This is a genomic window from Streptomyces sp. NPDC004609, assembly GCF_042873655.1.
Taxonomy (GTDB): Bacteria; Actinomycetota; Actinomycetes; order Streptomycetales; family Streptomycetaceae; genus Streptomyces.
The window spans coordinates 114515-172185 of record NZ_JBIALS010000014.1 but is presented as its reverse complement, the minus strand read 5'-3'; the positions used below and the strand labels follow the sequence as shown (position 1 = coordinate 172185).

The window sequence follows — 57671 nt, the reverse complement described above, 5'->3', positions numbered from 1 at the left end:
AGTCGCGGGCGGCCTTCGACGAGTGTGACGCCGACCCCCGCATCGGCGAGCTGGAGCGCGGCGGTGACTCCGGCGAGGCCGCCGCCGACCACCACCGCGTGCCGGGACCGCATGTCGTCGTCCGTCATGCGACCTCCCCTCGGGCCGTCGGGTTCTGGGACGCCGTGTCGGTGGATACGGTTGCGTCCCAGTCAATTGTGTACGGATACGGCATCGGGTGACACCCGCGCGACTGAGTCATCAGGCACGCCCCCGGGGGCCCTGCCGGTTGACGTGCCGGGCGTCGAGGCCGGAGAGGCCGCGCACGGCGACGTACGCCTTCTCCCTGCCGGGCAGCGAGACCCGGCCGCGCAGCACGGCCTCGGGGTCGCGTTCGATGCGGTCGAGGAGCCGGCGGTAGATCCCGGCCATCGCGGCGACGCAGGCGCCGCTGCGGCGGTCGAGCATGGGCAGCAGCCGGTAGCCCTCGGCGAAGAGCGTGCGGGCGCGGCGCACTTCGAAGTGGACGAGCCCGGCGAAGTCGGAGCCGGACGGCGGGGTCGCGGCGTGGAAGCCCGCGGAGCAGCCGAACTTGGCGAGGTCGTCGGCGGGCAGATAGGTGCGCCCGTTGGCGGCGTCCTCGCGAACGTCCCTGAGGATGTTGGTGAGTTGCAGGGCGAGCCCGAGGGTGTCGGCGTACTCGGCGGCGCGTTCGGTGCCGCGCGCGCCGTCCTGGGTTCCGAAAACGCCGAGCGAGAGCCGCCCGATCGCTCCCGCGACACAGCGGCAGTACACCTTGAGGTCGTCCCAGGTCTCATATGTCTCGCCGCGCACGTCCATCAGGACGCCGTCGATGAGTTCGTCGAGTCCGTCGAGCGGGATCGGGAAGCGCCGGGACGCGTCCGCCAGGGCCACGGCCACGGGGTCGGTGTCGTCCTCGGCGACGGCGTCCCCGCGTACGCGCTCCAGCAGTTCGCGGGTGGCCTCCAGCCGCTCCCGCTTGGCGTCCGCCGTCAGCGGCCCGTCGCCGATGTCGTCGACGCGCCGCGAGAACGCGTACAGCGCGGACATGGCGTGCCGTTTGCCGGTCGGCAGCAGTCTGATGCCGTAGGCGAAGTTACGTGCCTGCTGGCCGGTGACGGCCTCGCAGTAGCTGTAAGCGGCCTGCACCGGCGCCGATACGCTGGTGGGTCCCTCCATCGTCCGGCTCACCCCTCTCTACGCGCTCTTCGCAAGACGGCCGCCATTTCACGCAGCAGCGTCGCCTTGGCGGGTTTGGGCGGTCCGGGCAGTACGTCGTATCCGGCGGCGGCGATCGCGGCGAGGGCGGCGTACCCGCCGCCGGTGAAGCCGGCGAGCAGCAGCCGCAGCCTGCCGTGGACGCTGCCCACGAGGGGCAGCCCCTCGTCCAGCAGCCGGCGGGCCCGGTCCGCCTCGAAGGCGATCAGGGCGCGCACCGAGGCCCCCCCGGAGGGTTCCTTGAGATCGGCCTCGGTGACATGGAACCGCCGCATGTCCTCGGCGGGCAGATAGATCCGGTCACGGGCGAGATCCTCGGTCACGTCCTGCAGGTGCTCGATGATCTGCAGGGCGGTGCATACGGCGTCGGAGCGGCGCAGCCGCTCGGGGGTGGCGGTCCCGGTGACCTGGAGCACCAGCCGCCCCACGGGGTTGGCGGACAGTTCGCAGTAGGCCGCCAGTTCCCGGTAGGTCTCGTAGCGCCGCACCAGCTGGTCCTGCCGGTTCGCCTCGATCAGGGCGGTGAACGGCGCGGGGGTGAGCGAACGCCGGCGCACGGCCGGGCGGAGGGCGCTCAGCAGCGGATGGCGCGGCTCCCCCGCGGGGTCGAAGACGCGCCGCAGATCGGTTTCGAGGGCGTCGAGCACGGTGAGGCGGTCGTCCGCGTCGGCGGGGTCGACACCGAGCCGGCGGGCGTCCGCGCCACCGGGCGCGAGATCGCCGTCGCCGATGTCGTCGACGAGACGGGCGTAGCCGTACAGGGCCATGAGGTCGTCGCGCCAGGCCCGGGGCAGGAAGAAGGGGGCCACGGGGAAGTTCTCGTGCGCGGCCTTGTCGAGGGTGGCGCGCGCGGGGTCCGCCGGGGAGGCCGCGCGCTGTTGTCGGGTGCCGGTCATACGGGGCTGCCTGCTGCGGGGACGGCGAAAGCCTCGCGGAGCTGGAGATTTTCGATCATTGCCGTCACATCTCCCGTTCTACACTGCCGATCCAATCCATCCTATTTCGGACACGCCGCCGGTGTTCCCGACTGCTCGGTGACCGCCCTCCGGACAGGGCGCCCAGGGCGTATCGCCCCACTTGCCGTGATTCAGCATCCGTACAGCTTACGTTGTACAACGCCCACTGATACGCAGGGGTGTTCCGGTCGTTGCAAGAACATCGCATCAAGGGTCAACCTTCCCTCGGGGCCGCGGACTTGACGGGCGGCCGACGCTCCGGGCAAGCGTGCCGGACCCGGCCCGCGGGCGTCGCCTTCGACGGGCAAGACGCAGGAAGACCCCCGTCCGGATGCCATGGCGGGGGCCTTGATCGGGGCCGGACGCTCTCCGGCCCCCTGGGGTCGCTGCGTGCCGGTCCCGTTCTACTTCCGGGTCTCCGCCTCGTACGCCTTGAGGACGTCGGCCGTGGGCCCGTCCATCATCAGGACGCCCTTCTCCAGCCACAGGACCCGGTCGCAGGTATCCCGGATGGAGCCGAGGCTGTGGCTGACCAGGAACACCGTGCCGGCGTGCTTGCGCAGCTCGCGGATCCGCTGCTCGGAACGGATCTGGAACCTGCGATCGCCCGTCGCCAGCGCCTCGTCGATCATCAGGACGTCGTGGTCCTTGGCCGCCGCGATGGCGAATCTGAGGCGCGCGCCCATGCCCGAGGAGTAGGTCCGCATGGGCAGGGTGATGAAGTCGCCCTTCTCGTTGATGCCGGAGAAGTCGACGATCCCCTGGTAGCGGTCGCGGATCTCCTCGCGTGACATGCCCATCGCCAGGCCGCCCAGGACCACATTGCGCTCACCGGTCAGATCGCCCATCAGCGCGGCGTTGACACCGAGCAGCGAGGGCTGGCCGTCCGTGTAGACCTTGCCCTTCTCCGTGGGCAGCAGTCCGGCTATGGCCCGCAGCAGGGTCGACTTGCCGGAGCCGTTGGTGCCGATCAGGCCGATCGCCTCGCCGCGGTGGGCGGTGAAGCTGACACCCCGCACCGCGTGCACCGTACGGACACCGCGCCGCTCGCCCTTGGGCCGCTTGACGATCCGGCTGAGGGCCGCGGTGGCGCTGCCCTTGCCGCCGGCCGCGCCGCGGACCCGGTAGACGATGTGGACGTCGTCCGCGATGACGGTGGGAACCCGTCCGGGGTCGGTGTCCTCAGCCACGGCCGTAGCGCTCCTCGGCCTTCCAGAAGTACACGAACCCGAAGACGCCGAACAGGATCGCCCAGCCCAGCGCGAAGGCCCAGATGTGCGGCGGCAGGTTCTCGGAGCCGTACCCGTCGATCAGGGCGAAGCGGACGAGGTCCATGTAGACCGCGGCCGGGTTCCACTGGAGGATGTCGGCGATCCAGGCGGGCTTGTCCTTGAGCATCACCGGGATGGAGAACATCACACCGGACGCGTACATCCAGGTCCGCATGATGAACGGCATCAGCTGGGCCAGGTCGGGCGTCTTGCTGCCGAGGCGGGCCATGATCAGCGCGAGACCGGTGTTGAACCCGAACTGGAGGACGAGCGCGGGCACGATCAGCAGCCAGGACAGCTGCGGATAGCTGCCGAAGCCGATGGCAATCAGCACCAGGACGATCATGGAGAACAGCAGCTGCTGGAGCTGCTGGAGCGCGAGCGAGATGGGCAGGGACGCCCGCGGGAAGTGCAGCGCGCGCACAAGGCCGAGATTGCCCGAGATGGACCGGACCCCGGCCATCACCGAGCTCTGGGTGAAGGTGAAGACGAAGACGCCGGTCACGAGGAAGGGGATGAAGACCTCCTTGCTCATGCCCCTTCCGGAGTTCAGGATCAGCCCGAAGATGAAGTAGTACACGGCCGCGTTGAGCAGGGGGGTGACCACCTGCCACAGCTGGCCGAGCTTCGCCTGGCTGTACTGGGCCGTCAGCTTGGCCTGCGAGAACGCGAGGATGAAGTGGCGCCGGCCCCACAGCTGCCGAACGTACTGGACCAGCCCCGGGCGGGCACCGCTGACCGCCAGACCGTACTTGGCGGCGAGCTGCGCCGGGGACAGTGAGTCGTCGGCGGACGGCCGTGCGGTCGTCGCGACCGCACCGTCTTGGGTTGTGTCACTCACAAGTGGAAACTTTCGTCTTCGAGATGCGCGGCAAAGGGGGCGCGGCCGCGGGCGCCGCCGGATTCCCGGCCGCGCCCGAAGCTCTCAAGGCCCAAGCTTGTCAGATCACGGGAGGGCGGCCCAGTCGGGTGAGCCGCCACACGGTACGCCACTTCATGGGCCGGCGCGGGCCGCAGGGTTTGCGCCAGCCCTCCGAGAAGCCCCCCAGCCATGACTTCAGGGCCGGGGCCGACGGCCGGCGGCCGAGGGTCACGAGCACCCAGACGCCGAGATACAGCGGGACCAGGGGCACGGGCAGATTGCGGCGTGCCAGCCAGACCCGGTTGCGGGCCACCATCCGGTGGTAGACCGCGTGCCGGGACGGGGGCGTCGTCGGGTGGAACAGCACCATGTCGGAGCGGTAGTCGATCATCCATCCCGCGTCCAGCGCGCGCCAGGCGAGATCGGTCTCCTCATGGGCGTAGAAGAACTCGCCCGGCAGCGCTCCGACCTCGGCGAGCAGCCGGGTGCGTACGGCGTTGGCGCCCCCGAGGAAGGTCGTGACCCGCGAGGAGCGCATCGGGTCGGACGCCCGCAGCCTCGGGACGTGGCGGCGCTGGGTGAGCCCGGTCTCCGGGTCGGCGATCCGGAAGCTGATGATCCCGAGCCGTGGATCGGCGGCGAGGGCCTCGCGCACCCGTTCGGCCGTGCCGGGGTCGGGCAGCAGCCCGTCGTCGTCGAGGAACAGCAGCGCGTCGACCTCGGAGCCCGCGGGGCCGAAGGCCTCGATGCCCACATTGCGGCCGCCCGGGATGCCGAGGTTCTCCGGCAGTTCCACGGTGCGTACGGCCGGGAAGTCCTCGACGCCGGTGACGGGCGCGCCGTTGCCGACCACGACGACCTCGATCGGGTCGCCCTTCTGCCGGGCGACCGAGTCCAGCAGCGCGCGCAGATCGCCGGGGCGGTCGCCCATCGTCAGGACGACCGCGCCGAGCGTGAGGCCCGCCGTCACCTGAGCCTGCTGGAGGCGAGGATGGACACGAGGTGCAGCAGCGTCTGCACGACGGCGATACCGGCGAGGATCGCGATCCCGAGGCGGGTGAAGAACAGGTCGCCCCGGACCGCGTCGAGGACGGCCGCCAGCAGGATGAACAGACTGGCCTCGATTCCGCCGACGAGCCGGTGGAACTTGAGGGCGGCGGCGGCGCGGCGGGCGAGCGCCAGACCGGAGGAGCGGGGCACGGACGCCTCGTCCTTGACGGCGGGCAGCCCGCTGCGCTGGCGTGCCACGTCGACCAGATCGGTCTCGGCCTTGATCAGGATCGCGCCGAGCGCGGCGACCGTGCCGAGGAACGCCCACAGCCACTCGGCCCGTCCGTCGCCGAGGACATCGGCGCCGCGGACGCCGAAGCCGACCAGGAGGGCCGCCTCGCAGAGGTAGTGGCCGATCCGGTCGAGATAGACCCCGGTGATCGACGTCTGCTTGCGCCAGCGGGCGACCTCGCCGTCCACGCAGTCGAGCAGCAGATAGACCTGGAACAGCACCACGGTGACGATCGCGCCGGTCAGCCCGGGGATCAGCAGGGTGGCTCCGCCGATCACGCCCACCACGACCATGAGATAGGTCAGCTGGTTGGGCGTGATTCTGGTGTTCACCAGATACGGATCGATGTGCAGCGAGATCTCTCGCATGTACAGGCGTCCGGCCCAGTGCTCGCCGCTTCTCCGGTCCTTCACTCCCTCCGGGTGAACGACCGGGCGGAGTTCAGCTACGGATGGTCTTGGCATAGTCGGCGTACGCGTCCCTGATCTGATCGGTGGTGAGGTCAAGGTGCTCAAGGATGGTGAAGCGGCCCGGCCTGGTCTGCGGCGCGTACTCCACCGCCCGGACGAACTCGTCTGCGCCGAACCCGATTTCCTCGGGCAGCACCGGGAGTCCGTGCCTGCGCAGCACCTCGGCGAAGAGACCGGACTGCTCGGTGGCGCCGCGCAGATGCATGGCGAAGGCCGCGCCGAGACCGACCTGTTCGCCGTGGCTCGCGGCGCGCTGCGGATACAGCAGGTCGAAGGCGTGGCTGATCTCGTGGCAGGCCCCGGACGACGGCCGGGTGTCCCCGCTGATCGACATGGCGATACCGGTGAGGACGAGGGCCTCGGCGAGGACGGTGAGGAACGCGTCGTCGCCGATGCCCGCCGGGTGGCGCAGGACGGACTCGCCCGCCGTACGGGCCATGGCGGCGGCCAGTCCGTCGACCGGTTCGCCGTTGACGGCGTGGGAGAGTTCCCAGTCGGCGATCGCGGAGAGGTTGGAGATCGTGTCGCCGATGCCGGAGCGGATGAACCGGGGCGGGGCGTCCCGGATCACGTCGAGGTCGATGACCATGGCGATCGGGGTGGGCAGACCGTAGGAACCGCGGCCGTTGTCGTTGTCGAGGGTGGCCACCGGTGAACAGATGCCGTCGTGTGCGAGGTTGGTGGCGACGGAGACCATCGGCAGGCCCACCCGGGCCGCCGCGTACTTCGCCACATCGAGGATCTTGCCGCCGCCGAGGCCCACGACGGCGTCGTAGCGCTTGCCCTTGATGGAGTCGGCCAGCTCGACGGCGGCGTCGATGGTGCCGCCGTTCACCTCGTACCAGTCGGCGCCGGGCAGGGCCGGGGCGAGCCGGTCGCGCAGCGCGCGTCCGGAGCCGCCGCTGATGGCGACGGCGAGCTTGCCGGATGTGGAGATGCGCTGGTCGGCGAGGATGGTCGCCAGATCGTCCAGCGCACCCGGCCTGATGTCGACGACGACGGGCGACGGAATGAGCCGGGTCAGTACTGGCACGCGATCTCACGGCCCTTCGCGAGGTCGTCGTGGTTGTCGATCTCCACCCACTTCACGTCCCCGATGGGGGCCACGTCGATGGTGAAGCCGCGGTTCACCAGCTCCTGGTAGCCGTCCTCGTAGTACAGGTCGGGGTCGCGCTCGTACGTGGCCTTGAGCGCGTCGGCCAGCTCCGCGGCGGCCTCGGCCTCGATCAGGGTGACGCCGATGTACTCGCCGGTCGCGGTCGCCGGGTCCATCAGCTTGGTGATCCGGCGCACTCCCCTGCCGTCCTCGGTGATCACCTTCATCTCCTCGTCGGCGAGGCGCTTCACCGTGTCGAGGGCGAGGATGATCTTCCGTCCGCCGCCGCGGGCGTCGAGCAGGGTGCGCTCGACGGAGACGGGGTGGACGGTGTCGCCGTTGGCGAGAATGACTCCCTCTCGCAGGATGTCACGGGCGCACCACAGGGAGTAGGCGTTGTTCCACTCCTCGGCCTTGTCATTCTCGACGAGGGTGAGTCTGACGCCGTACGCGGCCTCCAGGGCCGCCTGGCGTTCGCGGACGGCTTCCTTGCGGTAGCCGACGACGATCGCGGCCTCGGTGATGCCGATCTCGGCGAAGTTGGCGAGGGTGAGGTCGAGAACCGTCTTCGCGGCACCGTCCTGCTCGGGGCCGACGGGCACGAGGGCCTTCGGAAGCGTGTCGGTGTAGGGGCGAAGACGCCGTCCGGCACCGGCTGCCAGTACGAGGCCGATCATGCGGGTTCTCCTTCGTCATGTACGGCGGGTGCTGCGGAGGACACCCAGAAGCGGATGCTCTCCACCAGCACCACGAGTGCGACGGCGACCGCGAGCGCCGTCAGCGCGATGGTGAAGTCCCGGGCGGCGACCAGGGCGGCCAGCAGCGCGACGGCCAGGATCCGGCCCTCGTGTCCGCCGATGGCACGCACCAGGGCACGCGGCGGCGCGCCCGTGCCACCGCGAATGCGGTACACCGTGTCGTAGTGATGGTAGGCGACGGCCGCAACCAGGCCGAAGGCCGCGGGCAGGGCCCCGTCCGTGTCCGCGCGGACGGCGAACGCCAGGACGGCGCCGTACTCGGCGGCCCGGAACACCGGGGGGACCAGCCAGTCGAGCGGGCCCCCCAGCGGGCGGGCGACGGCCAGACCGGAGGTGATCGCGTAGAGGACGGCCGCGGCGAGGGGGAGATACGAGCCGTGGTCGCTCAGCGCGGCGGCGGCGACCAGGACCGTGCCCCCGAGGAGGGCGATCGCCGGGGGCGCCATCGCGGGCAGGGCGCGCACGAGCCGGCGGCCCGCGCGGGCGACGGCCTCGGCGAGGGGGCCGGAGTCGGCGAGGTCCGCCAGGGCGCGGGTGGCGCGCTCGGTCCTGCGGGCCTTGCGGGTCACGGAGCGCAGCAGCCGGCCGGCGGTGGTGTAGCAGGCGGCGAAGGAGCAGCCGGCCAGCAGGGCGTAGAAGACGATCCGGGGGGTGGTGACGGCGGTGAGCACGGCGATCATGGCCCAGCGCTCGCCGATCGGGAGCACGATCATGCGGCGGACCCAGACCGTCCAGCCGACGCTGTCGAGCCGGTCGGAGAGGGCGGCGGTGGGGCTGGTGTTGGACACCGCGTCGTGGTTGGCCTCGTTGAAGGAGAAGTCCACGACGTGCCGGCAGGTCTGGAGGACCATCGCCGCGAGGGCGAGGGCCCACACGTCGTCCGCGCCGCGGGCGGCGCCGAGGGCGAGGCCCGCGTAGTAGGCGTACTCCTTGGCGCGGTCGAACGTGGCGTCGAGCCAGGCGCCCATCGTGGAGTACTGGAGGGAGTAGCGGGCGAGTTGTCCGTCGGCGCAGTCGAGGACAAAAGAGAACAGGAGGAGCATTCCGGCGGCGATGAATCCGCCGCGGGTGCCGGTGGCGGCGGCGCCCGCCGCGATCAGCGCGGTGACCAGGGACGCGGTGGTGACCTGGTTGGGGGTGAGCCCCCGGCGGGCGCACCAGCGGGCGAGATGGCGCGAGTAGGGGCTGATGCAGAACGTGGTGAAGAAGCCGTCGCGGGCCTTGACCGCGGAGCGCAGCCGTACGGCCTCGTCGTCGACGGCGGCGACCGCCTGGCGCGCCTCGTTGCGCCCCTGGGGGTCCTCGGGCACGGTGGCGACCAGGGACCCCAGCTCGGGGCGGTGCACGGCGGTGCCGCCGGCGGCGAGCGCGTCGGCGAGCCGGTCCGGGAGCCCCGCGTGGACGGTGGCGGAGCGCGGCGAGGTCTCCACGGCGCCGTCGCCCCCGGTTCGGGCCACGGGGGCGGAGGGCGCGTTTTCGGCCAGGACGGAGCCCGTGAGGGCCCGGGTGAGCGCTCCCCGTGCCTCGGGCTGCGCCGTCAGCGCGCCGGGGATCGCGGCGGCCGGGAAGCGGGGGTCCGTGAGGCCCAGGCGCAGCGAGTGGACATGCCCGACAAAACGGGTGTCGACCACGGCGACGCGTTCGGCGGCCGGGACGGAGGCGAGCAGCGCGGCGGTCTCATCCGTGCCCGGTGAGACCCGTACGTCGAAGCCCAGCGACCGCAGATCGCCCTCGAGCGACGATCCGGGCACGGGCGGACCGGTGAGGATGGCGGTCGACAGACGAACTCACTCCTTGGAACCGAGGGTGCGGATGCGCGGCGGCTCGGCCCGGTGCACGGGCGGCGGCTCGTCGGCAGAGGCTATCGGATGTGTTCAGGCGGTCGCTCACCGGCAGTTCGCGGCCGCCCGACACGGCGGGACCCCCGGAAGGCCCCCGCCCGGAGATCATCATCGTCGATCGGGCGCCCGGCCCACAAACCGCGCCCTGTACGGGGCGCGGGGCCGCCACCGGGTGTCTCCGTACCGTACCCGGAGGGCGCGGGGTATCAGGACGGAACAAACAGACAATGGGGAACGGCGCTCCGCGCAGAGAGCGGCCGGGAAGACGGCGGGACGGCCCGCGCGAGAAGCCGCGGGGAGAGTGTCCGCGAGCCCGCCGGGATCGACGGCTCAGGCCCTAGGCTGGCGGCCATGACTTGGCTGATCACAGGTGGAGCGGGATACATCGGCGCGCACGTGGCGCGGGCCATGACGGAGGCGGGTGAGCGGGTCGTCGTCCTCGACGACCTGTCGTCGGGGGTCGTCGAGAGGCTACCCAAGGACGTTCCGCTTGTACGGGGGGCGGTCCTGGACCGCGATGTGCTGGATCACACCTTCGCCGAGCACGGCGTCACGGGTGTTGTTCATCTCGCGGCGAAGAAGCAGGTCGGACAGTCGGTCGAGCAGCCACTGCACTACTACAGGGAGAATGTGCACGGGCTGACCGTGCTGCTGGAGTCGGTGGTCAAAGCCGGGGTGCGCAGGTTCCTCTTCTCGTCGTCGGCGGCGGTGTACGGGGTTCCGGACCTTGCCGTGATCCCGGAGTCGGCCCCCTGTGTGCCGATCAACCCGTACGGCGAGACCAAGCTGGCCGGGGAGTGGCTGGTCCGGGCGACGGGCCGGGCGCACTCCCTGTCGACGGCCTGTCTGCGCTACTTCAATGTGGCGGGTGCGGCCGGTCCCGAGCTGGCGGACACGGGAGTGTTCAACATCATCCCGATGTTCTTCGACCGGATCACGCGCGGTGAGTCCCCGCGGATCTTCGGCGACGACTATCCGACCCCCGACGGCACGTGCGTCCGTGACTACATCCATGTCGCGGATCTCGCCGACGCGCATCTCACGGTGGCCCGCCGGCTGGCCGAGCGGGACGACGCGGGCGATCTCACGCTGAACATCGGCCGGGGCGTCGGGGTCTCGGTGCGTGAGCTGGCCGATCTGGTGGGCGAGGTCACCGGGTACGACCTGGAGCCGGTGGTCGAGCCGCGCCGGCCCGGCGACGCGGCGAAGGCCGTCGCCTCGGTCGATCTGATCGGCGAGGAGCTGGGGTGGACGGCGTCGCGGGGGGTGCGCGACATGGTCGAGTCCGCCTGGGAGGGCTGGTGCCTGCGACACCCGGAGGCGCGCCGTCGTTAGCCACGCGAACAGCCCACGAGGCCGTGCCGGACGATGTCCGGCACGGCCTTCGGCGTAGCTGCCCCACACCCGACCGGGATCTCTCCAGCCTTCTGACCTGCGGGTCGTTTCCGCAGGTCAGGCGATATGACAACGGTGTTCAGTGCCGTGTTGCCACATACCCCCCACCCGTAGTTGACTGAGGTCTCGGGAGATCGATTCCGACGACCGGGAGGCACTTGCCATGGGGGCTGGGCACGACCACGGGCACGCGCACGGACATTCCCACGGGGGACCGCCGCCGACGGGAACCGCCGCCGCGGCGTACCGGGGGCGCCTGCGCATCGCGCTGTCGATCACCCTGGGCGTGATGGTCCTGGAGATCGTCGGTGGCATCGTCACCGGTTCGCTCGCCCTGGTCGCCGACGCCGCCCATATGGCGACGGACGGCATCGGCCTCGCGATGGCGCTGCTCGCCATCCACTTCGCCAACCGGCCGCCGAGCACCAATCGCACCTTCGGATTCGCGCGGGCCGAGATACTCGCCGCGCTCGCCAACTGTCTCCTGCTGCTCGGTGTCGGCGGCTATGTGCTCTACGAGGCGGTGGAGCGGTTCATCACCCCCACCGAGACCAAGGGCGGGCTGACGATCGTCTTCGCCCTGGTCGGCCTGGTCGCCAACCTGATCTCCCTGTCGCTGCTGATGCGCGGCCAGAAGGAGAGCCTGAATGTGCGCGGCGCCTATCTGGAGGTGCTGAACGACGCGCTCGGCTCGGTCGCCGTGCTCATCTCCGCCACGGTCATCATCACCACCGGCTGGCAGGCCGCCGACCCGATCGCGTCCCTGGTGATCGGGCTGATGATCGTGCCCCGCACCCTGAAGCTGCTGCGGGAGACGCTGAACGTCCTGCTGGAGGCAGCGCCCAAGGGCGTGGACATGGACGAGGTACGGGCGCACCTCGTCGCCCTGCCCGGGGTGGAGGAGGTCCACGATCTGCACGCCTGGACGATCACGTCCGGCATGCCGGTGCTCTCCGCGCACATCGTGGTGGCCCAGGACGTACTGGACACCATCGGCCACGAGAAGATGCTGCACGACCTCCAGGGGTGCCTCGGCGACCACTTCGACGTCGAGCACTGCACCTTCCAGCTTGAGCCGGCGGGCCACGCGGAGCACGAGGCGAGACTCTGCCACTGAGGCCGGGAGCCCGGGGGCGAGCCCCGGGGTCTCGGGAGCCTGAGGGCGGGCCGCCGGGAGCGGCCGGTCCCTCGGTGCTCCGCCGGGGTGACCGCGGAGGCCGCACGGCCCCTGTGGTCCCTTCGCTCGCGGGGCCACCGCGGTGGCGGAGCCGGATCACCGGTTCGGCCGCCCTCGCCCGAGGGTTCCCGGAGCGGAACGCGGGGCACGATCCGGTAGCCGGGGGCCTTCGGGCGACTGCGGCGGACGACCCTCCCGCCCGCGCGCCGGGGCCTCGGCCCCGGACATGCCCGGGCTGCCGAAGTGCGGACAAGCCGCTTTTGTACGGCAGACTTGAGCAGGCCCCTCAAGGGCCGAGCACCGATGCGAAGGATGGTTATGCCGACCTCACCAGCAACCGCCCCCGACACCGCTTCGAACGGCGCACCACCAGCGATCCTGCTCGAACTGGTCGACGAAGACGGCAACACCATCGGCACCGCGGAGAAGCTCTCCGCCCACCAGGCGCCGGGCCGGCTGCACCGGGCGTTCTCCGTGTTCCTCTTCGACGAGCGGGGACGGCTGCTGATCCAGCGCCGCGCGCTCGGGAAGTACCACTCCCCCGGTGTCTGGTCGAACACCTGCTGCGGGCATCCGTACCCCGGCGAGTCCCCCTTCGCGGCGGCCGCCCGGCGTACGCACGAGGAGCTGGGGATCTCGCCCTCGCTGCTCGCCGAGGCGGGCACGGTCCGCTACAACCACCCGGACCCGGACTCGGGCCTGGTCGAGCAGGAGTACAACCACCTGTTCGTCGGAATGCTGCGGGGCGCACCGCGGCCGGACCCGGAGGAGGTCGGCGAGACGGCCTTCGTCACCCCGGGCGAGCTGGCCGAGCGCCATGCGTCCGCGCCCTTCTCGGCGTGGTTCATGACGGTGCTGGACGCGGCACGTCCGGCGGTCAGGGAGCTGACGGGTCCGGCCGGCGGCTGGTGACCCGCTCCGGCGGCGGCATCGGGCCCGGCAGGGAGACGGTGTCGCCGCCCTGGCCGGGGGTGCGTCCCGGCGGCCCCAGCGGCATCTCGGCCCAGACGACCTTGCCGCCGCTCGCGGTGTGCTCGACGTCGCACGTCCCGCCCGCCTCCAGCGTGATCTCCCGGACGAGCAGCAGCCCCCGGCCGCCGGTCTGACGCCAGTCGGTCTCCAGCGCCTTCGGCCGGTAGGGGTGGTTGTCCTCGACGGAGACCCTGATCCGCCCGGCCGCGATCGCGACCTCGACGGCGACCTCCGGCGAGAGCAGGGCCGCGTGCTTCACCGCGTTGGTGACCAGCTCGGAGACGATCAGCAGCAGCCCCTGGAGGATCTCGTCCCTCCCCGGCACCCCCTGGCGGCGCAGCAGGTCCCGTACGGCGTGCCGGGCCCGGGGGACGGAGGCGTCGACCGAGGGTGCGGTGAACCGCCACACACCCTCGTCGTACGCAGACGGCCGGGCCGGGACGCTCCCGCGGCTCTCCATGGTCCGTACCCACCCTCGGATCGACTGCCACTGGCCTTCGGGTGACAAGTGTCGGCAGTGAGCGGGCGGGGACCCCGATCCTGAACAGAAGTCAGCGTCAATCGACCCCTTTTGACCGCGTTCGCGCGACCCGAGCGGCCGAGCGACTGTCCCTGACCCCTTCCGGGATCTCTTCCTGGCACCGTCCGGAACCCGGGCCGTCCGTCCGCGCACCCGGCCGGGATCACTGCGGTCCGTACGGCCCCTCGGGTCCCGTGTGCACCTCGGGTTCGGCGACCAGTTTGACGATCCGGCGGCCGCCGACGCCGATGGCGAGCAGCCCGAGGCCGTCGAAGAGCAGCACCAGCGAGAAGAACAGGCCGAGGACGTAGCGGCTGCTCTCCGGCCAGTTGCCGAGGACCAGGATGCCCAGCAGCACCCCGAGCACTCCCTGGAGCAGGGTCCAGCCGAACTGCGGGCCCTTCACCACCAGGGACCCCACCAGCCGGAACAGCCCTCCGGTCAGGAAGAGCAGCGCGGCGAAGAGGGTCAGCGCCTCGGCCGAGCCCTGGGGATGGCGGATGACGACCACACCCGCGGCGATGTTCAGCGCGGCGACCACCACGGCCAGCCAGAAGTACTCGCTGCCGCGCGACTCGATCGCGTGCACCAGGCCGACCAGTCCGCCGATCAGCAGCAGCCAGCCGAAGACCAGCATCGATGTGAGGGTCGCGACCCCGGTGTAGATCAGGCCCACGATCCCCGCGACGACGAGGATCGAGCCCAGCACCGCCAGCAGTCCGAAGCTGCGTTTGAGCTTTCGGGGCTCATCGCTCGTCCCGGCCATGGCCGCCACCTCCTCGCACTCCTACTCGATCGTAGGTCGAGCCGCGGCGGATAGCATCCGGCGCATGGACTCAGCCCGTCATGCGCCCCTGCCGGTGCCGGAGCCGCAGGTGACGCACACCGTCGCGGACGGCGTCGCCACCGTCGTCATCAGCAACCCCGCCAAGCGCAACGCCATGACGGCCGGGATGTGGCGGGCGGTGCCGAGGTTGCTGGACCGCCTCGCCGGGGACCCGGACGTCCGCGCGCTGGTCCTGACCGGCGCCGGGCCCACCTTCTGCGCCGGGGCCGACATCTCCTCTCTGCGGGAGCCGCCGGCCGGGCCCGCTGACTCCCCGCAGGCCCTGGCGGTACGGGCCGAGGAGGCGCTCTCCGCCTTCCCCAAGCCGACGCTCGCGGCCGTGCGCGGGCACTGCGTCGGCGGCGGCTGCCAGCTGGCCGGTGCCTGCGATCTGCGGTTCGCGGAGACGGACGCGCTGTTCGGGGTGACCCCGGCGAGGCTCGGGATCGTCTACCCTGCCTCCTCCACCAGGCGGCTGGTCTCGCTGGTGGGCCCCTCGGCCGCCAAGTATCTGCTGTTCTCGGGCGAGTTGATCGACACGGAACGGGCGCTGCGCACCGGTCTGGTCGACGAGGTGCTGCCTCCCGGTGAACTCGACAAGCGGGTCGCGGAGTTCACCCGTGTCCTCGTCTCGCGCTCGCAGCTCACCCAGGCGGCGGCGAAGGAGTTCGCGACGGGCCGCACGGACCGGGACGCGTACTGGAGCGAGCGGGCGGCGGAGCAGGCGCGGCCGGGCGGCGACACCGCGGAGGGCGTGGCCGCGTTCCTGGAACGGCGCGCGGCGCGGTTCACCTGGAGCGCTTGACGGATCCGGGGCGCGACTCGGGCGCCGGGTGCGCGCCCCGGTGCCGGATCCCGTGCGGTGGGGTTCCGGGCGGTTGGGGTGGGGGTTCCGGGCTTTCGGTGGTGCCCCCGGGCACGGACGCGCCGGGTGCCGTAAGCACCCCGGCGGAATCTGTTGCATGCACCAACCAGTCAGTAGCCTGACCGGTATGACCACGGAGATCTCACTCGCGCGCATGGGCCGCCGCTGCCACCACGTTCTCAATCCGCTGCACTCGACGGTGTACTTCTCCCCCGATCTGGCCGACGAGACCGCCGCCCTCGGCATCCACGGCTGGGAGGCCGCGTACGTCGCGACCCGCGCGGCGCCGATGGGCCCTGCCGGGCCCGGCAGGGTCGCGTCGGCGTTCTACCACTTCAACCAGGAGTTGATCGCCCGGCACCTGCCCGCCGTATGGTCCCTCGCGCCCCCGGCGGCCGTCCTCGACGCACGGCTGCGGGCCGCCGACCTCACGCTGCGGCGGCTGCTCGGCCCGGAACTGATCGCCTCCGCGGAACTCGCGGAGGCGGCCCGGCTCGCGCTGCGGGCCGCGGAGGGCTGCGCCCGGCCCGCCCGGCCGCTGTACGCCGCGTACGCGGACCTGCCCGTCCCCGACGAACCGCACCTCGCGTACTGGCATGCCGCGGGCCTGCTGCGCGAGCACCGGGGCGACAGCCATCTCGCGGCACTCCTCGCGCTCGAACTCGACCCGCTGGAGGCGCTCGTCAGCCACACGGCGACCGGCCGGGGCATGGCCCGGCGCTGGGTCCTCGCCACCCGCGGCTGGCAGCCCGCCGACTGGGAGGCGGCGCAGGAGCGGCTGCGGAAGCGGGGGCTCCTCGACGAGGACGGCGGGCTGACGCGGGAGGGTGTACGGCTCCGGTCGGAGCTGGAGGACCTCACGGACCGGATCGACCGGGGGCCGTACGAGCGTCTGGGCGCGGAGGGAGTGGAGAGGCTGACGGAGCTGGGGAAGGTGATGCTGGGACCGGCGGTGGCCGCGGGCGCGTTTCCCCCCGAGGTGATGGGCGGGGCGTGAGGCGCCCCGGGCACGGGATCGCTGCGGGTTCGGGGCGGCCCGCCGTGAGGTGCCCCCGTATGTGAGCCTGCTCCGGGCGCGGGCAGTCACCAGGCCCGGGGTTTCATGGGGGCTGGGCCTCACGGAGGCTGCGGCCTCACGGGGGCCGGGCCTCACGTCAGTTGAGGTACAGCGCCAGTCCGCACAGGCCGTGGCGGGCCCTGGCCGCCTGGTGCCAGACGCGCAGAGGGCCGTCGATGACGGATTCGTGGTCGGGGCGGTAGGCCAGCCAGTCCTGGGCGTCGACGCCGGCGCGTTCCCCGGGGCCGAAGGTCAGCGCGCGTTCCACATGGGGCAGGGCTTCACGGACCTCGCGCGAGGTGAGGAGGAAGTTGCCGCACCAGCCCGGCAGCTGGGCCGCGCGTTCGGGGCCGATGGCGTGGAAGAGCGAGCCGACGGGGAACGTTCTGCGGTGGCTGGAGAAGAACATCACCGAGGGATCGGGCTGGCGCTTCCACACATCGCCCTCCACCTGGAAGCCCCCGCCCCCGCCGTGACACATGTCGGTGATGCGTTCAGCGGTGGCGGTCAGCAGTTGGAAGGAACGCAGCGCCTCGGCCTCCCGGCTGTCACGGTCGGTCCCGTAGGTGATGTACCAGGTCCGGTAGTCGGGCAACGGCATCCTCCGCCACAGGTCCCAGCGCCGCCGGGCGACCGGATCGGTGCGCTCCGCCTCGATGACCGGCAGCAGGCGCGGCGCCAACTCCGCGATGACGGTGTCCTCGTGGGCGCTGATCGCCCAAGCGGCCGTGAATCCCATGGAGGGACGTTATGCGACACCGCGCGCGTTCAGCTCCGCCGGGACTGATCGATCACTGACGGACCGAAACGCCGCGCGCCCGGCCCGTCGTCGTGCCCCGGGGAACCGCCTCGACCTCGCGCGACCGGGCACGATCCCCGGCCGCCGGATTCGGCGGGCGCCGCCGGAGCTGCCCGGTTTGGCAGAATGCAGGCGCAAGCACAGCCAGCACGAGAAGGCGAGTCGGAAAACCGTGACGATGTCCATCGAAGGCAGGATCGCCGAGGAGCTCGGCGTACGGGAGCGGCAGGTCAAGGCGGCTGTGGAGCTGCTGGATGGCGGGTCGACCGTGCCGTTCATCGCGCGGTATCGCAAAGAGGCGACCGAGATGCTCGACGACGCCCAGCTGCGCACGCTGGAGGAGCGGCTGAGGTATCTGCGCGAGCTGGAGGAGCGGCGGACCGCGATCCTGGAGTCCGTACGGGAACAGGGCAAGCTGGACGACGCGCTGGAGGCGCAGATCCGGGGCGCCGAGACCAAGGCGCGCCTGGAGGACATCTATCTGCCCTTCAAGCCCAAGCGGCGGACGAAGGCGCAGATCGCGCGCGAGGCCGGTCTCGAACCGCTGGCCGAGGGGCTGCTCACCGATCCCTCCCGGGAGCCGTCGGCCGCCGCCGCGGCCTTCGTCGACGCGGACAAGGGGGTGGCGGACGCCGCCGCCGCGCTGGAGGGTGCCCGCGCGATCCTCACCGAGCGGTTCTCCGAGGACGCGGATCTGATCGGCGAGCTGCGGGAGCGGATGTGGACACGCGGCCGGCTGGCCTCGAAGGTGCGGGAGGGCAAGGACAACGCGTCGGAGGGGCCGGGCGCCAAGTTCGCCGACTACTTCGACTTCGCCGAGCCGTTCACCGAGCTGCCCTCGCACCGGGTGCTCGCCCTGCTCCGCGGTGAGAAGGAGGAGGTGCTCGACCTCACCCTGGAGCCGGAGGCCTCGGGGGACGAGCCCGGCCCCTCCTCGTACGAGAGCACGGTCGCCCGGCGCTTCGGGGTGGCCGACCGCGGGCGGCCCGCCGACAAGTGGCTCGCGGACACGGTCCGCTGGGCGTGGCGGACCAGGATTCTCGTCCACCTCGGGATCGATCTGCGGCTGCGGCTGCGTACGGCCGCCGAGGACGAGGCCGTACGGGTCTTCGCGGCGAACCTGCGGGATCTGCTGCTGGCCGCGCCCGCCGGGACACGGACCACGCTGGGTCTGGACCCCGGGTTCCGTACGGGTGTGAAGGTGGCCGTCGTCGACGCGACCGGCAAGGTCGTCGCCACCGACACCGTCTATCCGCATGTGCCGGCGAACAAGTGGGACGAGTCGCTGGCCAAGCTGGCCCGGCTCGCGAAGGAGCACTCCGTCGATCTCGTCGCGATCGGCAACGGCACGGCGTCCCGGGAGACCGACAAGCTCGCGGGTGAGCTGATCACGAAGCATCCGGAGCTGAAGCTCACGAAGGTCATGGTCTCGGAGGCGGGCGCGTCCGTGTACTCCGCGTCCGCGTTCGCCTCGCAGGAGCTGCCGGGACTCGACGTGTCCCTGCGCGGTGCCGTCTCCATCGCGCGCAGGCTCCAGGACCCGCTGGCCGAGCTGGTGAAGATCGACCCCAAGTCGATCGGTGTCGGCCAGTACCAGCACGACCTGTCCGAGGTGAAGCTGTCGCGCTCGCTGGACGCGGTCGTCGAGGACTGTGTGAACGGCGTCGGCGTCGACGTCAACACCGCGTCCACGCCGCTGCTTTCGCGGGTCTCCGGCATCGGCGCGGGTCTCGCCGAGAACATCGTGGCCCACCGGGACGCCAACGGCCCCTTCCGCTCCCGCAAGGCGCTCAAGGATGTGGCGCGGCTCGGCCCCAAGGCGTACGAGCAGTGCGCGGGCTTCCTGCGGATCCGGGACGGCGACGATCCGCTGGACGCGTCCAGTGTGCACCCGGAGGCGTATCCGGTGGTCCGGCGGATGGTGAAGTCCGCGGGCGGCGAGGTCGCCTCGCTGATCGGCAACACCGGTGTGCTGCGGTCGCTGCGGCCGGACGCCTTCGTGGACGAGACGTTCGGTCTGCCGACGGTGACGGACATTCTGCGCGAGCTGGAGAAGCCGGGGCGGGACCCGAGGCCCGCGTTCAGGACGGCCACGTTCAAGGAGGGCGTCGAGAAGATCGGCGACCTGGCCTCCGGGATGGTCCTCGAAGGCGTCGTCACCAATGTCGCGGCCTTCGGGGCCTTCGTGGACATCGGCGTCCACCAGGACGGGCTGGTCCATGTGTCCGCCATGTCGCGGACGTTCGTGAAGGACCCGCGCGATGTGGTGAAGCCCGGCGACGTCGTGAAGGTCAAGGTCCTCGACATCGACATCCCGCGCAAGCGGATCTCGCTGACGCTGCGACTCGACGACGAGGCCGCGCCCCGGTCCCAGGGCGGCGGGCGGCGCGAGCGCGGCGAGCGTCCGGACCGCGGCGAGCGCGGTGGGCAGGGCGGTCGCGGCGAGCGCGGTGGGCAGGGCGGTCGGGGCGAGCGCGGCGGACGTCCGCAGCAGCGGCGCGGGCAGGGCGGGGGCGGAGGGCGCGGCGGCGACCGCCAGGGGCCGCCGCCGGCGAACAGCGCGATGGCGGACGCGTTGAGGAAGGCGGGGTTGGCGGGGCCGCGGGATCGCGGCTGAGTCCGTACGGGGGTGGGTCCGCGGTCACCGGCCGCGGGCCCGTCCCGGCGGGGCCCGTCCCGGCGGGCCCGTCCCCGGCCGTGGCTGTCCGCAGGCGCCGGACGGGGTGGGGACGGCCCGCCGCACTCGCCGGGGCGCGGGGCGGGTGCACCACGCCCCGGGGCAGGTGCCCGCGCCCCGGGTCCGTCCTCAAACGCCGGACGGGCTGCACGTGCCGCGGCCCCCGGGCCGCACCCAGACGCGAGGCGCGCCGGAAGCGTGCCCGCGGGGCCTACGGGGCAGAGGCGCGACGCAATCCGCACCGAGCCCTGAAGGCTCTCACCGAGAGCACCTAGGGCGTGTATCGAAAGTCCCGCCTGGCCTGCGACGCCCAGCACGCACACTCGCTGCGTTGTCGGAATCACCCAAGTACGTCCAGTACGAGGGCGACCCTCCGCCTTGCGATTGCACGCACCGGACGCCGCAGGCCCCGCCCTCCGGGCGGACGGCGCTACTTTCGATACACGCCCTAGTGTTCCTGGAGGGTGCCGGTGGTGAGGTGGAGGCGGCGGGTGGTGTGGACCGCGTCGAGCATGCGGCGGTCGTGGGTGACCAGGAGCAGCGTGCCCCGGTAGCCCGCGAGTGCGGACTCCAGTTGTTCGATCGCGGTCAGATCGAGATGGTTCGTCGGCTCGTCCAGTACGAGGAGGTTGACGCCCCGCCCCTGCAGCAGGGCGAGCGCCGCACGGGTGCGCTCGCCCGGGGAGAGGGTGGTCGCCGGGCGCAGCACATGGGCCGCCTTGAGGCCGAACTTGGCCAGCAGGGTGCGTACCTCCGCCGGTTGTGTGTCGGGGACGGCCGCGCAGAACGCGTCGAGCAGGCTCTCCGTACCGTGGAAGAGGCCGCGCGCCTGGTCGACCTCGCCGACCACCACCCCCGGCCCGAGTGACGCGTGGCCCGCGTCGAGCGGGAGGCGGCCCAGGAGGGCGGCGAGAAGCGTGGACTTGCCGGAACCATTGGCTCCGGTGATGGCGACCCGGTCGGCCCAGTCGATCTGGAGCGAGGCGGGCCCGAAGCGGAAGTCCCCGCGCCGGACCTCGGCGTCGCGGAGCGTCGCCACGACCGAGCCGGAGCGCGGGGCGGCGGCGATCTCCATCCGCAGCTCCCACTCCTTGCGGGGCTCCTCGACGACGTCGAGGCGCTCGATCATGCGCTGGGTCTGGCGGGCCTTGGCGGCCTGTTTCTCACTGGCCTCGCTGCGGAACTTGCGGCCGAGCTTGTCGTTGTCGCCCGCCTTGCGCCGAGCGTTCTTGACGCCCTTGTCCATCCAGGACCGCTGCATCTGCGCGCGGCCCTCCAGGGCGGCCTTCTTGTCCGCGTACTCGTCGAACTCCTCGCGGGCATGCCGGCGGGCGGTCTCCCGCTCCTCCAGATAGGCGGTGTAGCCGCCGCCGTAGAGGGTGATGCGCTGCTGGGTGAGATCGAGTTCCAGAATCCTGGTGACCGTACGGGTCAGGAACTCGCGGTCGTGGCTGACGACGACGGTGCCCGCGCGCAGCCCGCGGACGAAGCTCTCCAGGCGCTCCAGACCGTCCAGGTCGAGATCGTTGGTGGGCTCGTCGAGCAGGAAGACGTCGTAGCGCGAGAGCAGGAGGGACGCGAGGCCCGCGCGGGCGGCCTGGCCGCCGGAGAGCGCGGTCATGGGGAGGTCGAGGCCGATGGTCAGGCCGAGGGTCCGCGCGACCTCCTCCGCGCGCTCGTCGAGGTCGGCCCCGCCGAGGGCGAGCCAGCGTTCCAGGCTGATGGCGTACGCGTCGTCGGCGCCCGGGGCGCCGTCGACCAGCGCCTGGGTCGAGGAGTCCATGGCCGCCTGGGCGGCGGCGACGCCGGTGCGGCGGGCGAGGAACTCCCGTACGGTCTCGCCGGGCCGCCGCTCCGGCTCCTGCGGGAGATGGCCGACGGTGGCGGCGGGCGGCGAGAGCCTCAGCTCGCCCTGCTCGGGCCGGTCGAGTCCGGCGAGCATCCGCAGCAGCGTCGACTTGCCGGCACCGTTGACACCGACGAGGCCGATCACATCGCCGGGGGCGACGACAAGATCGAGGCCGGAGAAGAGCGAGCGGTCGCCGTGCCCGGCGGCGAGGTCCTTGGCCACAAGAGTCGCAGTCATCAGACAGCCGATCCTAACGGGGCTCGGTGGCGGGGCCGTGCGCGGTCCCGCCCGGCCGGACGGCCGCGCCGCTTCCGCCGCCCGGGCGCGCTCAGCGGGCCACGGTGGCCCCCCGGGCTGCGGTGACCAGCCGTTCCAGCTCGGCGCGGTAGGCAACCCCGTGAAAGCGGAAGGGCCCGATCCCGGGGTAGCCGTACTCCGCCAGGTCCGCGCTCCCGGACGTCTGCCAGGCGAGATCGCGCCACACGATGTCGTCGCCGTCGCGCTCGACGACGGCGGTCACCGCGCCGCAGTCCAGGGAGGCGCACTCGGAACAGGCGTAGAGCACGCACCGCCCGGCGGGCAGCGGTGTGGGCTCCTCCAGCAGCAGGGTGCGCACCGCCGCCGTGAGGATCGCCGGAGGTACGTCGGAGGCCAGGGGGGACACGGCGTCCACGCCGCTGAGCCGGAGCAGCAGGGACTGTCCGTCCACGATGAAGTCCAGGACGTCCCGCTGGGGCCGGCGGGCGGTCCCCGTGACTCCCCCGGACCGCGGCGCCGGAGCCAGCCCGAAGCTCGTGTACTCGGCAGACATGTCCTGAGTATCCCCGTTCGTCGGGGGCCGGACGGACCGTGCCGGGCTCGCGGCCTTCCCCGTACGGACGTCGGTGCGATCGCGGCGGGCGGCCGGGTCGTCGGGCCGTGGACCGCGGTGGAGCCGGTGGGGAGCGGGCCGCGATCGCGCGCCGGGACACCTGGGACATCCGCCCAGACGACACCGGCGGTCGCGGGGCGCTTCCCCGGCCGGAGCGGAAGAAGCTGGTCGGACGGTCGCCGGGGTGTCCCCGCGGGGGTGCGGGGACCTCGCCGGGCCGGCGGAGGGTGCGCGGCTCCGGCGGGTGCCGGGGTGGCGGCGGACCGTCGGCACGCCTCGCCGGGGCGCCGGGCGGCCGAGGCCGGCGAGCCGCGCGCCCGGGGGACGGGCGGGCTGCCGTCCGGACACATGGAGGGGGTGTGGGCACCAGTGACGCTGATTGACATGCCTGCTCATCCGGGGTGGCAGCGGAGGCCGACGGCCACCCTGACCGCGAACGCCCGTGCTCGCCGCGCCCGGTGCGCAGCAACCCGCTGGTGACCGGCCGACGGCCCGAACCACGAACGCTGCCCGGCGTACTCCGGAGCCGATGCCACGTGACCGCGGGCGGCTCGGCGGAGGCCGGGCGACCGGCGACGCAGGCCCGGTCGGTGACGGCACGGCGGATCGTCACCGCCGGTGCCGCGTTCGGGCGGGTGCCGCGTTCCGGAAGGTGTCGCGTTCCGGAAGGTGCGTCGTTCCGACAGGTGCCGGGTTCCGGTGGGTTCGACGTTCCGGTGGGTTCGACGTTCCGGTGGGTTCGACGTTCCGACAGGTGTCACGTTCCGGCGGAATCGCCGGACACGCGGCTCCTCGGGCACCCGGAGGGGCTCCGCGCGAACGGGTCCCGCGTACGGACCGTCCCGCGTACGGGCTTTCCCGCCCGCGTACGGATCGATGCGCAGTCCGCGCCGGACCGCGGGCCCCCGGCGCTCCCCCGCGCGGGGATGCCGGGGTGTGCGGCCGCGCCCGGATCCGTGGCCGTCCTCCGGCATCGGAAGGGCCGCACCGCGTCCGCCCGGCGCGGGCGGTCACCGGCCTTCCCCCGTGCCGGGGCCGATCCGGATCTCGAAGTCGCCGTCATATCTCTCGTGGCCGGCGATGACCGCCGACTCCACCACCTCCACGCCCAGTTCACCCCGGACGATCAGCGGGTCACGGCGCAGGTCGCGCATCAGGGCGACGCACATCCCGAGCATGACGACGACAAACGGCGCCGCCACCAGGATCGTCAGGTTCTGCAGCCCGGCGAGCGCGTCGCCCTCGCCGTTGCCCACGAGGAGCATGATCGCGGCGACCGCGCCCGTCAGCGCGCCCCAGAAGACCACGACGAGCCGGTTCGGGTGGAAGGCACCGTGCTGGGAGAGCGTGCCCATGACCACGGACGCGGCGTCGGCGCCGGAGACGAAGAAGATACCGACGAGGATCATAACGAGCACGCTCATCACCGAGGCGATCGGAAACTGCTGGAGGACGGCGAAGAGCTGGCCCTCCGGGGTCGCCTCCTGGCTGAGCCTCTCGTGCTCCTGGAGCTTCATGGCCGTACCGCCGAAGATGGAGAACCAGACGAGGCTGACCGTCGACGGCACCAGGATGACCCCGCCGACGAACTGACGGATCGTCCGGCCCCGGCTGATCCTGGCGATGAACATCCCGACGAACGGTGTCCAGGAGATCCACCAGGCCCAGTAGAAGACGGTCCAGCTGCCGAGCCACTTGGCGACTCCCCTGCCGCCCGTGGCCTCGGTGCGCCCGGCGAGCTGGGGCAGATTCTCGAAGTACGCGGCGATCGAGGTGGGCAGCAGATCGAGGACGATGATGGTGGGGCCCGCGACGAAGACGAAGAAGGCCAGGAGCAGCGCCAGGACCATATTGATGTTGGACAGCCACTGGATGCCCTTCTCGACCCCGGAGACCGCCGAGAGGACGAAGGCGGCGGTCAGGACCGCGATGATGGTCACGAGAAGTCCGGTGCCGACGGTGTCGAGCCAGCCGAGTTCCGTGAATCCGCTGCCGATCTGGAGCGCGCCGAGCCCGAGGGAGGCGGCCGAGCCGAAGAGGGTGGCGAAGATCGCCAGAATGTCGATGAACCGGCCCGTGCCGCCCTGGCACCGCTTCCTCCCGATCAGGGGTTCGAAGACGGCGCTGATGGTCTGACGGCGCCGGCGTCGGAAGGTGCTGTACGCGATGGCGAGCCCGACGACGGAGTAGATGCCCCAGGGGTGGAACGTCCAGTGGAAGAGCGTGGTGGCCATCGCGGTCCCCATGGCCTCCGCCGAGGTGGCGGGACGGGTACCGGGCGGGGGCGAGATGTAGTGCGCGAGGGGTTCGCTCACCCCGTAGAACATCAGACCGATGCCCATCCCGGCGCTGAACATCATGGCGACCCAGGAGACCGTGCGGAATTCGGGGGTCCCGCCCTCGTCGCCGAGCGGGATCCTGCCGTAGCGGCTGATGGCGAGCCAGAGGGCGAAGAGCACAAAGCCGGAGGCGGCGAGGACGAAGGCCCAGCCGCCGTTGTGGATCAGCCCCTTCAACAGCGAGCTGGAGATGTTTTCGAGCGCGTCGGTGGCGAGGGCACCCCAGACGATGAAGGCGAGGGTGAGGACGGCGGTCACGCCGAAGACGACGCGGTCGGTCGTGGGATGCCCGTGCTGCGGGTCCAGACCGGGGAGAGCGGCCGTGTCGGGCCGCTCTCCCCGGTCGTCCGGCTGCTGTCCGTGCGACACGAGTGGCACCTCTCAGGGATGGCGCGGGTTCGCAGTGTGCTTTTGCTCCCGCTATCCCCTACCACAGGTGGCGCGCGTCACGGGTTCAACAGGCGGTGACGGGCTCCGCCGGTGTCAGGGGATAGCTCGCTCGCGCATCCAGCAGCAACGGGATCAGTTCCCGCTGCGACTGGCGCAGTGGAACGAACGCACCGTCACCGGATCGCTTCCACCACACTCCGTGCAGCGCCAGTTCATCGTTCACGTCCGTGAACTGTGCCGCGCTGAGGCGGTAGCCGCACGGCGGGTCGGCGAGGGTCTCCTCCTCGGTCGCGGGATCGTTGTCCGCGCCGCCCAGATAGACCGGGCCGCGGTCGCGGAACCCGGCGAGCCGCGCCGCGTCCGTCGCCGCCCCGATCCGGGCACGCCGCTCGTCCGCGAAGGACAGCAGCCCGTCCAGTGCGGCGAGCTGGCTGCCCACCCGGCGCCGGTTGTTCAGGGCCTCGTCGGCCCTCTCCTCGGCCGTCAGGGCGTCGACCCTGCTCTCGATGAGGAGCCCCACGGCGTTCTTGACACCCGAGGCGTTGCGCAGGATGCGCTCCTGGCCGTCGCCCGCGACCTGCCGGATCGGCTCACCGCTGACGGGGTCGGTCCAGATGCCGTACGTGCCGGTGCTGTGGCCCTCGTCGTGCGCGGCCGGCCGGACGTACCGCTCCGAGAGCGTGCGGGACTCGCGGTGGACCCGGTGGTCGGTGTTGAGATTGCGCGGCCACAGGTCGAACAGGTCCTTGTCGTAGTACGGAGGTGTGGCGCTGTACTCGTGCAGGTCGTAGACGACGTCGGGGCGTTCGTCCCGGATGACGGCGGCCATCGCCCGGCCCTCGGCGGTCCGCAGGGCGATGTGGTCGCGGTTGATGTCCGCCCCGTCGGCGTTGCCGCGGGTGTCGGCGGCCCGTCCGTCGGGGTTGGCGGTGGGGACGACGAGGATCCGCGTACGGGACAGCAGCCGGCGCGTCCCCGGGTCCTCGGCGAACCCGAGGTCGCGGATCGTGGACAGACAGGCTTCCCTGCCGGAGGGCTCGTCGCCGTGCTGGGAGCAGATCAGCAGCACGGTGGTGTCGGCGTGGCGGCTGCCGACGCTTACGAGTTGGAGCGGCCGGCCCTGTCCGGTCGTGCCGATCCGGCCGACCGAGACCCGGTCACTGCCCCGGTCGACGGCGCCGAGGAAGGACTGTTCCTCCGGCCGGCTGGTCCAGCTCGCCCCGTCACGGAGTTCGAAACCGGTGCGCGGCACACCGTGGGTGGCCTCGGCGGGGACGGTGATCAGCGGTACGGCGAGCGCGGCCGCCGCCGCGCTGACCGCGAGCGTGCGCAGACGGGTCGTCATCGGCTGCCGCCTCCCGGGACGGGTCGGATCTCCCTCGGTTCGGCAACCCCGTCGAGCGGACGGGACGCGCCGCGGCCGGGCGGGACTTGGGCGCCCGCGGTGGCGCGTACGAAGGCGGGGGCGCCGCCGACGACGGGCAGTTTCGCGGAGGTGCGGGCCAGGTCGAGCCGGAGCGTCGGGGTGCTCGCGGGCGGGTCGATGAGGTACTCGTCGGTGCCCGCGACGATCAGGGCGAGCCGGTGGCCGGCGGGGACGACATGGTCGCTCGCGTGCAGGTCGAGGGTGATGGTGTGCGGTTTGCCGGGGGTCAGCGGGCGTCCGGTGGCGGCGGAGGCGTGGTTGCCGAGGTCGGCCCAGCCCCGGCTGAAGATCGTGTAGTCGACGGCCTTCGTCCGTGCCCTCGTCTCCTTGTAGCAGGAGCTGTCGCCGGCGGTGCCGGGGCCCCAGCAGGTGCGTTCGGGCAGGGTGGTGATCCCTTCGCCGGTCGCCGCGTAGTCACGGATGGTGTCCGGTCCGAGATCGACGAGGACCGCGGAGAGATGGGCGCTGGTGGTCGTCGGGGTCGCGGTGATCCTCACCGTGGAGGAACCGGAGAGCCGCAGATCGCGGGTGAGGGGCGCGGTGAGGAAACCGGCCTTCGCGGAGGTCGTCCGGTCGATCGCCTCGGCCCAGTCGGTCTCCCCCTGGGAGCTGTCGTCGGTGAAGGTCTCGGCCGTGCCGGGGCGCGCGGGGGTCAGCGAGAGGGTGCCGACACCGGGGGCGGTGCCCTTGCCGGGCCGCAGCACGGTGGCGTCCGTGGCACGCGGCGGCCAGACACGGTCGGTCGACCAGCGGTCGGGGGCGCGCTCGATGTCGGCCATGGGTTCGCGTTCGATGCCGTTGTCGTATCCGAGGAGATAGTGGTCGAACCACCGGTGCAGGGTCTTCACCCACTCGGCGCGCCGGAAGTCGAACGGGTCCACGTGGCCCGCCTGGGAGAGCCACACCTTGCGCTCCACGCCCTCGGCGGCGAGGGCGTCCCACCACTGGCCGAAGTGCTTGCTGCGGACGTTGAGGTCCTGCATGCCGTGGACGGCGAGGACACTGGCCCTGACCTTGCCGGCGTCGGGCACGTGGTCGCGTTCGCTCCACAGCGGGGTGAGGTCGCCCGTGCGCGGGGCACCGTCGATCAGCCGCTGCTGGACGGCACCGCAGCGGGCGCGTGCCGCGGGGCTCTCGACGTAGTCCGAGAGCCATTCGGGCCCGGAGTCGTAGAGCGGCGCGCCCTTGGCGAAGTAGTAGTCGTACCAGGAAGAGATCGCGCCGATCGGGACGATGGTCTCCAGTCCTTCGACGCCGGTGGCGGCCACGCCGTTGGCGATGGTGCCGTCGTAGCTCTTGCCGATCATTCCGGTACGGCCGTTGGTCCAGTCGGCGCGGGCGCGTTCGGGACCGGTGCGGGTGGTGTAGCCGCGGGCGCGCCCGTTCAGCCAGTCGACGACGGCCTTCGCGGACTGGATGTCGGAGCGGCCCCCGACATCGACGCAGCCGTCGGAGCGGTTGGTCCCGGCGAGGTCGACCGCGACGAACGCGTATCCGCGCGGCACGAAGTAATTGTCGTAGTACAGGGGGAACTGGACGGGGTTGCCCTTGGCGTCGTACGTCTTGCGCTGGCTCTCGTTGCCTCGTCCGCAGCAGGAGTAGTACGGGCTCGCGTCCATGATCACCGGGATCTTCCGGCCCGTCCGGTCGGTCTCCCGGGGGCGGACGATGTCGACGGCGACACGGTCGGTCCTTCCGTCGCCGTCGCCGTCGAGCCGGGTGTCCACCCATACGGATTCCCGGATCGCGTTCTGGTACGAGTGGACGGGTCTGCTCTCCCGCGCCGGGGCACTGTACGCGCCCGCCGGGGACAGGGTCATGGTCGTCAAGGCGGCCGCTGCCGCCACCACGAGCGATCTGTACGTCAAGCGGGTAACCCGCGCACCTATCGGCATGGGCGGGAAGGTACTCCCGTCAACTCCCCGGCAACAGAGGGCGATCGAGGCACCAGTGGGGCGCGTGGGGCCCGGGAGGGCGTGGCGGGGGCGGTCCCCGCACGGTGCGCCGGGCCGGGTGTGGTCGTGCGCGGGGGCGGCCGGCGGGGCGCCGCGCCGCAGATGGGCGCCCGTTCGGCGGGCGGGGTCGGGTCCGTCGGCCGGATCGGCTGAACCGGCGGCGGCGTTGCGGGGGCTCGCTCCGGCGCACGCGGCGCATATGCGGCGGTGGAGGCGAGAATCACGTCCGGACGGGTGCCCGGAGCGAGGGCACGATCCCCCGGAGGGGCGGGGCGCACATCCGCGCGCACGGGTGAGGGATCAGCCGTCGGACCGGCGGGCGTCCTGCTGGAGGGGGAGCGGCTCACCGACGATCCGTTCGGCGATCGCACGGGCCCAGTGGCCGACGTCGGAGTGCAACTCCGCCTCGGCCACGACGCGTTCGGCCTCGATCGCCGCGGCGCCCTCGGTGAGGATGCGCTCGCGCTCGCGCATGCCCTCGGCGCGGGCCGCGATGATCAGCTCCACGCCCTCCTCGTGGGCCCGCTGACGGGCGCGGGCGGCGTCGTGACGGGCCTCGGCGAGGATGGCTTCCCGCTGGGCGCGGACCTGCTCGGCTTCGGTACGGACCTCCTCGGCCTGCTCCGTCACACCCGAGGTCAGCTTCTCGCGCTCCGCGATGACGCGGGCCGCGCGGGGCATCAGCCGTCCGGCGAGCACCAGGTAGACGATCCCGAAGGACACCACCCCGACAACAAGACCCCATCTGGTCGGATTGAGCGGGCCGACGTCGAAGGGGAGGATTCCGTCGTTCATGGCATAGACCTGCCTTGTCCCTGTGTCCTTATGTCTTGGTGTCTTCATGTCCGTGGGCGGGAACGAACCATCCGCATCGGCGGAGTCGGGGGGATCGTACCGCCGGGGAAAGAGATGGGGCACCCGGCGCGTACCGCTTGGTAACCGTGCCGGCCGTGATGCGCGGTGCGCTTTCCCGCCGTCGTCCGGCCCGAGGTTTCGCGGGAGGGCGTCGGCCGTGTGCCGCACCGCGCGGGGTATGCCGGGCCCGGCCGGGCGGACCGCCGGGGTGGTCGAGGAGCCGAACGCGCCCGGACGGTGTCCGGCCGGGGCGGAAGACGTGCCGGCACGACCCCGGCGGCCCGTGTACGGCCACGGCGTCGGGCGGCAAGGCGTGTCCCGTAGAGGGGCCGTGCGGACGCGGTGGCCGGAGCACGGATGGTCAGCCGTGTGGCGGACCGTGCCGCCGCGGGTCCGCGGGTTCTGTCCGCGAGTTCTGTCCGGGGCGGCCAGATGGCGGGGGTCCGTATCCGGCGGGGCCACGGAAGCGTCTCCGCGCTGTCCGCCGCCGTCGGGCAGCGCGGCCGGGTTGACGGTTTCACCTTCTCGGCCGTACCGGCGCGTCCGAACGGCGCACCACCCGTACGGCGGTGGGGCCGTTCCGCCGATCGGGCTCGCGGTCCGGGACACCGCGGTACCGCGGACGAGGCCACCGAGGCCGGGCCGCCGGACGTGGCCGCCCCGGTGGAAGACCAAGGGGCGCGGCAGGCGCCGGTGAACCCCGAGGACGAACGGGCCCGGAGTGCACAGCGAGTGCGTACGAGCCGGGGTGCACGACGCGTGCGTACAGGCCCGGGCACACGGCGGTACGGACGAGCCCGGGCGCACAGCGAGTGCCTACCGGCCCGGCGTACGTGGGCCGGACGGGCTCGGACGGGCGCCCGGCCGGTTGCCGGGGACCCGGTCTGACGGGACGCACCGGATCGTCGCGGCGGGCGTCTCGGCGCACGGGGTGCGCGACTCCGCTCGCGTGAGCCGGAGGTCCGGTCCTGACGGCCCGTGAGGGGCCGTCGCGCCAGGGCGTGACAGCGCCTTTCGGGCGCATCGGGGCACCCTTGTGTGACTGACAGGAGCATGCCACATTGAATCCGCGGACCGGACCCGTCCGGTCCGCACTGCTTCTCGCAATCCCCCCACCTTCCCCCCACGGGTCGTCTGCGAAGGAGAAGCCCCCCATGAGTCGCACGCTCCGCGCGCGCATCTGCCTGTCCGTCCTGCTCACCCTGACCGTCGTCGGGCTCGGCCCCGGCGCCGCCGGGGCCGCCGAGCCGGACCCCTCCCCCACCCGCGGCCCCGGTGTCACGGCGTCCCCCGGTCAGTACGCGCTCGACTCCCGGCTGGAGCGGGCGCTCGGCGACCGGGGCGCCGGGTCGTATCTCGACTCCGCGACCGGCGAACTCGTCGTCGCCGTCACCGATCCGGCCGCCGCCGCCGCGGTACGCGCCTCCGGCGCCCGCGCCGAACTCGTCGAGCGCAGCACCGCGCGGCTCGAAGCCGTGATGGGTGTCCTGGAGTCCCGGGCGAAGATCCCCGGCACGTCGTGGGGCATCGACCCGGCGGCGAACCAGGTCGCGATCGAGGCCGACGGGTCGGTCTCCGCACGCTCCATGGCCCGGCTCCGGTCGGTCGCCGCGAGTCTCGGCGACGCCGTCCGGCTGCGGCGCGTGCCCGGGACCTTCACCAAGGAGGTCGCGGGCGGCGACGCCGTCCACGGCGGCGGATTCCGCTGCTCGGCGGCCTTCAACGTCTCCAGGGGAACGGACCTCTTCTTTCTGACGGCCGGTCACTGCACCCAGTCGGCGGTCAGCTGGTCGGCGTCGTCGGGAGGCGCGGAGATCGGTACGCGCGAGGGCTCCAGCTTCCCCACCGACGACTACGGACTCGTGCGGTACACAGGCACGCCCGAGGCTCCCGGCACGGTCAACCTCCACGACGGCGGTTCACAGGACATCACCTCCGCCGCGGACGCGATCGTGGGGCAGGCGCTGCGGAAGAGCGGCTCGACGACCGGGGTGACCAGCGGCACGGTCACCGCCGTCGACGTGACCGTCAACTACAGCGACGGACCGGTGTACGGCATGGTCCGCACGACCGCGTGCTCCGCCGGTGGCGACAGCGGCGGCGCCCACTTCTCGGGCCCGACGGCGCTGGGAATCCACTCGGGCAGCTCCGGCTGCACCGGGACGAACGGTTCGGCGATCCACCAGCCCGTGCGGGAGGTCCTGGGGGTGTACGGGGTGGCGGTGTACTGACCGGGCGGGATACGGGCGCACAGCGGGCCGGCGGGTGCCGTGCGCGTCGCACGGTTCCTTGCCCGGGCCGGGTGCCGTGCGCGTCACGGGGTGGGCGCGGCTCCTTGCCGGGGGCTCCGCCCCGGACCCGCCGGGGTCCGGTGGCGGCGGGCCCGGGCGCCGCCCGCGCGCGAAGGCGCCGGGGCACGCGGGTCGCTCCACCGGGGCGGCTCCCCCCGGTCCCGCGCCTCGAAGGCAGACGGGGCCGAAGGCGCCCGCCCGCGCCGGCGAACGGTACGCCTCTTTCTCAGCGGTGGTGAGACAGCAATACTGTTGCACCGCGATCGGGAGAGTGAGGCGCTGGGATGGGAACCGGGACCGAGGAGCCGCGGCTGACCGTGGACGAGCTGGCGGCCCGGGCCGGGGTGACCGTGCGGACGATCCGGTTCTACAGCACGCGGGGGCTGCTGCCGCCGCCGGTGATCGGGCCGCGGCGGGTCGGGCACTACGGGCCGGACCACCTCTCCCGGCTCGCGCTGATCGAGGAACTGCAGCACCAGGGCATGACGCTGTCCGCGATCGAGCGCTATCTGGAACGGCTGCCGGACGATCTCAGCGCCCACGATCTCGCGATCCACCGGGCCCTGGTCGCCTCCTGGGCGCCGGACTCCGCCGAGACGGCCACCCGGGCGGAGCTGGAGCGGCGGGTGGGGCGGGCGCTGGACGAGGAGGACATCGACCGGCTGGGCGCGATGGGCGCGGTCCGGCGGACAGCGGCCCCGGACGCGTACCGGATCGACCCCGGGCTGCTGCGGCTCGGGGCGCAGTTGCTGGACGTTCCGATCACCTGCGACACGATCCTCGCCGCCCGGACCGTGCTGATCGAGCACACCCGCTCGGCGGCCCATGAGCTCACCCGGCTGTTCCGGGACGAGGTGTGGGACCCGTACCGGGAACGGGAGTCCGACCCGCGGCGGATCGAGGCGATGAGGACCCTGTCCGCCCCTGTGCAGCCGCTGGTGGTGCAGGCGCTGGTCACCGCGTTCCAGCGGTCGCTGACGGAGGAGCTGCGGGCCGCGTTCGGCACCGCGGACGCGGAGGGTGCCGAACGCGGCCCGCACGGGGCGCCCTGATCAGGGCGCGGTGTCCGTGTCGGTGAAGGTCTCGCCCCGCGCGGCCTTCGCCACCAGCAGCGCGGGCGGCTCGAACCGCTGCCCGTAGCGGGCGGCCAGCTCACGCGCCCGGGCCGTGAAGCCGGGCAGGCCGCCCTCGTAACCGTTGATGTACTGGAGGACTCCCCCGGTCCAGGCGGGGAAGCCGATGCCCATGATCGAGCCGATGTTGGCGTCGGCGACCGACGTCAGCACGTTCTCCTCCAGACAGCGCACGGCGTCGAGCGCCTCGGAGAACAGCATCCGCTCCTTCATGTCCTCGAACGGGACACCGGCGTCCGGGCGGGTGAAGTGCTCGCGCAGGCCCGGCCACAGTCCGGTGCGCCCGCCCTCGTCGTCGTAGTCGTAGAAGCCCGCTCCCCCGCCGCGGCCGGGCCGCCCGAACTCGTCGATCATCCGGTCGACGACCGCGTCCGCGGGGTGCCCGGCCCAGGTGCCGCCGGACTCCTCGACCGCTCGTCTGCTCTCCTCGCGGATCCTGCGCGGGAGGGTGAGCGTCAGCTCGTCCATCAGGGAGAGCACCTTGGCCGGGTATCCGGCCTGGGCCGCGGCCTGTTCGACCGACACGGGATCGACGCCCTCGCCGACCATCGCCACGCCCTCGTTGAGGAACCGGCCGATGACGCGCGAGGTGAAGAAGCCTTGGGAGTCGTTGACCACGATCGGCGTCTTGCCGATCTGCCGGACCACGTCGAACGCGCGGGCCAGCGCCGCGTCGCCGGTGTGCTCACCCTTGATGATCTCGACGAGCGGCATCCTGTCGACGGGCGAGAAGAAGTGCAGCCCGATGAAGTCCCGGGGGCGTGAGACGCCTCCGGCGAGGAGGGTGATCGGCAGGGTCGAGGTGTTGGAGCAGAGCAGCGCGTCCGGCTCGACGAGGTCCTGGATCTCCGCGAACACCTCGTGCTTGAGCGCGGGGTCCTCGAAAACGGCCTCGATGACGGCGTCGCAGCCGGCGACCTCGCCGGGGTCGGCGGTCGCGGTGATGCGGGCGAGCAGGGCGTCGCGCTCGGCCCGGGTCGTACGGCCGCGGTCCAGCGCCTTGGCGAGCAGGCCCTCGGAGTACGCCTTGCCCCGCGCGGCCGCCTCCTCCGACACGTCCTTGAGGACGACGTCGATCCCGGCGCGGGCGCAGGAGTACGCGATGCCCGCGCCCATCGTTCCCGCGCCGAGCACGGCGACCCTGCGCACGGGGCGGGGCTCGACGCCCTGCGGGCGGCCCGCCCCGGAGTTGACCGCCTGGAGGTCGAAGAAGAACGCCTGGATCATGTTCTTCGCGGTCTGTCCGGTGACCAGCTCGGTGAAGTACCGGGCCTCGATGATCTGCGCCGTCTCGAAGTCGACCTGGGAGCCCTCGACGGCCGCCGCGAGGATGTTGCGCGGGGCCGGATAGGGCGCCCCGGCGGTCTGCTTCTTCAGATGCGCGGGGAAGGCGGGGAGGTTGGCGGCGAACCGCGGATCCGAGGGGGTGCCGCCCGGGATCCGGTAGCCCTTGACGTCCCAGGGCTGATGGGACTCGGGGTGGGAGTCGATGAAGGCGCGGGCCTTGGCGAGCATCTCCTCGGGAGTGACGGCCACTTCGTGGACCAGACCGTTCTCCAGGGCACGGCGCGGGGAGTACCGGTTTCCCTGGAGAAGGACCTTCAGCAGCGCGTCGGCGATGCCGAGGAGGCGTACGGTACGGGTGACTCCGCCACCCGCGGGCAGCAGGCCGAGGGTGACCTCGGGCAGCCCGATCCGGGAGCCGGGGGCGTCGAGGGCGATGCGGTGGTGGCAGGCGAGCGCGATCTCGTAACCTCCCCCGAGCGCGGAGCCGTTGACGGCCGCGACGACCGGCTTGCCCAGGGTCTCGATCCTGCGGAGCGCGCGCTTGACGGCCATGGAGGCGTCGAACGCCCGGCGGCCGTCCCCGGGGCCGATCCGGATCATGTCCTTGAGGTCGCCGCCCGCGAAGAAGGTCTTCTTGGCGGAGGTGACGATGAAGCCCCGGACGGAGTCCTTCTCGGCCTCGGCACGGTCGGCGATGGCGGTCACGGAATCGCGGAACGCCCGGTTCATGGTGTTGGCGGAGCGGCCGGGATCGTCGAGAACGAGGGTGACGACACCGGTCTCGTCCTGCTCCCAGCGGATGGTGGCGCGCCCGGCGCCCTCGGCGGGCTCGGCGGGCTCGGTGCCGCGCGCGCTCTGGGTGCTCGGGGTGCTCTGCGTGCTCTGGGTCATGGTGGTCGGGTTCTCCGGGATGGTGGTGGGGGCGGGGGCCGGACGGTTCATACGCGTTCGATCACCGTCGCGATGCCCATCCCACCGCCGACGCAGAGGGTGGCGAGGCCGTACCGCTCGTCCCGGCGCTCCAGTTCATCGAGGAGGGTGCCGAGGATCATCGCCCCGGTGGCGCCCAGGGGGTGTCCCATGGCGATCGCCCCGCCGTTGACGTTGATCCTGTCGAGCGGAAGGTCCAGCTCCCGGGCGAACCGCAGGACGACACCGGCGAACGCCTCGTTGATCTCGACGAGATCGATGTCACCGATCGTCAGTCCGGCCCGGTCGAGCGCCTTGCGGGTGGCGGGAGCGGGCCCGGTGAGCATGATGGTCGGCTCGGAGCCGGAGACCGCCGCCGAGACGATCCGGGCGCGCGGCGTGAGCCCGTACCGCTCGCCGACCGCCTTCGAGCCGACGGCGACGAGCGCGGCGCCGTCGACGATTCCGGAGGAGTTGCCCGCGTGGTGGACGTGGTCGATCCTCTCGACCCAGTGGTACTTCTGGAGCGCCACGGCGTCGAAGCCGCCGACGTCGCCGATGCCCGCGAAGGAGGGCTTGAGCGCGGCGAGGCCGTCGGCCGTGGTGCCGGGGCGCATGTGCTCGTCGTGGTCGAGGACGAGCAGGCCGGCGCGATCGCGGACCGGTACGACGGAGCGCTGGAAGCGGCCGTCCTTCCAGGCCGCGGCCGCGCGCTCCTGGGAAAGGGCCGCGTACTCGTCGACATCACGGCGGGAGAAGCCCTCGATGGTGGCGATGAGGTCGGCGCCGATGCCCTGCGGGACGAAGCCGACGGAGAAGTTGGTCATCGGGTCGGCGAACCAGGCGCCGCCGTCGGAGGCCATGGGCACCCGGGACATCGACTCGACACCACCGGCGAGGACCAGGTCCTCCCAACCCGACCGGACCTTCATGGCGGCCATGTTGACGGCCTCCAGACCCGAGGCGCAGAAGCGGTTCTCCTGCACCCCGGCGACGGTGTCGGGCAGTCCGGCGGCGATCGCCGAGATACGGGCGATGTCGGAGCCCTGGTCGCCGACCGGGCCCACGACACCGAGCACGATGTCGTCGACGGCGGCCGGGTCCAGGCCGGGGAAGCGCGCGCGGATCTCGTGGATCAGCCCGACGACCAGATCGATCGGCTTGGTGCCGTGCAGGGCGCCGTCGGCCTTGCCGCGCCCGCGCGGGGTGCGGATCGCCTCGTACACATACGCTTCGGTGTTCAAGACAAAGCCTTTCGGGGGGATGGAGGTGCGGGGGGTGTGGGGTGGGCCGGCCCGGCCGGCTCCGGGGCCGTTCCCGTGTCAGCGGGCCGGGTCGCCGTCCCCGGTGCCGGCCCGCCCTAGCCCCGGCACCTCCCAGTCGCGTGCCACCTGGGCCGAGTCGGCGCCCGGCAGGGCCGGTCCGCTCGTCACGGCGGTGGGCGTGGCGGAGAACCGGGGCGCGGGCGCGGGCTGGGTGATCCCGCCGTGGCCGACGAACGTGGAGCGCGCCGCGAGGTGGGGGTGGGCCGGGGCCTCGCCCAGGGAGAGCACCGGGGCCACACAGGCGTCCGAGCCCTCGAACACGGCCGTCCACTCGGCGCGTGTCCGGGTCCTGAAGCGGGCGGCGACGGCGTCCCGGAGTTCGTCCCAGCGGTCGAAGTCCTTGCGGGCGGGCGCCTCGTCCCCGATGCCCAGCAGCCGCACGAACTCGTCGTAGAACTGCTGTTCCAGCGCGCCGACCGCCATGTACTGACCGTCCGAGGTCTCGTAGCAGCCGTAGAAGGGACAGCCGCCGTCGAGGAGGTTGGCCCCGCGCTGGTCCCGCCAGCCCCCGGCGGCCATCATTCCGTGGATCATCGTGGCGAGATGGGCGGCGCCGTCGACGATGGCCGCGTCCACGACCTGGCCCGTTCCGCCGTCGGTGCGGGCGTGCTGGAGCGCCGCGAGGACGCCGATCACGAGGTAGAGCGAGCCGCCCGCGTAGTCCCCCACGAGATTGGCGGGGACCGTGGGGGGCTCACCCGGTCTGCCGATCATGCCGAGCGTTCCGGTGACGGCGATGTACGCGATGTCGTGCCCGGCGCGCTCGGCGAGCGGGCCGTCCTGGCCCCAGCCGGTCATCCGCCCGTACACCAGCCGCGGATTGCGGGCGAGGCACGCGTCCGGCCCGACCCCGAGCCGTTCGGCGACGCCCGGCCGATAGCCCTCGATCAGGATGTCGGCGCGCTCGACGAGGTCGAGGACCCGGGCTGATCCCCCGTCGGCCTTGAGGTCGATCAGCACCGAGCGTTTGCCGCGGTTCGTCAGGTCGTACGCGGGGTCGATCGCGAGCCCGGAGCCGCCGGGCCGGTCGACGCGCACGACATCCGCGCCCATGTCGGCCAGCATCATGGCGGCGAACGGGCCGGGCCCGATGCCCGCCAGTTCGACCACGCGTACGCCGCCGAGCGGGCCGTTCCCTGTTCTCGCCGTCGAGTTCGCCGTCATCGAGCCCCCAGCCGTGATGTGACACAAGTGATGTAACACCAGCGATGGTAGGAACACGTTTCACCGCTTACAAGGGTTTCCCCGGGCGAGCGCCCGGATTCACCGGAAGACCGGAGACCACCCCGGAAGGCGGACCGAACGGACTCCGGCACCGAGGGTGCGGGCGCCTTCTTCCCCGGTGCGCGGGCGCGCTAGCCTCAGCCACCACGACAGCTCGGGCGCACCGGCGGAGGAGCCATTGAACAGGCAGGACGGGACCGCTCGCGCGGAGCGCCCGTACGACATCGTGCTCTTCGGGGCGACCGGATTCGTCGGGGAACTGACGGCCCGGTACCTCGCCGGACACGCGCCCGACGGCTGCCGCTGGGCGATCGCGGGCCGCAGCCGCGCCCGGCTGGAGCGGCTGCGCGAACGGCTCGCCGCCGGCCATCCGCACTGCGCGGAGCTGCCGCTGATCGAGGCCACCGCGGACGACCACGGCGCACTGCGGCAACTGGCCGAGTCCACCCGGGTGGTGGCCACCGCCGTCGGCCCCTATCTCCGGTACGGCGAGCCGCTGGTCGCCGCGTGCGCGCGGGCCGGCACCGACTACATCGATCTGTCCGGCGAGCCCGAGTTCGTGGATCTGATGTTCGTACGCCATGACACGCGGGCCCGCGAGACCGGCGCACGGCTGATCCACGCCTGCGGCTTCGAGTCCGTGCCGCACGACCTGGGCGCGTACTTCACGGTCCGGCAGCTGCCCCGGGACGTGCCGCTGCGGGTGGACGGGTTCGTCCGGTCCGGCGCCGTCTTCTCCGGCGGGACGCTCGCCTCGGCACTCCACACGATGGGCCGGGGCCGGCAGCTGCTGCGGGCCGCCCACGAGCGGCGGCTGCACGAGCCCCGGTCGGTGGGGCGCCGGGCGCGGGCGCCGATCGGCGGGCCCCGGTTCAGCCGGGAGACGAACGCCTGGGCGCTGCCCCTGCCCCTGATCGACGCGGAGATCATCGCCCGTTCGGCGCGGGCGCTGCCCCGCTACGGCCCCGACTTCCGCTACCGGCACTACGCGTCGTTCCGCACACTGCCGACGGCCGTGGGCGCGGTGGTGGCGGTGGGCGCGCTGGTGGGGCTGGCCCAGCTGCCGCCCGCCCGGCGCCGGCTCTCGGACCGGCTCGGGCCGGGTCAGGGCCCCGACGAGGAACGCCGGGCGAGAAGCTGGTTCTCGGTGCGGTTCGTGGGCGAGGGCGGCGGCCGGACGGTGTTCACGGAGGTGTCGGGCGGCGACCCGGGCCACGACGAGACGGCGAAGATCTTCGCCGAGTCGGCCCTGTGCCTGGTGTACGACGCGCTGCCGGACACCTCCGGGCAGCTCACCCCGGCCGTCGCGATGGGGGACGCGCTGCTGGCCCGCCTGAGAGCGGCGGGTATCCGGTTCCGGATCGCCGCGACACGCTGAGGGCTGTCCGCGCGCGGTCGGGCCGCTCGCGCTGCACGATCGCCGCGTTCCGTCCATGGCGTTCCGCCGGCGCAACCCGGTCGGCGGCATCCGGGCCGTGGCCGTGCCCGCCGGAGGGGTCATGCTCACGGCGTGGCGGGGTCGGGGCGCCCGGGGCCGGGTCATGATCGGCTGCGTGAAGACTTCCGGACGTCTGGCCGCCCTCGCGGTCGCGAGCCTGCTCGCCACACTCCCCGCGTGCTCGCAGTCCGACGGCCATGGCGGCGGTGGGGCGGGTGCCCCTACCGGCGCTGACGCGAGTGCGGGTGCCCGTACCGGCGCGGACACCGCTCGGACGGGGGCCGGCGGCACGGTGTTCCGGGGCGGGCACCCCGCTCCCGCGGGCGCCGGTGACCCGTACTTCCCGGAGCTCGGCAACGGCGGCTACGACGTCTCCCACTACGCCCTGACCCTGGCCTACGACCCCGGCAGCGGCCGCCTTGAGGGCACTGCGGAGATCACCGCCAAGGCCACCAGGAATCTCAGCGCCTTCAATCTCGACCTCCTCGGCATGGAGGTGCTGAGCGCCACCGTCGACGGCCGCGAGGCGCGGGTTCGGCAGGACGGGCAGGAGCTGACCCTGCAGCCGCGCGATCACCTCAGGAAGGGTGCCGCCTTCCGCGGCGTCGTGCGCTACGCGGGCACGCCGGAGTCGATCACCCATGACCACGGGTGGCGCGAAGGCTGGTTGAGGACGGACAACGGAGCGGTCGCGTTCGGTGAGCCGACGGGCTCGATGTCCTGGTTCCCGGGCAACCATCACCCCTCGGACAAGGCCTCGTACGACATCACCGTCACCGTCCCCAAGGAGGTGCAGGCGATCTCCAACGGGCGGCTGCGCGCCCGGCGCACCCACGGCGACCGCGCCACCTTCCACTGGCACCAGTCCGAGCCCATGGCCAGCTATGTGGCGACCGTGGCCATCGGCAGCTACGACATCAAGACCTCCCGGACCCGGTCGGGCGTCCCGGTCGTGTCGGCGATGGACAAGACCGCGGGCGTGGACGAGGACGGAGCGGTCCTCGGCCGGTTCCCCGAGATCATGGAATGGGCCGAGGGGAGGTTCGGTCCCTACCCCTTCTCCGCCGCCGGGGTGATCGTCGATCAGGCGGCCGGTGTGCCCTACGCCCTGGAGACCCAGACCAGGCCGACCATCCCGGCCGGCATCTTCCACACCACCAACGTGGTGCACGAACTGGCCCACCAGTGGTTCGGCAACTCCGTCACCCCGCGGACCTGGCGGGACATGTGGCTCAACGAGGGCTTCGCGACCTACGCGGAGTGGCTGTGGACCGAGGACCACGGCGGGGCCGGCGCCCAGGACCACTTCGACCGCAACCACGCCAAGGCCGCGGACGACGACGAGTGGGCCTTCCCGCCCGCCGCGCCGCCGAACGCCTCGGACATCTTCGGCCAGCCGGTGTACGTGCGCGGCGCGATGGTGATCCACAAGATCCGCCAGACCGTGGGCGACAAGGCCTTCCGCAACCTGGTGCGGGGCTGGACCCAGCGCCACCGCCACGGGCACGCCTCCACGGACGACTTCACCGCGTACGCGGAGGCCGAGGCCGGCCGGGACCTCGACGCGATCTGGGACTCGTGGCTCTACGGCGACGGCAAGCCCGCGTGACGGGGCCGACGCGGTGTCAGGCCCCGATGCGCCGGCGGGCGGTCTCGACGAGCCTCATGTACTTGTTCCAGTTCCACGAGGGCCCGGGGTCCTCATGAGTGGACAGCGGGACCTCGATGTGGCCCACGATGTGGTCCCGGTCGACCGGCACGTCGTACTTCGCGCAGATCGTGGCCGTGAGCACGGCGGATGTCTCGTACATCCCGTCGGTGTACTCGGGCTGGTCGATCCAGCCTTCGTGCTCGATACCGATGCTCCGGTGGTTGTACCAGACGTTGCCGGAGTGCCAGGCGACGTCGCGCTCGCGCACGCACTGGGCGATCCGGGTGCCGGTTGCGCTGATCATGTAGTGCGCGGACACACGCTCGGTGGGGTCCTTGAACATGGCGAGCATGATCGGGAAGACATCTGTTGTCAGGTGAATGACAACGTAGTTGATGGGGTACGCCTCGGGACGGTCGGAGGGCATGTAATTGGACTCGCAGGCTTCGACCCAGAAGGCGGGGGCGTAGTCCACCGAGCGGTCCGGACGCGGGCTCGCGGGCGGTGCGGGGGCGGGGGTCTTGCGCACGGGGCGCGGCGGCGCGGCCTTCACCTTCTCCTCGGGCCTCATCAGCCGGGGCAGCCCGACGGCGGTCAGAGCCGTACCCGCCGCGCCGGTAGCACCCCACAACAGCCGTCGGCGGCTGGGCGGACTGTCTTCCATGGCCACTCCTCATGAGATCGAGCAGATAGAGGACGACACGCCACGAATCGCGACATCACGATAAATAGGCGTCACATCCGGTAATGTGATCCTTCACCAGTGCCCGCACGCCAGCAAGCCGATCCCCCACCAATCGGCGCACACGCTTACCCCTGACCGGGTCCTCCCTGCCTGCGGGCGCCACCCCGTTCCCCTTCCGTACGGTCCGCCATGCCACCGGTCCCGGCCGTCCCCCGTCCGGGACCCGCCGGCCGATGCGCGTGCCACTTCCCGCGCGCCCCTGGCGAAGGCGCAAGGGCCGCGGCGCCCCGTGGCGGGGTGCCGCGGCCCTCGGTTCACTCGGCCGACTGCCCGGGGGGCCGGTTCAGCCGGTCAGTGCGGTGGAGATCATCCATCCCACCCAGCCGAAACCCGCGACGGCGGCCGTGATCAGCGCGGCGGTCACGGCCCGTTCCACCGGGCGGACCGAGCCGGTCCGGGGGCGGCCGGGCGCGGGGCGCGTCCCCGTCGGTGCCGGGTCGGGTGCGGGTGTCCGCCGGGGTGCCGCGGGGGCCTGCGCCCCTGCCGACGCTCGCCCCTGGTCCTGTGTCCGTGCCTGTGCCCGCGTCGTGGTCCGCGTCCGCGCCCGTGCTGTTGTCCGTGTCTGTGATGCCATGCGCGGCAGCCTGCCGATCGCGGGCCGTGGCCGGTATCCGGCCGGGTACTCAGCCGCCCGGATGAGTAGGTGAGTACGGCGGCACCTGCGCGGTCGCGTCCGCGAGTGCCCGGCGGCAGAGCCGGTCCGCCAGACGTGTGGTCTCGGGCAGCCGGTAACGGGGGGTCAGCCGCAGTGTGTGCGCGCACGCGTTGTCGAGGGTGACCCGGTGGCCGACCGACACATAGACCGGCTTCACGTCCCGGCGCGTACGCAGTGCCCGGCCCACCTCGTCCCGCCCCTCCCGGCTCCCCGCGTCCTCCTCGCCGGTGTCGCCCTCCCGGGGAAGGAGCGCGGCGGCGTCACCCCGGTCCGGGCCGAGGGTGCCGTGGGTGAAGACGAACGGGTTCTTGGCGACGCCGATGGCCGGCAGACCGGTGAGTACGCCGAGATGGCTCGCGAGGCCGAACCGGCGCGGGTGGGCCCGGCCGTAGCCGTCACAGACGATCAGGCCGGGGTCCGAGCCGAGGGATCCGAGGGCGGCGAGCACGGCCGGCAGCTCCCGGAAGGCCAGCAGTCCGGGTACATAGGGGAAGGCGACCCGGCCGACGGCGGTGGACCATTCCACGACGGCGAGGGTGTCCGGGTCCAGCACGACGGCTGCCGCGGCGACCAGATCGCGCGCGTCGTCGTACGCCACGTCGACGCCCGTGACCGGGCCGGACCCGGGCGGCGGGCCCACCTCGTCCAGGACGACACGGGTACGCAGCTCGTCCTGGACGGCGCGGGCCGCCTTCTCGTCGGCGGGCCAGCCGGCGGGCACTTCGATGATCCTCATGGTGCTGTCCAGCCTACGCACAAGGGCGGGCCTCCCGGGTGTCGTAGCCTGGCGATCATGTTCGTACTGGAGCTGACCTACACCGCCCCCGTCGAGCGGGCCGACGAACTGCTCGACGCGCACCTGTCCTGGCTGAACGCCCTGTACGAGGAGGGCGTGTTCATCGCCTCCGGGCGCAAGAACCCGCGGGACGGCGGGGTGATCCTGGCCGTCGGGGACGACCGCGCGCGGATCGAGGAGATCGCGGCGGCCGACCCCTTCACCGTCGGCGGGGTGTGCGAGTACCGGATCACGGAGTTCATCGCGACCAGGACGGCACCCGAACTCGCCCCGTACCGGCAGCAGTCGGCGTCCTGAACCCGCCGGAGGCCCGGTGCGCGGACGGCGGGCGCGCCGCCGCGTGATGCCCGGTGCGCGGACGGCGGGCGCGCCGCCGCGTGATGCCCGGTGCGCGGACGGCGGGCGCGCCGCCGCGTGATGCCCGCCGCCCGCACAGGCGTATCCGGCGGACGGTACGGACACGGGCGGCCGCCGCAGGGCGGTCCTTACCGTCCCGGGCCGCGGTCCGGCCGCGGGAGCAAACCCTCCGGCCCCCGGTCGTGGCCGGTGCCGTACCGCCGCACACCGCACACGTCCCTCGGGCAGACCCGCGCCCGGGGGATCACGCCGCCGCGATCGCGCCCTCACCGGGCTTCCAGACGGGCCACCCGGCCCTTCTCGCCCGACGCCCAGCAGCCGGAGCGGGGCGCGCAGTCGACGGCGTCGTACGAGCCGGTGTCCACGGTCCGCCAGGTGCGGCCGCCGTCCACGGTCAGATCGGTGCCGGTCGGCCCGACCGCGAGCGCGGCGGCGCGGCTGCCCGGCAGCCAGGCCGCACCCGAGCGGTAGGCGGGCGGCGGAACCGCGGACTGCCGCCAGATCCGTCCTCCGTCCGAGGTGACCGCCCCGGCACGCGGGGACGGCAGACCGGTGCGGTAGTCACCGCCCACGGCGATGCCGTGCCACCGGTCGCGGAACGCGAGCGCGAAGACCCCGCGTGCCGGATCACCGGCCGGGACACTCGCCTCGGCGGCGGTCCAGTTCAGTCCCCGGTCCCGCGAGTGCAGCACCCGTGCGGTGGCACCGCCCCCGGTCGCGAACCAGACGTCCCGCGGTCCGGAGGCCACCAGACACTGTCCACTGGCGGCGAAGCCCGCCTCGCCCGGCCGGGCTTCGGGCATTCCCGCGCTCGGCAGCACCTTCCAGGTGCGGCCGGCGTCGGCGGTCGCGAGGACGCGGAACTTCCCGTCCACCGGGTCGCTCAGGGCGAGGCCGTTCCTGCTGTCGAAGAAGGTGACGCAGTCGTAGAAGGCCCTCGGGTCGGTGTTGCGGAACGACTCCGTCCAGGTGGCGCCGCCGTCCGTGGTGCGCAGGATGCGGGACGCCTCGCCCTCTCCGATGGCCAGCACCACGGCGCGCCGGCCGTCGAACGCCTCGATGTCCCGGAACTCCAATCCCGCCGCGCCCGGGGGCGAGACATCGCGCCAGACACGTCCGCCGTCCCCGGTCCGCAGGACCGTGCCCCGGGCTCCCGCCACCCATGCGGTGGTGCGGCTGACGGCGGCGAGGCCCCTGAACCGTACGTCCGTGCCGGTGGACTTGAGGCTCCAGCCCGGCCCGCCGGCCGCGTCCCCCGAGGCGGCCCGGAGCCCTGCTTCCGGCGCCCCGGCGGCCCGTGCCGGTGCGGTGAGGGCGGCGGCCATCGCCAGGACACCGAGTCCCACCGACACCATTCGTCTCGTCTTCCCCTGGGGCATCATGGCGCTGGAAGCTAGCCCACCCGCGACACCCCGTCCAGGGTGCGATTCCGGGCACTCGTTCCCCGGCCGGGACCATTCACCGTCTCCCGGGAAACGGCGTACGGAGCACGGGACACCGAGGCCGGAAATCGACGTCGGCACCGGGTGCACCGTCGGCACCATCGGCCTCGAAGGCCGCCCCGCCCGGTGACGCGCACGGCGTCGGGAGGACCGGCCGACGGCCCGGCGGTGGTCGCGGCCGCCGGATCCGGCCGGTGGATCACGCGCGGGGACGTCACCATCCGTACCGACGACAGGGCGGGCGACCGGGCTCCGGGCCGTGCGGCACAGCTGCGGACCGCCCGAAACAGCCCGTACCACAACCATTCGGACGTCCACATCGAGCGGTGACACAGGTCACGCACCCTTCCGATGCACGAAACCGCGGGTTCGGCGGTCTCTACCGGTGTCAGGGATGCGTCCGGGGGCCGCGCACGGAGGAGTACCAGCTTGACCACCATCATCGAACAGGCGGTACAGGCCAGGCTGATGGCTCCGGCACGCCGGATGGACGCGGTGCCGGTGACGCTGCGTTACGAGAGCGCCGATCCCTTCGCCGTACGGATCGCGTTCCCTCCCCCGGCGACGCTGGAGGGCATCGAGGTGTCCTGGGCCTTCTCCCGCGAGCTGCTGGCGGCGGGCGTCGAGCGGCCGGCGGGCGTCGGGGACGTACGGATCAGGCCATACGGACACGACCGCACGGTCCTGGAGTTCCACGCCCCGGAGGGCATCGCGATGGTGCAGGTCCGCACCGGCGAGCTGCGGCGCTTTCTGCGGCGCGCGCAGAGCGCGGTCCCCGTGGGGCTGGAGCATCTGCATCTGGACATCGACCACAATCTCGACGAGCTGCTGCGCGACGCCGCCTGAGCGACCCGCCGGGCTCCCCGACCGCCGGCTTCCCGGGGTGTCGTCCGGCGTCCCGGCCGTCGTGCGCGCCTACCGGACGCTCTCCAGCAGGGCGTTGATCCGGGCGTAGTCGTAACCGCCCTCCAGCGAGACGCAGGTGCCCTCGGTCAGCAGCTCACGGGCCGCGTCCCGGACCAGTCCGTGGACGGCGCGGACGAGGGAGGAGCCCGCGCTGATCCGCGCCACGCCGAGGCGCGCGAACTCCGCCGTGGCGGGCGCGCCGGGGCCGGTGAGCACATTGAGCGGCGCGTCGATGCCACGCACCAGCGCGGCGACCGTCCCGGCGTCGGTGACCCCCGGGACGAACACCCCGTCCGCGCCCGCAGCGACACACGCGGCGGCCCGCTTCAGGGTCTCGTCCAGCCGTCCGGCCTCGGGGCCGATGCCCGCCAGGAAGACGTCGATGCGGGCGTTGACGAACAGCGGCACCCCCACGGCGTCGGCCGTCTCGCGGGCCACGGCGACGCGGCGCGCGTGCTCGGCGGGCGGGCGTGGCCCGTCCTCGATGTTGATCCCGACCGCACCCGCGGCGAGCACCTCGCGGACGGTCCCGGCGACACCTCCGTCCGCCTCCTCGAAGCCGCCCTCGATGTCCGCGGAGACCGGCAGATCGGGGACGGCGACGGCGATCCGGGCGACCTGGGCCAGCGCCTCCGTACGGTCCACCCGGTCGCCGTCCGGGGCACCGAGGGACCAGGCGACACCGGCGCTGGTCGTGGCGACGGCCGCGGCTCCCGCCTCGGCGATGATCAGGGCACTGGCGGTGTCCCAGGCGTTGGGGAGCACCAGCGGGCTGCCCGGGGTGTGCAGACTCCTGAAGCGGCGGGCAAGATCACTCTGCGTCCTCATACGCCCATCAAACACCCGGTTCGGGACGGCCGCACGCAGGATTCCGCCGTGATCCCGGGCGGCCCCGCCGGGGCCAGGGGGCACTCCGGCGGCCGGAAGACGCGCTCCCCGGGAGAACGCCCGGCCGCCTCCGGGACCCCCGGGACGGATTCCGGGACCGGCGCCGGACGCGGGGACCCGGGACCACACAGGACCGTGCCGGGCGCCGGGCCCCCGGGCAGCAGGACAGGCAGGACAGGCAGGACAGGCAGGAAAATCATTTGACGGCGTCCAGCGGGCCGTTTAACGTCGTTCGCGGTTCTGTTGCCGTCGATAGGAGAAGGACGTTGCTCGTCTGAGGTCTGGGACACCGTGCGCCACCGCCGTTCCGGCGAGTGCGCAGTGCGTGCGACCTCGGCGTTCGAGCCGTTCTTCCCGGCCGGGACCCTCTTCCCGGCTCCTGTCGTACGTACCCCGGTGTCTCCACCCGTTGCCCCCTGCTCCTTCCACGCAACCGGGAGACCCCGTATGTCTACTGCTTCCACCCATGTCACCTGCACCGCACTGTCCTTCTCCTGGGCCGACGGCACCACGGTCTTCGACGGCTTCCAGCTGGCGGTCGGTCCCGGCAGGACCGGGCTGATCGGTCTCAACGGCTCGGGCAAGTCGACGCTGCTGAAGCTGATCGCCGGGGAGCTGACCCCGTCCGACGGCACGGTCCGCACGGCGGGCGAGGTCGGCTATCTGCCGCAGAACCTCGTACTCGACACCGCGCTGCGCGTGGACGAGGTCCTCGGCATCGCCGCCGCACGCGCCGCGCTGCACGCCATCGAGGCGGGCGATCCGAGCGAGGAGAACTTCACGGCCGTCGGCGACGACTGGGACGTCGAGGAGCGGGCACGTGCCACGCTCGACCAGCTGGGTCTCGCCCATATCGGTCTGGACCGCACCATCGGCGAGGTCTCGGGCGGCGAGGGTGTCCTGCTGCGGCTGGCGGCCCTGTTGCTGGCCAGGCCGGATGTCCTGCTGCTGGACGAGCCGACGAACAACCTGGATCTGTACGCGCGCAAGCGGCTGTACGACGCGGTCGCCTCCTGGTCCGGGGTGATGATCGTGGTCAGCCACGACCGTGAACTGCTCGAACTGGTCGACCAGATCGCCGATCTGCGAGACGGGACGGTCGCCTGGTACGGCGGGAACTTCTCCGCGTACGAGGAGGCGCTCGCGGTCGAGCAGGAGGCGGCCGAGCGCATGGTCCGGGTCGCGGAGGCCGATGTGCAGCGCCAGAAGCGTGAACTGGCGGACGCCCAGGTCAAGCTGGCCCGCCGCAAGCGGTACGGCCAGAAGATGTACGACACCAAGCGCGAGCCGAAGATCGTCATGGGTGAGCGCAAACGCGCGGCCCAGGAGTCCGCGGGCAAGCACCGCATCATGCACACCGAGAGGCTCAACGAGGCCAAGGAGCGGCTCGGCGCGGCGGTGGAGGCCGTCCGGGACGACGACGAGATCCATATCGAACTGCCGTACACCAAGGTCCATCCGGGCCGTGGCGTACTGCGGCTGACGGAACTGACACTTCCCCACGGGGCACGGGTGGAGGGCGAGTTCGAGATCCGCGGGCCGGAGCGGATCGCCCTGGTCGGCCGCAACGGCTCGGGCAAGACGACCCTGCTGCGGACGATCGCCGGGGAGCTGGCGCCGGTCGCGGGCGAGGCGGAGACCCTGGTACCGCTGCGCTTTCTGCCCCAGCGGCTCGATGTGCTCGACGACACGCTGAGCGTGGCGGCGAACGTGGCCGAGGTCGCGCCCGCCGCGACCAACAACCGGATCAGGGCGCAGCTCGCGCGCTTTCTGTTCCGGGGGGCGCGGGCGGATCAGATCGCCGGCACCCTGTCGGGCGGCGAGCGGTTCCGGGCGGCGCTGGCGTCCCTGCTGCTGGCCGAGCCGGCTCCCCAGCTGCTGATGCTCGACGAGCCGACGAACAACCTCGACATGGCGAGCGTACGGAAGCTGACGGCCGCGCTCGACGCGTACGAGGGCGCGCTGATCGTGGCGAGCCACGATGTGCCGTTCCTGGAGTCGATCGGCATCACCCGGTGGCTGCTGCTGGACGGCGGGCTGCGGGACACGGACGTGGAGGCCGTCCGCGAGGGCAGGCTCCGGGAGGAGGAGAAGGAGGAGGGGGCGCAGGAGATGTGAATCGATCAGGGGTGGCTCCCACGGTTTCCGCGCGGCCCGAAATCACGACAGAGGTTGTCGTGATTTCGGGTTAGCGTCGCCCGTATGCCACAGAACATCGTCATCACCGGTGCGCGGGAGAACAACCTCCGGGACGTCTCGCTCGCCGTCCCCAAGAACCGGATCACCGTGTTCACCGGGGTGTCCGGTTCGGGGAAGTCGTCCGTCGTCTTCGACACCATCGCCGTCGAGTCGCAGCGCCAGCTCCATGAGACCTTCAGCTGGTTCGTCAGAAACAGGCTGCCGAAGTACGAGCGCCCCCACGTCGACGAGATCGACGATCTCTCGGTGGCGATCGTCGTCGACCAGAAGCCCGTCGGCGGCAATGTGCGCTCCACCGTCGGAACGATGACCGACATCTACTCGGTGATCCGGGTGCTGTTCTCACGCCACGGCGCACCGAGCGCGGGCTCGGCCACCGCGTACTCCTTCAACGATCCGGCCGGCATGTGCTCGGTGTGCGACGGCATCGGGAGGACGGTGCGGCTCGACATCGACCGCGCCGTCGACTGGTCAAGGTCGCTGAACGAGGGCGCCCTGCTGCTTCCCGGGCTCGCGGTGGGCAGCTGGGAGTGGAAGTTGTACGCCTCGTCGGGCCACTTCGACGCGGACAAGCCGCTCGGCGAGTTCACCGCGGCCGAGCGGGAACTGCTGCTCCACGGAGATGACTCCCCGGTCCGGCTGGAGTTGAAGTCGGGCTCCTTCGACATGCGCTTCGAAGGGATCGTCAACCGGTTCACCCGGCTCTTCCTCAAGCGCGACACCGGGAATCTCTCCGAGAAGCGCCGGGAGGCCGCCGAGAGCTTCACCGTGCACCGGGCGTGCGAGGCGTGCGGCGGGGCCCGGCTGAACGAGGCCGCGCTCGCGACCCGTATCGACGGACTCACCATCGCCGACTACACCCGGATGGAGATCACCGACCTGGTGGAGGTGCTGCGCCGGATCGACGACCCGGTGGCCGGCCCGATCGCCGCCGCCGCGCGGGAGCGCCTGGAGCGGCTGGCCGGGATCGGGCTCGGCTATCTCTCCCTGGACCGGGAGACCACCACCCTGTCGGGCGGTGAGGGACAGCGGCTGAAGATGGTGCGGCATCTGGGCAGTTCGCTGACCGGGCTCACCTTCGTCTTCGACGAGCCGAGCGTCGGGCTGCATCCGCGCGATGTGGGCAGGCTGAACGATCTGCTGACCCGGCTGCGGGACCGGGGCAACACGGTGCTGGTGGTGGAGCACGACCCGGACGTGATGGCGATCGCGGACCACATCGTCGACATGGGACCCGAGGCGGGTACGGACGGCGGGCACGTGGTCTATCAGGGACCGTTGGACGGGCTGCGTGACGCGGACACCCTCACCGGGCGGTGTCTGCGCCGCCGTACACCGATGAAGGAGTCCTTCCGCTCCCCCACCGCGTGGCTGCCGGTCACCGGTGCGGCGCTGCACAACCTCAAGGGCATCGATGTGCGCTTCCCGGTCGGGGTGCTCACGGCGGTGACGGGGGTCGCGGGTTCCGGCAAGTCCACCCTGGTGTCTCAGGTGTTCACGACGGCCCACCCGGAGGCGATCGTGATCGACCAGGGCGCGATCACCGCCTCCTCGCGGTCGACCCCGGCGTCGTTCCTCGGGGTGATGGACACCATCCGCAAGGTCTTCGCGAGGGAGAACGGCGTCAAGCCCGGCCTGTTCAGCTTCAACTCGACGGGCGCGTGCCAGGAGTGCGCGGGGCGCGGGATCATCTACACCGACCTCGCCTTCATGGACCCGGTGACGACGACCTGCCATGTGTGCGAGGGGCGGCGCTTCCACGACGACGTACTGGAGCACCGGGTCGCGGGGCGGTCCATCGTCGACGTCCTGGACATGACGGCGGCCCGGGCCATGGACTTCTTCGACGACGAGCGGCTGCTGCGCAAGCTCCGGACCCTCAACGACGTCGGCTTGACGTATCTCGCGCTCGGCCAGCCGCTGAGTTCCCTGTCGGGCGGGGAGCGGCAGCGGCTCAAGCTCGCCACCCAACTGCACCGCACGGGCAGCGTGTACGTACTCGACGAGCCGACCACCGGACTGCACATGGCGGATGTGGACACCCTGGTCGGGCTGCTGGACCGGCTGGTGGACGCGGGGAACTCGGTGATCTGCGTCGAGCACAACATGGATGTGGTCAAGCGCGCGGACTGGGTGGTCGATCTGGGCCCCGACGGCGGCAAGCACGGCGGTGAGCTGGTCTTCGAGGGCACTCCGAAGCAGCTTCTCGACCATCCCGAGTCGTTCACGGCGGAGTATCTGCGCCGCGAGCTGAAGGGGGCCGTGGGTGTCGGCGGTCGGGCACCCGGAGCCCGCGCGCCGCGCCCCGGGCACGGCGGGCGCGGGCGGCGGGGGTGATCCGCTGCCCGGTCGCGGGGTGCCGGCGGCGCGCGGGCCGGGCTCGGGAGAGATGGCCGGAGGCGGGACGGGCCATGAGAACCGCTGCCCATGTGTCACAGAACTCTCATAGGTCACGCAGCGGGGATTCCCTGGTCCAGCGGCGCGGTCCATGATGGGCCCACCCACACCAGACCCGACATTCCTGGAGAAGTTTCCGTGCCCAGCAGGAAAGCCCTGATCCGCCGCCCCAGCCCGCGCCTGCCGGAGGGGCTCGTCACGCATACCGAGCGCACTCCCGTGGACGCCGAGCTGGCACTCGTCCAGTGGGAGCTGTACGCCGAGACCCTGCGCGAGCACGGCTGGGAGACCGTGGAGACCGAACCCGCCGACGACTGCCCGGACGGTGTGTTCGTCGAGGACACCGTGGTGATGTTCCGCAATGTCGCCCTGATCACCCGGCCGGGCGCGGAGACCCGCCGGGCCGAGACGATGTCCGTCGAGGAGACCCTGGGCCGTCTCGGCTGCTCGGTGAACTGGGTGTGGCAGCCGGGCACCCTCGACGGCGGCGATGTGCTCAAGATCGGCGACACGATGTACGTCGGCCGGGGCGGGCGGACGAACGCGGCCGGGGTGCAGCAGCTGCGGGCGGTCTTCGAACCGCTGGGAGCCCGGGTCGTGGCCGTGCCCGTGAGCAAGGTGCTCCATCTCAAATCCGCCGTCACGGCTCTCCCGGACGGGACCGTCATCGGATACGAGCCGCTGATCGACACGCCGTCCCTCTTCCCGGGTCTGCTGCCGGTGCCGGAGGCGTCCGGAGCGCACGTCGTGCTCCTGGGCGGCGGAAGGCTGCTGATGGCGTCGAGCGCGCCGAAGACCGCCGAGTTGTTCACGGACCTCGGATATGAGCCGGTCCCGGTGGACATCAGCGAGTTCGAGAAGCTCGAAGGCTGCGTGACCTGCCTCTCCGTACGGCTCCGAGAACTGCACTCATAGACCCTCTCACCTGCAATTATCACACTACGCAGTCGGACCTCTCCCGGACGGGCTTGGACGAAGGCTTACCGCGCCCTTAACCTACGGTCTCGTAACCTACGAATCCGTAGGTAACTCTCCCGTCCCCAGGAGCCTCCGTGACCATCACCTCTCCCCACCTCGGCAGTTCTTCGGAAGCGTGGACCGATGCCCGGTTGCTCTACGCCCTCGAAGAAGTGGTGGAGAAGGAGCTCAACCGTCATCTCAAGGTCGCCAAGGACTGGATGCCGCACGAGTACGTCCCCTTCAGCGATGGCCGGAACTACCCCGGTGTCTTCGAGGACGGCGAGGCGTGGGAGCCGAAGCAGTCCAAGGTCACCGACATAGGCCGCATCGCTCTCGTCGTGAACCTGCTGACCGAGGACAATCTCCCCAGCTACCACCACGAGATCGCCAGTCTCTTCGGCCGTGACGGCGCCTGGGGCACCTGGGTGCACCGCTGGACCGCGGAGGAGGGCCGGCACGGCATCGTGATGCGCGACTACCTGCTCACCTCGCGCGCGGTCGACCCGGACAAGCTGGAGCAGTTCCGGATGGCCCATATGGCGGAGGGCTTCGAGTCCGACAACCGGCACTCGATGCTGCACTCGGTGGCGTACGTCGCCTTCCAGGAGCTGGCCACCCGGGTCTCGCACCGCAACACCGGTCATCAGTCGGGCGACCCCGTCTGCGACCGGATGCTCGCGCGCATCGCGACCGACGAGAACCTGCACATGGTCTTCTACCGCAATCTGCTGAGCGCGGCGTTCGAGCTGGCGCCCGATCCGACCATGCAGGCCGTGCGCGATGTCGTCGTCGACTTCCGGATGCCGGGCCACGGCATGCCCGGCTTCGAGCGGGCCGCCGCGCAGATGGCGATCGGCGAGATCTACAACATGCGCATCCACCACGACGACGTCCTCTCCCCCGTCCTGCGCTTCCTCAAGGTGCTGGAGATCGGCGACCTCGGCCCGGAGGGCCTGAAGGCGCAGGAGGAGCTGGGTCTGTACATGGGCGGGCTGAACGCCGAGGCGACCAAGTTCGACGAGAGGCTCGCCGCCCGGAAGGCCCGCATGGCGGCGCGGGCGGCGGGCTGAGCGGTGTCGTCGAACTCCGGCCGCCGGGTCCCTCCGGCCGGATGAAGCGGGCCGCGGCGCCTCTCGGACGGGCCGGGCGGTACCGCCCGGACTGTGGTGATCCGCTTCCGCCGGCCGAGGCGGCGACAGCGCGTACGGCCTGGGCCGGTGAGGTCACGGCGGTGGCGGGAGCCCCGGCGGACAGCGGACGACCGCGACACGCCGCGGCGAGAAGTCCCGGTGCCCGGATCGCGGGCGGGCGCGGACGGCGGTGCCGCCCCGGAAGGCCGTGGGACGGCGGCGGGCGATTCCGGCGCGCAGGCCACCGGTCCGGCCGCGAGACACACAGCCGTACGCCGCGCCGGACCAGCCCCGTTCCATCGGTGCTCCGTTGTATGGGTGCTCCGTGCCGAACGGCCGGGTCAGCCCTTGCGGGCTTCGATGAGGAAACGCCGCGAGTAGGACACGTAGGGCCCATGGCGTTCGATGAAGTCGTGGAGCTCCGCCAGACGCCCGCGATAGGCGTCGACGGTGAAACCCGGGACGATCCAGATCACCTTGCGGAGGAAGTGGACCACCGCCGCGATGTCGTAGAACTCCATCCGCAGTGCTTCCTGGCGCACATCGACCACCTCCAGACCCGCCGCTTCGGCAGCGGAGGTGGCCGCGATCGGGTCGGCCCCGGCGGTGGTCGCGAGCGGTCCCAGGGACGGATGGACCGAGGTCTGCTGCGGACCCATCATGAATTCGGTCAGCTCACGCACCGACCCGGAGCCCACCTGCTGGGAGAGGTACGTGCCGTTCGGACGCAGGACCCGGCGGACCTCGTCCCAGCGCGTCACCACCGGATGACGGCTGACGACCAGGTCGAAGTGGTCCGACGGGAAGGGCAGGTCGGCCGTATCGCCGACCTCGGCAACGGTCGCGCTGAACTTCGCCAGGTTGCGCCGGGCGATCGCCACGTTCGGCGGCCACGATTCCGTCGCCGCCACGACCGGTGGGGCGACCGGGACCGAGGCCAGTACCTCGCCGCCCCCGGTCTGGATGTCCAGCGCCGCCCCGGCCTTCGTCATCCGGTCCGCGAGCAGCCGCGCATAGCCCCACGAAGGCCGCTGTTCGGTGGCACGACCGGTGAACCAGGAGAAGTCCCAGCCTTCCGTGGGAACGGCTGAACCCTCGGCAACCAGATCATCGAACGTGGTCATACGACGACGATGGCAGACGTCACGGGCGCCCGCACCGGAGTTCCGGCCTGCGGCGGACTCACCGGCCGTCTCCCAGGCGAGCCGGCGGGAGGGTCTTTTCCGGATCGCGGCTGCCACGACACGGCCGAGGATCCCTCGCCGTCCCCGGGCTCAGGGCATCTCACGGATGCGCGATCGCGCCGGGCACAGGCGTCAGCGTCCCGGGGTCCCACCACCCGTGAGAAGTATGGCAGTTGTCCGATCCGCGCGGTGTTCTGCCAGGGTGGTCCGCCATGGATCGCGATCTCCGGGTGGACACCGATCAGCTGGGCCGCTTCTCCCGCGCCCTGAACCGCTCCCTGACCTCCCTCAGCGAGGCGAGACACGCCCTGGCGCACATCCGCGCCGACCAGTTGGGCACCAAGGAACTCGACGCGGCCTGCGACGGCTTCCAGCGGCGGTGGAAGTACGGCGCGGACCAGCTCCGGGACTCGATCGCCTCGGTACGGGACGGGGTGACGCTCAGCCACAAGGGCTACGTCCAGGTCGACACCGCGATCGAGGCGGCGTTCCGGGCGGTGGCCCCGCGTGGCTGAGTATCCGCATCTCGGGTGGGACCCCGCTCCCGGCAGCCCCGGCGCCGTCTCCGCGCTCCGGACCCGGCTCACCACGTCCGCGACCGCCCTCTCCACGGCGTACCGGCTGATCGACAACCTCCTCGGCGAGAGCGCGTACTGGCACGGCGAGGCAGCCGACGCGTTCCGCTCCGCGCTGGACGGGGATCTGCCCCGCTACCTCCGCAACGCGCACCGCTCGGTGTCGAAGGCGGCGTCCCGGCTGGGCCGCTGGCACGACGACCTGGTCGGCTACCAGTCCACCGCGGCGCGCTACGAGTCCCAGGCCCGCGCGGACCACACGACCCTCACCCGGGCCGAGTCCCGCGAGGCCCGCCTCCGGGCCGCGCCCGACACCCCCGAGGCGGAGCTGCGCGCCGCGGCCACCGCGGTGATCAACGCGCGTGAGGCACTGGAGTCGGTCCGCCGGCTGGCCCGCGAACTGGAGGAAACCCACCGCGCCGAGGCGGCCCGCATCGCCAAGTCCCTCAACGAGGCGACGAGGGGCTTGGCCCCGAGGGAGCCGGGGATTCTGGACAAGGCCCTCAAGTGGATCGACGAGGACCTTGGTGACCTGTTGTCCGACGTATCTGCCGTCGCAGGGTTCCTGGCCCTGGTGATCGGCCCCTTCTGCGGGCCGGTCGGCCTGGCCCTGTTGTTCGTGGCCACCGGCGCCAGCATGGGGGCGCTTGCCCTCCACATGACCGATCCGAAGATCCACAGATCACTGAAGGACGGCTTCACCAAGGGGCAGCTAGACAGCGATTTCTGGGGCAGCGCCGTCACCCTGACGGGCGACGCTCTCGGCTCCGTGCCCGGCGTGGCGGCCATCGCTCAGGGAACCAAGTCCGCTTCGGCGGCCGTTCACGCCGCGGACGCCCTCACCGGCCCCGGGACACTCGCCGCCGTGCAGGCAGGATCATCGGGCTTCAAAAGCGGGGCGGTCACCGCGATGGACGAGATGCGTCAGGTGGAGAATCCGCTGACCAGCTGGGCACTGCACCGGACTCCCGATCTCGTGCAGAAGTCGGTGAAGTACGCGCTGCCGGGATCCGGAGCTGTAACAGCCGGCACTCACTACGGCCCGTGGAGCGACAACGAGTCGGTTTCGGAGGGAGCAACAGCTGTCGACGGCACCCGAGCGGTGGTCGACGACGGCCCCGGCTCTGCGGCAAAGGCAGCCCGCGTTTGGGTGTCGATCACCCAGTGAGCGCGAATGTGAGGAGTTCCATGACCACCACATCCGCCCCACCTGTGTGGTTCCGGCTGCCGCCCGGATACCACTCACTCGACGGGATCGACCTCGCCGAATTCGAGCAGTCGGTCTCGGCTGTTCTGATGCCGATGCTGGAAGGAACCGAGTTACGCGGCCAGGCCCTCCGCGATGCCCACACCCTCGTGGACTTGTTCGCAGCCTTGCGGGAGAGCGAGAACGTCCATACCTCCGTCGGTGTCCACCCAGAAGGCGACAACGGCAGCTGCGTGTCGTTCTTTTCTCTGTCGGTGACCGAGATCGCCTCGCGGACAGCCGCACTCGCGGTGGCACAGTGCGCACTCGCCCAGGCCAACTCCCCTCGCTGGAGCACCAACACAGGTCGGCTGCTGAAGCTGCCGGGAGACGTGCCGGCTGCACTCGTGGCGGGCACGCTGATGCCGCCTTCTCCGGGCTCACTGGAGGAAAGAGGCGTCACAGCACCGCCTGTTGAGGTCTTCCAAGCACGACTGACCGTGCCCTGCCCGACCAATGTCCACGTCGTCGTGGCCGACCTCACAAGCGCGGCTACCCGGCACGCGGAGGCGTACTCATCCATCCTCGAAGGCATCGCCCGGACCATGAGCTTCATCGATCCGGTGGAGTCGGCCGGACCCGTGCGACGGCCTTCGCGCATCCTGGAGCTGTTTTCATGACACCGGCACAGGCTTCACCACCCCCGGACGAACAGGCGCTGCATCACCCACCCACGGCACAGGGACTCCGGCTTCTCATCGTCAAACGAAGGCTTTGGCTGTTCGCGGTGGTACTCGTGGGTGCGATTTCCATCCTCCTGGCCATGGCCCAATCCCGATCACAAATGGCCGGGCTCCTGCTGATCAACGCGGTCTGCTACCCGCCATGCCTCTTGGCCGCGGGGCTGGCCCTTCGCCGCACCAAGCGACTGACCAAGGTGCTGGAGACCTATCCGTGGCGTGCGTACCCCTGTGCCTACCCGCGTCGCTCGCTGGAGAGCCCCAAGTCCATCGAAATCAGGTTCACGCACGCGTACATGCCCGTGCTGCGTATCACCTGGTACTCCGGCAACCTCGCGCGGAAGCGGAACCCCTCCCCCCAAACGATCTGGTTCGCCGGTGACCCCCGGTACGGGGGTGTCGTGTCACCCGTCGGCGGGCACTTCCCCGTCCGTGTGGTGCCCGAGGCTTCGGCGCAGGCCGTATCCGGGGGCGGGACGGAAGAAGCCGACGTGCTCGCCGAGCGGGCCGGGCTCGTGACGGGCGG

General features: G+C 72.0%; 45 protein-coding genes and 2 pseudogenes (2 of these 47 running past the window's edge). 20 read left to right on the top strand and 27 right to left on the bottom strand.

Annotation, left to right across the window (positions count from 1 at the left end; genetic code table 11):
* The 10 genes from hpnE to ACFYT4_RS16560 all read right to left on the bottom strand — a co-directional run.
* On the bottom strand, positions 1-128 hold the 5' portion of the coding sequence (gene hpnE / locus ACFYT4_RS16605; protein WP_389268940.1) for a hydroxysqualene dehydroxylase HpnE. Its footprint begins 1258 nt before the window's first position; only the first 128 of its 1386 coding nucleotides appear in the window; it begins with the start codon at positions 126-128; the stop codon falls past the left edge of the window.
* A 112-nt stretch (positions 129-240) separates the two neighbouring features.
* A complete protein-coding gene (hpnD, locus tag ACFYT4_RS16600) occupies positions 241-1179 on the bottom strand; it encodes a presqualene diphosphate synthase HpnD (RefSeq protein ID WP_389268938.1) in 939 nt (312 codons plus the stop codon).
* Between the two features lie 8 nt (positions 1180-1187).
* The gene (gene hpnC, locus ACFYT4_RS16595; RefSeq protein WP_389268936.1) at positions 1188-2114 is read right to left on the bottom strand and encodes a squalene synthase HpnC; all 927 of its coding nucleotides are present in this window, start codon (positions 2112-2114) and stop codon (positions 1188-1190) included.
* A gap of 464 nt (positions 2115-2578) precedes the next feature.
* Complete coding sequence (locus ACFYT4_RS16590; RefSeq protein ID WP_389268934.1) at positions 2579-3364, bottom strand: ABC transporter ATP-binding protein; 786 nt, start codon at positions 3362-3364, stop codon at positions 2579-2581.
* Positions 3357-4286, bottom strand: coding sequence for an ABC transporter permease (locus ACFYT4_RS16585; protein ID WP_389268932.1), 930 nt, complete (start codon positions 4284-4286; stop codon positions 3357-3359). Before ACFYT4_RS16585 ends, ACFYT4_RS16590 begins: the two co-directional genes overlap by 8 nt.
* Positions 4287-4386: 100 nt before the next feature.
* Positions 4387-5238, bottom strand: a complete 852-nt coding sequence (locus ACFYT4_RS16580; RefSeq protein WP_389268964.1) for a glycosyltransferase family 2 protein — start codon at positions 5236-5238, stop codon at positions 4387-4389.
* A gap of 35 nt (positions 5239-5273) precedes the next feature.
* Positions 5274-6053, bottom strand: coding sequence for a CDP-alcohol phosphatidyltransferase family protein (locus ACFYT4_RS16575; protein ID WP_389268930.1), 780 nt, complete (start codon positions 6051-6053; stop codon positions 5274-5276).
* The gene (locus ACFYT4_RS16570) at positions 6031-7092 is read right to left on the bottom strand and encodes an iron-containing alcohol dehydrogenase family protein (protein ID WP_389268928.1); all 1062 of its coding nucleotides are present in this window, start codon (positions 7090-7092) and stop codon (positions 6031-6033) included. Before ACFYT4_RS16570 ends, ACFYT4_RS16575 begins: the two co-directional genes overlap by 23 nt.
* The gene (locus ACFYT4_RS16565; protein WP_389268926.1) at positions 7080-7832 is read right to left on the bottom strand and encodes a sugar phosphate nucleotidyltransferase; all 753 of its coding nucleotides are present in this window, start codon (positions 7830-7832) and stop codon (positions 7080-7082) included. The genes ACFYT4_RS16570 and ACFYT4_RS16565 overlap by 13 nt, the downstream gene beginning before the upstream one ends.
* Entirely contained in the window at positions 7829-9694 is a 1866-nt protein-coding gene (locus ACFYT4_RS16560) for a DUF5941 domain-containing protein (RefSeq protein WP_389268962.1), read from the bottom strand. The genes ACFYT4_RS16565 and ACFYT4_RS16560 overlap by 4 nt, the downstream gene beginning before the upstream one ends.
* Positions 9695-10105: 411 nt before the next feature.
* Between ACFYT4_RS16560 and galE the strand changes: the two genes are divergently transcribed.
* From galE to idi, 3 genes are all read left to right on the top strand, one after another.
* On the top strand, positions 10106-11089 hold the full coding sequence (gene galE / locus ACFYT4_RS16555; RefSeq protein ID WP_389268924.1) for a UDP-glucose 4-epimerase GalE: 984 nt from the start codon (positions 10106-10108) through the stop codon (positions 11087-11089).
* Positions 11090-11312: 223 nt separating this feature from the next.
* Positions 11313-12266 (top strand): cation diffusion facilitator family transporter, encoded by a 954-nt coding sequence (locus ACFYT4_RS16550; RefSeq protein ID WP_389268922.1) that lies wholly within the window; start codon positions 11313-11315, stop codon positions 12264-12266.
* Between the two features lie 378 nt (positions 12267-12644).
* Positions 12645-13238 carry an isopentenyl-diphosphate Delta-isomerase gene (gene idi / locus ACFYT4_RS16545; protein ID WP_389268920.1) on the top strand — a complete coding sequence of 198 codons (594 nt, stop codon included), beginning with the start codon at positions 12645-12647 and terminating at the stop codon, positions 13236-13238.
* Positions 13239-13314: 76 nt separating this feature from the next.
* Here the strand turns inward: idi and ACFYT4_RS16540 are convergent.
* Positions 13315-13758: pseudogene (locus tag ACFYT4_RS16540) on the bottom strand (ATP-binding protein); the annotation flags it as partial.
* 223 nt (positions 13759-13981) lie between these two features.
* Positions 13982-14584 (bottom strand): HdeD family acid-resistance protein, encoded by a 603-nt coding sequence (locus ACFYT4_RS16535; RefSeq protein WP_389268918.1) that lies wholly within the window; start codon positions 14582-14584, stop codon positions 13982-13984.
* A gap of 64 nt (positions 14585-14648) precedes the next feature.
* Between ACFYT4_RS16535 and ACFYT4_RS16530 the strand changes: the two genes are divergently transcribed.
* Both ACFYT4_RS16530 and ACFYT4_RS16525 read left to right on the top strand, forming a co-directional pair.
* Positions 14649-15449 carry an enoyl-CoA hydratase/isomerase family protein gene (locus ACFYT4_RS16530; protein WP_389268916.1) on the top strand — a complete coding sequence of 267 codons (801 nt, stop codon included), beginning with the start codon at positions 14649-14651 and terminating at the stop codon, positions 15447-15449.
* Positions 15450-15636: 187 nt separating this feature from the next.
* The gene (locus tag ACFYT4_RS16525) at positions 15637-16506 is read left to right on the top strand and encodes a hypothetical protein (protein WP_389268914.1); all 870 of its coding nucleotides are present in this window, start codon (positions 15637-15639) and stop codon (positions 16504-16506) included.
* 157 nt (positions 16507-16663) lie between these two features.
* On the opposite strand, the gene ACFYT4_RS16520 is transcribed toward ACFYT4_RS16525, so the two are convergent.
* Complete coding sequence (locus ACFYT4_RS16520; RefSeq protein ID WP_389268912.1) at positions 16664-17305, bottom strand: hypothetical protein; 642 nt, start codon at positions 17303-17305, stop codon at positions 16664-16666.
* A 232-nt stretch (positions 17306-17537) separates the two neighbouring features.
* On the opposite strand from ACFYT4_RS16520, the gene ACFYT4_RS16515 reads away from it, so the two are divergent.
* Positions 17538-19982 (top strand): Tex family protein, encoded by a 2445-nt coding sequence (locus ACFYT4_RS16515; RefSeq protein ID WP_389268910.1) that lies wholly within the window; start codon positions 17538-17540, stop codon positions 19980-19982.
* A gap of 508 nt (positions 19983-20490) precedes the next feature.
* On the opposite strand, the gene ACFYT4_RS16510 is transcribed toward ACFYT4_RS16515, so the two are convergent.
* From ACFYT4_RS16510 to ACFYT4_RS16485, 6 genes and pseudogenes are all read right to left on the bottom strand, one after another.
* Positions 20491-22128, bottom strand: coding sequence for an ABC-F family ATP-binding cassette domain-containing protein (locus ACFYT4_RS16510; RefSeq protein WP_389268908.1), 1638 nt, complete (start codon positions 22126-22128; stop codon positions 20491-20493).
* A gap of 124 nt (positions 22129-22252) precedes the next feature.
* Positions 22253-22702: pseudogene (locus tag ACFYT4_RS16505) on the bottom strand (oxidoreductase); the annotation flags it as partial.
* A gap of 1070 nt (positions 22703-23772) precedes the next feature.
* The gene (locus tag ACFYT4_RS16500; protein ID WP_389268906.1) at positions 23773-25470 is read right to left on the bottom strand and encodes a BCCT family transporter; all 1698 of its coding nucleotides are present in this window, start codon (positions 25468-25470) and stop codon (positions 23773-23775) included.
* An 85-nt stretch (positions 25471-25555) separates the two neighbouring features.
* Positions 25556-26836, bottom strand: coding sequence for a M14 family metallocarboxypeptidase (locus tag ACFYT4_RS16495; protein WP_389268904.1), 1281 nt, complete (start codon positions 26834-26836; stop codon positions 25556-25558).
* Entirely contained in the window at positions 26833-28812 is a 1980-nt protein-coding gene (locus ACFYT4_RS16490; RefSeq protein WP_389268902.1) for a Xaa-Pro dipeptidyl-peptidase, read from the bottom strand. The genes ACFYT4_RS16495 and ACFYT4_RS16490 overlap by 4 nt, the downstream gene beginning before the upstream one ends.
* Positions 28813-29172: 360 nt before the next feature.
* Positions 29173-29667: a hypothetical protein gene (locus tag ACFYT4_RS16485; protein ID WP_389268900.1), complete on the bottom strand. Its 495-nt coding sequence runs from the start codon at positions 29665-29667 to the stop codon at positions 29173-29175.
* A gap of 1214 nt (positions 29668-30881) precedes the next feature.
* On the opposite strand from ACFYT4_RS16485, the gene ACFYT4_RS16480 reads away from it, so the two are divergent.
* Together ACFYT4_RS16480 and ACFYT4_RS16475 are read left to right on the top strand one after the other, a co-directional pair.
* Positions 30882-31958 carry a S1 family peptidase gene (locus tag ACFYT4_RS16480; RefSeq protein WP_389268898.1) on the top strand — a complete coding sequence of 359 codons (1077 nt, stop codon included), beginning with the start codon at positions 30882-30884 and terminating at the stop codon, positions 31956-31958.
* Between the two features lie 344 nt (positions 31959-32302).
* Positions 32303-33070: a MerR family transcriptional regulator gene (locus ACFYT4_RS16475; RefSeq protein ID WP_389268896.1), complete on the top strand. Its 768-nt coding sequence runs from the start codon at positions 32303-32305 to the stop codon at positions 33068-33070.
* Here the strand turns inward: ACFYT4_RS16475 and ACFYT4_RS16470 are convergent, their stop codons facing one another.
* The 3 genes from ACFYT4_RS16470 to ACFYT4_RS16460 form a co-directional block, all read right to left on the bottom strand.
* Positions 33071-35380, bottom strand: a complete 2310-nt coding sequence (locus ACFYT4_RS16470) for a 3-hydroxyacyl-CoA dehydrogenase NAD-binding domain-containing protein (RefSeq protein WP_389268894.1) — start codon at positions 35378-35380, stop codon at positions 33071-33073.
* Positions 35377-36591, bottom strand: a complete 1215-nt coding sequence (locus ACFYT4_RS16465; protein WP_389268892.1) for an acetyl-CoA C-acetyltransferase — start codon at positions 36589-36591, stop codon at positions 35377-35379. Before ACFYT4_RS16465 ends, ACFYT4_RS16470 begins: the two co-directional genes overlap by 4 nt.
* A gap of 78 nt (positions 36592-36669) precedes the next feature.
* Positions 36670-37836, bottom strand: coding sequence for a CaiB/BaiF CoA transferase family protein (locus tag ACFYT4_RS16460; RefSeq protein ID WP_389268890.1), 1167 nt, complete (start codon positions 37834-37836; stop codon positions 36670-36672).
* A 238-nt stretch (positions 37837-38074) separates the two neighbouring features.
* Between ACFYT4_RS16460 and ACFYT4_RS16455 the strand changes: the two genes are divergently transcribed.
* Positions 38075-39274 (top strand): saccharopine dehydrogenase family protein, encoded by a 1200-nt coding sequence (locus ACFYT4_RS16455; protein ID WP_389268888.1) that lies wholly within the window; start codon positions 38075-38077, stop codon positions 39272-39274.
* Between the two features lie 163 nt (positions 39275-39437).
* Positions 39438-40943, top strand: coding sequence for a M1 family metallopeptidase (locus ACFYT4_RS16450; RefSeq protein ID WP_389268960.1), 1506 nt, complete (start codon positions 39438-39440; stop codon positions 40941-40943).
* Between the two features lie 16 nt (positions 40944-40959).
* Here the strand turns inward: ACFYT4_RS16450 and ACFYT4_RS16445 are convergent, their stop codons facing one another.
* Together ACFYT4_RS16445 and ACFYT4_RS16440 are read right to left on the bottom strand one after the other, a co-directional pair.
* Positions 40960-41649: an N-acetylmuramoyl-L-alanine amidase gene (locus tag ACFYT4_RS16445; RefSeq protein ID WP_389268886.1), complete on the bottom strand. Its 690-nt coding sequence runs from the start codon at positions 41647-41649 to the stop codon at positions 40960-40962.
* A 704-nt stretch (positions 41650-42353) separates the two neighbouring features.
* Entirely contained in the window at positions 42354-43121 is a 768-nt protein-coding gene (locus tag ACFYT4_RS16440) for an endonuclease V (protein ID WP_389268884.1), read from the bottom strand.
* A gap of 57 nt (positions 43122-43178) precedes the next feature.
* On the opposite strand from ACFYT4_RS16440, the gene ACFYT4_RS16435 reads away from it, so the two are divergent.
* On the top strand, positions 43179-43478 hold the full coding sequence (locus ACFYT4_RS16435) for a YciI family protein (protein ID WP_389268882.1): 300 nt from the start codon (positions 43179-43181) through the stop codon (positions 43476-43478).
* A gap of 326 nt (positions 43479-43804) precedes the next feature.
* On the opposite strand, the gene ACFYT4_RS16430 is transcribed toward ACFYT4_RS16435, so the two are convergent.
* Positions 43805-44893: an oxidoreductase gene (locus tag ACFYT4_RS16430; protein ID WP_389268880.1), complete on the bottom strand. Its 1089-nt coding sequence runs from the start codon at positions 44891-44893 to the stop codon at positions 43805-43807.
* Positions 44894-45409: 516 nt separating this feature from the next.
* On the opposite strand from ACFYT4_RS16430, the gene ACFYT4_RS16425 reads away from it, so the two are divergent.
* Complete coding sequence (locus ACFYT4_RS16425; protein WP_389268878.1) at positions 45410-45826, top strand: SsgA family sporulation/cell division regulator; 417 nt, start codon at positions 45410-45412, stop codon at positions 45824-45826.
* Positions 45827-45895: 69 nt separating this feature from the next.
* Here ACFYT4_RS16425 and ACFYT4_RS16420 read toward each other — a convergent pair whose 3' ends face one another.
* Entirely contained in the window at positions 45896-46714 is an 819-nt protein-coding gene (locus tag ACFYT4_RS16420) for an isocitrate lyase/phosphoenolpyruvate mutase family protein (protein ID WP_389268876.1), read from the bottom strand.
* 507 nt (positions 46715-47221) lie between these two features.
* Between ACFYT4_RS16420 and ACFYT4_RS16415 the strand changes: the two genes are divergently transcribed.
* The 4 genes from ACFYT4_RS16415 (at position 47222) to ACFYT4_RS16400 (ending at position 53400) form a co-directional block, all read left to right on the top strand.
* Entirely contained in the window at positions 47222-48892 is a 1671-nt protein-coding gene (locus ACFYT4_RS16415) for an ABC-F family ATP-binding cassette domain-containing protein (RefSeq protein WP_389268874.1), read from the top strand.
* An 84-nt stretch (positions 48893-48976) separates the two neighbouring features.
* A complete protein-coding gene (locus ACFYT4_RS16410; RefSeq protein ID WP_389268872.1) occupies positions 48977-51310 on the top strand; it encodes an ATP-binding cassette domain-containing protein in 2334 nt (777 codons plus the stop codon).
* Positions 51311-51508: 198 nt separating this feature from the next.
* Entirely contained in the window at positions 51509-52285 is a 777-nt protein-coding gene (ddaH, locus tag ACFYT4_RS16405) for a dimethylargininase (RefSeq protein ID WP_389268870.1), read from the top strand.
* Positions 52286-52422: 137 nt separating this feature from the next.
* Positions 52423-53400 (top strand): acyl-ACP desaturase, encoded by a 978-nt coding sequence (locus ACFYT4_RS16400; protein ID WP_389268868.1) that lies wholly within the window; start codon positions 52423-52425, stop codon positions 53398-53400.
* 401 nt (positions 53401-53801) lie between these two features.
* On the opposite strand, the gene ACFYT4_RS16395 is transcribed toward ACFYT4_RS16400, so the two are convergent.
* Positions 53802-54584 (bottom strand): methyltransferase domain-containing protein, encoded by a 783-nt coding sequence (locus ACFYT4_RS16395; RefSeq protein ID WP_389268866.1) that lies wholly within the window; start codon positions 54582-54584, stop codon positions 53802-53804.
* A 272-nt stretch (positions 54585-54856) separates the two neighbouring features.
* Between ACFYT4_RS16395 and ACFYT4_RS16390 the strand changes: the two genes are divergently transcribed.
* The 4 genes from ACFYT4_RS16390 to ACFYT4_RS16375 form a co-directional block, all read left to right on the top strand.
* On the top strand, positions 54857-55159 hold the full coding sequence (locus ACFYT4_RS16390) for a hypothetical protein (RefSeq protein ID WP_389268864.1): 303 nt from the start codon (positions 54857-54859) through the stop codon (positions 55157-55159).
* Positions 55152-56387: a hypothetical protein gene (locus tag ACFYT4_RS16385; RefSeq protein WP_389268862.1), complete on the top strand. Its 1236-nt coding sequence runs from the start codon at positions 55152-55154 to the stop codon at positions 56385-56387. Before ACFYT4_RS16390 ends, ACFYT4_RS16385 begins: the two co-directional genes overlap by 8 nt.
* Before the next feature lie 20 nt (positions 56388-56407).
* On the top strand, positions 56408-57085 hold the full coding sequence (locus ACFYT4_RS16380; RefSeq protein WP_389268860.1) for a hypothetical protein: 678 nt from the start codon (positions 56408-56410) through the stop codon (positions 57083-57085).
* 143 nt (positions 57086-57228) lie between these two features.
* Positions 57229-57671, top strand: the 5' portion of a protein-coding gene (locus ACFYT4_RS16375) for a hypothetical protein (protein ID WP_389268858.1). It continues 19 nt past the right edge of the window; only the first 443 of its 462 coding nucleotides appear in the window; it begins with the start codon at positions 57229-57231; the stop codon falls past the right edge of the window.

Coding starts and splice junctions, on each gene's coding strand:
- hpnD (WP_389268938.1), bottom strand. CDS start 1,179: ATGGAGGGACCCACCAGCGTATCGGCGCCGGTGCAGGCCGCTTACAGC.
- hpnC (WP_389268936.1), bottom strand. CDS start 2,114: ATGACCGGCACCCGACAACAGCGCGCGGCCTCCCCGGCGGACCCCGCG.
- ACFYT4_RS16580 (WP_389268964.1), bottom strand. CDS start 5,238: ATGGGCGACCGCCCCGGCGATCTGCGCGCGCTGCTGGACTCGGTCGCC.
- ACFYT4_RS16575 (WP_389268930.1), bottom strand. CDS start 6,053: ATGCCAAGACCATCCGTAGCTGAACTCCGCCCGGTCGTTCACCCGGAG.
- ACFYT4_RS16565 (WP_389268926.1), bottom strand. CDS start 7,832: ATGATCGGCCTCGTACTGGCAGCCGGTGCCGGACGGCGTCTTCGCCCC.
- galE (WP_389268924.1), top strand. CDS start 10,106: ATGACTTGGCTGATCACAGGTGGAGCGGGATACATCGGCGCGCACGTG.
- ACFYT4_RS16550 (WP_389268922.1), top strand. CDS start 11,313: ATGGGGGCTGGGCACGACCACGGGCACGCGCACGGACATTCCCACGGG.
- idi (WP_389268920.1), top strand. CDS start 12,645: ATGCCGACCTCACCAGCAACCGCCCCCGACACCGCTTCGAACGGCGCA.
- ACFYT4_RS16535 (WP_389268918.1), bottom strand. CDS start 14,584: ATGGCCGGGACGAGCGATGAGCCCCGAAAGCTCAAACGCAGCTTCGGA.
- ACFYT4_RS16530 (WP_389268916.1), top strand. CDS start 14,649: ATGGACTCAGCCCGTCATGCGCCCCTGCCGGTGCCGGAGCCGCAGGTG.
- ACFYT4_RS16525 (WP_389268914.1), top strand. CDS start 15,637: ATGACCACGGAGATCTCACTCGCGCGCATGGGCCGCCGCTGCCACCAC.
- ACFYT4_RS16520 (WP_389268912.1), bottom strand. CDS start 17,305: ATGGGATTCACGGCCGCTTGGGCGATCAGCGCCCACGAGGACACCGTC.
- ACFYT4_RS16510 (WP_389268908.1), bottom strand. CDS start 22,128: ATGACTGCGACTCTTGTGGCCAAGGACCTCGCCGCCGGGCACGGCGAC.
- ACFYT4_RS16495 (WP_389268904.1), bottom strand. CDS start 26,836: ATGACGACCCGTCTGCGCACGCTCGCGGTCAGCGCGGCGGCGGCCGCG.
- ACFYT4_RS16490 (WP_389268902.1), bottom strand. CDS start 28,812: ATGCCGATAGGTGCGCGGGTTACCCGCTTGACGTACAGATCGCTCGTG.
- ACFYT4_RS16485 (WP_389268900.1), bottom strand. CDS start 29,667: ATGAACGACGGAATCCTCCCCTTCGACGTCGGCCCGCTCAATCCGACC.
- ACFYT4_RS16480 (WP_389268898.1), top strand. CDS start 30,882: ATGAGTCGCACGCTCCGCGCGCGCATCTGCCTGTCCGTCCTGCTCACC.
- ACFYT4_RS16475 (WP_389268896.1), top strand. CDS start 32,303: ATGGGAACCGGGACCGAGGAGCCGCGGCTGACCGTGGACGAGCTGGCG.
- ACFYT4_RS16470 (WP_389268894.1), bottom strand. CDS start 35,380: ATGAACCGTCCGGCCCCCGCCCCCACCACCATCCCGGAGAACCCGACC.
- ACFYT4_RS16460 (WP_389268890.1), bottom strand. CDS start 37,836: ATGACGGCGAACTCGACGGCGAGAACAGGGAACGGCCCGCTCGGCGGC.
- ACFYT4_RS16450 (WP_389268960.1), top strand. CDS start 39,438: ATGATCGGCTGCGTGAAGACTTCCGGACGTCTGGCCGCCCTCGCGGTC.
- ACFYT4_RS16445 (WP_389268886.1), bottom strand. CDS start 41,649: ATGGAAGACAGTCCGCCCAGCCGCCGACGGCTGTTGTGGGGTGCTACC.
- ACFYT4_RS16440 (WP_389268884.1), bottom strand. CDS start 43,121: ATGAGGATCATCGAAGTGCCCGCCGGCTGGCCCGCCGACGAGAAGGCG.
- ACFYT4_RS16435 (WP_389268882.1), top strand. CDS start 43,179: ATGTTCGTACTGGAGCTGACCTACACCGCCCCCGTCGAGCGGGCCGAC.
- ACFYT4_RS16430 (WP_389268880.1), bottom strand. CDS start 44,893: ATGGTGTCGGTGGGACTCGGTGTCCTGGCGATGGCCGCCGCCCTCACC.
- ACFYT4_RS16420 (WP_389268876.1), bottom strand. CDS start 46,714: ATGAGGACGCAGAGTGATCTTGCCCGCCGCTTCAGGAGTCTGCACACC.
- ACFYT4_RS16415 (WP_389268874.1), top strand. CDS start 47,222: ATGTCTACTGCTTCCACCCATGTCACCTGCACCGCACTGTCCTTCTCC.
- ACFYT4_RS16410 (WP_389268872.1), top strand. CDS start 48,977: ATGCCACAGAACATCGTCATCACCGGTGCGCGGGAGAACAACCTCCGG.
- ACFYT4_RS16395 (WP_389268866.1), bottom strand. CDS start 54,584: ATGACCACGTTCGATGATCTGGTTGCCGAGGGTTCAGCCGTTCCCACG.
- ACFYT4_RS16390 (WP_389268864.1), top strand. CDS start 54,857: ATGGATCGCGATCTCCGGGTGGACACCGATCAGCTGGGCCGCTTCTCC.
- ACFYT4_RS16380 (WP_389268860.1), top strand. CDS start 56,408: ATGACCACCACATCCGCCCCACCTGTGTGGTTCCGGCTGCCGCCCGGA.